A 57,671-nucleotide genomic window follows, 5' to 3' on the forward strand; every position below is an offset into this window, starting at 1 on the left:
AACTCAGCCACAGAATCGACTTCGAACTGCGGACGATACCGGACTCGAACCGGACCAGTAGCGTGCTCGAACGCGCGACGGCGGAACCACAGCACCGAGTCGCGTACAGGACGGGACGGAGAGCGTTCGACCGTTGCGGTGACTCGAATCGACTGCGTGTCGCCGCGACTGCTGCGACGGTGGCGGCGCCACACCACCCGCACCAGTTGATAATTACGGGCCATCTTCGACGCAGTCCGTTCGTTCGTTGCGAACGTGTTTCCGAGACTCCGTAGACCGATAGCCGTCGCGCTGCCAGTTCGGACGGTGACTCGGCGTAAAGAGACCATTCGTTCGGTGATTACGAACGGTGGTCGAACCCCATACCAACTGTACAACTGTTATTCCTCACCCAAAAGACGCTCCATCCCGCACCGGATCGTCTGCTTGAAACCGTCCCAAGCCCGGAGTGCGGCGAATCCCGGCGGTCAGGCCGAAACAAGGAGAGTTGAACGGCGGTTCGGACAGCGCGAACGATTTCGCTGCGTCACCGACAAGTTCGGGACCGGCTTTCGAAGGGCCGAGCTCGGAAAACGCCCCTCATCAACACTGGGACTCAGTAGAGTGAATGCATATTACAGTAATCAAGCATTATTATTTGGAGATGTAAATACACGTCTTCCATCCCATCCCAATATTCTTATCCAATATCCAAAATTTGAGATCTAATACCGATTTTTATATCTAAAATATCCGTATTAACGATTATTATACAGCTTTGATCCCTATAATCTCTATAGAAGTGCAGAAGTACAAATATAATATAGACATCAGCGTACATTCTGCATTTCTGCTACTAAATCGGCGTGTGTATTCGTTTCGTCGTCAGGCCCGTTGCGCCGTCTCCTCGTAGGGCTGGACGACGACGAAACCGCTCGACCCGTCGAAGGCCATCTGATAGGTCTCGCCGGAGGACTGTCCGATGGAGTCGCTCAGACTCCGGTCAGTGTCGATACTCGGCGAGAGGTCGCTCGACCACGCGACGGTGGCGTCGGGGTCCGTGCTGACCGGCGGTTCCAGGACGAGCGGATCGCCGTGGGTCGTGATGGCGACCATGCCCGGACCGGAGAGGAACACGTTGGTGAGGCCGGCCGCGGACGCGCCGCCGATACTTCCGATCGTACCGATTTCGTACTCGACGCTGTTCTCGAATGCGAGCACGTCGTTACCGTTGACCGAGATGGATTCGGCGTCGCCGAGTTCCAGGATCTGAATCTTCTTGCCCTGTTCGGCGACGTAGACGTGTCCCTGCCCCTCGACCTCCATGACGGGCGTCCCTTCGCTCGATACCTGGTTCTTGAGGAATCCCGTCAGTCCCCCCTCCGCGGAGGACTTGCCGGTGAACGAGAGATCGCCCTCGTAGGCGATCATCGACCCCGCTTTCGTCATGACCGTCCCGTCCACGTCGATATCGAGTAGCTTGCTGTTCTCCAGTTCGAATCGGTCCCGACTCTCGTCGGGCGCGTTCTCGGAGACGAAGTCGTCGAGTTGCATTAGCGTATCCGGGCCGTCGATGGGCCCGGATGACACGTCGCCCAGGAGTCAAATAAACTATCCGCACGTCGTCACCCGACAGAGACGGGATGCTCGATTTCGACTACGACGGTTCCCTGAGATGTAGCTGTTCCGTGCGAACGACGAACCGCCAGCCGCCGGCCGGCGAGGAGTCCAGCGAGATGTCCCAGCCGTGGAGGTGTGCGAGCGGTTTCGCCAGGGAGAGACCGAACGCGTACCGCCCGTCGTCGAGGACGGGACTCAGTTCGAAGACGTTCGACGTGTTCTCCGGAATGGAATCCGACCGGGCGTCGTCGACGTAGAACTCGCGGCGTCCCGCGCGAATCGTGACCCGACACCGGTCGGTGTCGCGGATCGGACTGTCGAACAGCACCTTCAGCAGCGCGCTGGCGAGGACGGACGAGCAGATCAGCGGGAAGTCGTCGGCGACGACGAGCGAGTCGGCGTCGCGACCGAGGGCGTCCCAGGCCGTCGTCGCCACGTCTTCGACGGACTGACGCTCGAAGGAGGGGCGGTGCTGTATCAGTTGAAACAGCCGTCGAGCGGCCTCGATACTCTGCTCAATTCGCTCGTGGGCACGGGTGAGGCGATGCATCGCCGATTCGTCGGCAGTCAGCCCGTCGAACTGGGCGAGGGCACCGTCGGCGCTGGTGAGCGCGTTTCCGACCTCGTGGAGGAGCATCTCGTTGAGTAAGTCCGCGAGTTCCCGTCGCCCCTCAGTGAGGAGCGCACCGATCTGTTCGGCCGTAACGTCCTCGTGAGCGACGAGACAGTACCGTTCGTCGGAGAAGGCCACGGTAAAGGTCCGCATCCTGAACCACCGGAGCGAGTCGGTCCCGTGGCAGGGATACACTTTGCAGACGGCGACTCGGTCGCCGGACAGCACCGCCGTTATCCCATCCAGAGCACGCTGGGCGTACGGGTCGTCGGTCGCCTCGATGGCGTCGAGATAGTTCTGTCCGATAGGCTCCGAACCCGGAGCGAAACCGTTGGATTCGCCGAACTCGCGCCAGGCCTCGTTGACCCAGACGATCCGTCCCCTGCCGTCGAGGACCGCAATCGTGTGCGGATAGCTGTCGAGGAGTGACGCACCCAGGCCGACGTCCATATACTATCAAATTCGATAGTAGTTCCCGTATATATACCGGTTGGTAATCAAACGGGCCCTTATTCACAACGTTGATACCTTCGTGGTCAACGGCAGACAGACTCGGCGATGGAGTCGCGACCGCCGGGACCGATATCTCGCGGCTGGGGGTGTCAGCGTGGTCGGACGTCGGAATGGTCCGGGAGACCATGTTCGGCGATCCCGTACCGGGCATCACGCGCCGTCGCGGTGGCCGACACTGCCTTTCTCGCCGCGAACTGGGCTACGACAAGGATACTCGGGGGGTGTTCGTGATCGGCTTCTACGACGCGAGACAAATCGAGGAGGCGGATAGAGACCGGGTCTGGGGACCGGGACGTACGGCGAGCCCTGACAGGACCGGGTACGGCCTCTACGTCGTCAAGACGATCGCCGACGCTCACGGCTGATCGATCCGAGTCGAGGAGAGCGAGACCGGCGGCGTTCGCTTGGAATACACCGGCGGTCAGCGAGCGCTACGGCCCGCTCGGTTCGGCCGTGTACAGGTAGACCGTGGCGAGTACCACGACCGCTTCGACGGCTTTCGAGGCGATTGCCATCGTGTTGAGCCGCCCGCCCATCGCGAAGAACGCGACGAGGGTGACGAGCGCGTAGCCCGCGGCGACGAGGTACAGTTCGCGCCGCCAGAACCGACTGAAGAACAGGAACAGCCCGCCGATCCAGCCGGCCCCGTTGAGGTAGAACAGGATACCCGTCGTCTGACTGAACTGCATCACTCGTGGCGCGAGCAACAGGTGAATCACGGCCGAGACGAGCGCGGCGATGACGGCGACGTACGCGATGCTGTTCGCCGGGAGCCGAAACAGCTGTGCGTCCTCCGTTGCTGTGGACTGCTTTGACATATTACGATCATCGTCCTATTCGGACATAAATATATCACCTGATTGTCGTATGGTCGGACCGACGGCTGGTCGTTCGCGTCGCGGAACACGTCGTCATCAGTCGCGGCAACGGTTGTTTCGTGTCTATGAATCATGTATATTCATGCCCACCAGTTATCATTGCAGCCAGCAACCGTTATATATGGGTTCCCAGATTGGGCTGGCGCGTGCTCACGACGCGGCCACGGAAAGCGACGGACAGATCAGGGTGCTCCACGTCGACGACGAGCCCAACTTCGCCGAGACCACCGCGATGTTCCTCCAGCAGGAGAGCGAACGAATCACAGTCGAAGCGGAGACAGCACCTCAGCGAGTGCGCTCGCGGCTCGACGAGGCAGATTTCGACTGTATCGTCAGCGACTATCAGATGCCGGGACTCGACGGACTGGAAGTCCTCGAAGAAGTCCGGGCCGAGTATCCGAACGTCCCGTTCATCCTCTTCACCGGGAAGGGGTCTGAGGAGGTCGCCAGCGAGTCGATATCGCTCGGCGTGACCGACTACCTCCAGAAGGAGGGTGGGACCGACCAGTTCGCGGTGCTGGCCAACCGCATCGAGAACGCCGTCGCCCGCGTCCGCGCCGAGGAGGCGGCGAGCGACTACAAGCGACAACTCGAACACCGCGACCGAGAGCTGGAACGAATACTGGCAGCGACGCCCGACGCCGTCGTCATCGTGGATGAGGACGGCGTGATTCGACAGCTGAACGAAAGCGCCGCCGACCTGTTCGAGTACGAGCAAGAAGCGCTTCGCGGCAAATCGGTCGAGGAGCTCATGCCGGAGCAGTACCGTAAAGAGCACGTGACGCTCCGAGAGGAGTACGTCGAAGACCCGACGCCCCGGCCGATGGGCGCCGGACTCGACCTCACGGCGGTGCGACGCGGCGGCGAGCGATTCCCCGTGGAGATCAGCCTCGGGCCGCTCCACATCGACGGCGAGACGCGGATCATGGCGACGATCACCGACATCACGGAGCGAAAGCGACGCGAGCAGGAACTGAAACGGCAGAACAAGCGCCTCGACGAGTTCGCCAGTATCGTCTCACACGACCTCCGCGCCCCGCTCGGCCTCGCGACGGCGAACCACGAACTCGTCAGCGACAACTGCGAGGGCGAAGCGGTCGAGCGACTCGGAGACGCGCTCGACCGCATGGACGCGCTCATCGACGACCTCCTCACGTTCGCCCGACAGGGGACGCAGGTCATCGACGCCTCACCCGTTCCCCTGACGCGAGCGGTCAACTCGGCGTGGACCGCGACCGGTGCGGACGAGGCGACGCTCGACGTGCCCGACGAGCTCGACACCATCGTCTGTGACGAGGCCCGACTCCTCCAGCTCCTCGAGAACCTTTTCAGGAACGCGAGGGCACACGGTGGCGACGAGGTCACGGTCCGGGTCGGGCCGCTCTCGGACGGCTTCTACGTCGCGGACGACGGTCCCGGGATACCCGCGAGCGAGCGCGAGAAGGTCTTCGAGACGGGATATTCGACGGCGGAGGACGGGACCGGCTTCGGACTGGCGATCGTCGAACAGATCGTCGACGCGCACGGGTGGTCGATCCGGGTCGCGGCGAGCGAAGAGAGCGGCGCGCGGTTCGAGGTCACCGGCGTGACGGTCAAGTGACGACCGGCGCGCCACGTGCAGGATCCGCGACGATTGTTTCCGACAGCCACTCGCGTGCAGGTTCGATTTCCGACTGTCTGCAGGGTACTCTCAGTTGGTGATAAGACGAGTGCAGTTTTATTTCTCTCTGGTCCCGAGATAGTATATGCCCAGTCTCTCGGCGGCCGACGAACTCTCGACGCTCTTGGCGCACTCTCACGACATCCTCACCGTCGTCGACGACGAGGGGACGATCGCGTACGTCAGCCCCGCCGTCGAGACGATTTTCGGATACGAACCGGAGAGCCGTATCGGAAGGAACGTCTTCGAGTCGATCCACCCGGACGACCGAGGCGCGGTCGTAGAGCGCTTCGAGAGCCTGCTCGAATCGCCCGAAGAGGTCACCCAGCCGGTCACGTACCGACAGCGTCACCACGACGGCCACTGGGTATGGCTCGAGTCGGTCGCCGGGAGTCACACGGAGACGGCCCCCTACGGATACGTCGTCAACTCCCGCGATATCACGGAGCGCAAGGAGCGCGAGCGGGAACTCGCCGAGGAGCGACAGAAGTACGAAGCCCTCGTCGAACAGGGCACCGAAGGGGTCGTCATCGTCCAGGACAGTGAACTCCAGTTCGTCAATCAGGCGATGAGCTCGCTGACGGGGCTGCCGGAATCCGAACTCCTCGGCCGGTCTTTCCGCGACGTTATCGCCCCGGAGTACCACGACCTCGTCACGCGGCGGTACGAGGAGCGGATCCACGGCGAGAGCCCCCCGTCGCGGTACGACATCGAGATCGTCACCGCCGACGGCGACCGGCGGGACATCGACCTCGAGGTGTCGTGTATCCAGTATCGCGGCGAACCGGCGACGATGGCCACGCTCCACGATATCACCGACCGGAAGGCCTACGAGCAACGGCTGGAGGAGCAACGCGACGATCTCGACCTCCTGAATCAGGTGCTTCGACACGACATCCGCAACGACCTCCAGTTGGTCACCGCCTACGCCGACCTGCTGACGGACCACGTAGACGACGAAGAGGGCGAAGCGTACCTCGAAACTCTCCGTGAGAGCTCCGAGCACGCGGTCGAGTTGACCCAGACGGCGCGGGACATGGCTGAGGTCATGCTCACGACGGCGGCGGACGACCAGCAGGTGTCCCTCCGGAAGGCGCTCGAACGAGAGTTCGAGAACGTCCGCGCGGACTATCCCCGGGCGGTGCTCTCCATCGACGATCCGATCCCGGCCGTCTCGGTTCACGCCGACGAGATGCTGAGTTCGGTGTTCCGGAACCTGCTGAAGAACGCGGTCCAGCACAACGACAAGTCGGTGGCCGAGGTCCACGTCTCGGTGGCGGACGGCGACGACCGCGTCGTCGTCCGGATCGCCGACAACGGCCCGGGCGTCCCCGACGACCGCAAGGAGCGGATCTTCGGAAAGTGCGAGAAGGGCCTCGAGAGCGGCGGCACCGGCATCGGACTGTACCTCGTCCAGACGCTGGTCGACAGCTACGGCGGTGAAGTCCGGGTCGAAGACAACGATCCGGCAGGCGCGGTGTTCGTCGTGACGCTGCAGAAGACGACGTGAACCGCCGAGCCGGGTGGACCACCGCTCGCGCGATCCGCCGCCGGCCCATTCGGTTCCGGCGCGTCTGGCCCGGAGGGGCCGCTGCCACAGCCGGTTTCACGGCGTACTGACACCGGACGTACTTTCCGGTCGCGGAGCGAAGCGGAACTATGACGCTGGTCGTCCCGTTCGACGGCTCGGAACTCGCAGAAGCCGCGCTCGTCCGAGCGACCGAGTTCGGAACCGTCTTCGAGGAAGGCGTCCTGGCCGTGACCGTGATCCCGCGGGGCAACGCCGAGTACGCCAGAGAGCGCGACTGGCTCGGATCGGACGAATCGTTCGACATGGAGGCCGTCGTCGGGACGGTCCACGAGCAGGTGACCGACCTGTGTCCGAGCGCGGACTTCCGGCACAAGGTCGTCGACCGCTACGCACCGGCGGGGACGATCGCCAAGCGCGTCCGAAACGTCGCCGAAACGGTCGACGCCTCGATGGTCTTCATCGGGAGCGACAACGCCGGCCACCTCGTCTCGACCGTCAGCAGCGTCGGCCGGTCGATCGCCATCGACGACCAATACGACGTCGTCATCGTGCGCGATCGGAGCCCGGCCAAGATCGCCAAGATCAGGGACGCCTCGCCGTACAAAACGGGGAAATCGGACTTCTACCTCCCCGAGTGACCGACGCCGGACTGGGCCGTGTCGCATCGCCAACGGGATTACCGACTACGGCGAATCCACGGCTATGACGCGAGTCACGGTCTGGAACGAGTTCGTCCACGAGCGCGAGAACGACGCCGTCGCGGAGATCTATCCCGACGGCATCCACGGGACCGTCGCAGCGGCACTCGACGACCGCGGGTTCGAGACCCGGACGGCGACGCTCGACGACCCCGAACACGGCCTGACCGAGGACGTGCTCGACGACACCGACGTGCTGACGTGGTGGGGCCACACGGCCCACGACGCGGTCGACGACGCCGTCGTCGCTCGCGTCAGAGAGCGCGTCCTCGACGGGATGGGGCTGCTCGTCCTCCACTCGGGGCACTACTCGAAGATTTTCAGGGAGCTGATGGGGACGACCTGCGACCTCAAGTGGCGGGAGGCCGGCGAGAAAGAGCGCCTCTGGGTCGTCGAACCCGGCCATCCCATCGCCGACGGCCTCGATGAATGCGTCGAACTGCCAGAAGCCGAGATGTACGGCGAACGCTTCGACGTGCCCGCACCAGACAGCCTCGTGTTCACGTCGTGGTTCGAGGGCGGCGAGGTGTTCCGCTCGGGGTGTTGCTACCGACGCGGCGCGGGCCGGATTTTCTACTTCCGCCCGGGCCACGAGACGTATCCGATCTACCACGACGAGACGATCCAGCGCGTCCTCGCGAACGCCTGCGAGTGGGCCGCGCCCGGCGACGACCCGCCGGAACCGACGTTCGGGAACGCCGCACCGCTCGAGTCAATCGACGGCGACGGGTCCGAACGCTGACGCGGCCGCCGCTCACCGGCCGAACCAAAGAGATATGACCCTCTCGCGGGACGTCTGGGCCATGCAGGACCTGCCAGAAATCGGGCTCGGCACGTGGGAGAACACGGACCCGGAGACCTGTGCGGAGAGCGTGCGCATCGCGCTCGAAGCGGGCTACCGGCACGTCGACACCGCACAGCACTACGAGAACGAGGACGCCGTCGGCGAGGGCATCGCGCGGGCCGACGTCCCTCGCGAGGAGCTATTCGTCGCGACGAAGGTCCACCCGGTGCGGTTCGGTCTGGCCCACAGCGAGGTCATCGAGGGCCTCGAAGCCTCGCTCGACCGCCTGGGGCTGGATCGACTCGACCTGCTGTACGTCCACTGGCCGGTCGGGAACTACGACGCCGCCGAGACGCTGCAGGCCTTCGACGAACTCGTCGACCGCGGCCTCGTCGACCACGTCGGGGTGTCGAACTTCAGCGAGGAACTGCTTGACGAGGCGATGGACCATCTCGATTCGCCGCTGTTCGCCCACCAGGCCGAGACCCACCCCCTGCTCCAGCAGGACGACCTCGTCGCCCACGCCCAGGAGCACGACTACCACCACGTCGCCTACTCGCCGCTGGCGCGCGGCCGGGTCTTCGAAATGCCCGAAATCAGCGAGATAGCCGAGAGACACGACGCCAGCGCGGCGCAGGTGAGCCTCGCGTGGCTCCTCTCACGCGAGAACGTCAGCGTCGTCCCGAAGGCCACAGGAGAAGCCCACATCCGCGACAATCTCGGGGCGCTCGACCTCGAACTCGACGAGGAGGACGTCGAACGGATCCGCGGTATCGAGCGCGAGGAGCGCTTCGTCGAACGCGACGGCGCGCCGTGGCAGGAGGGGTGACAGCACACACCGGCCGGCTACCGGGAATGGCCGTTTCGTCCCGCGCTTTTCACCGATGATATTTGCGGTCGCACGTTTAAGTACGCCGCCGGAATAGAGCTACCAGTATCTGATGCTACTCGTAGCTGATCGGCTGTTCCCGGTGACGTGCCCGGCGATGGGACAGTCGTCGGGTACTCGCCAAGCGCTGGCCCGCCCGCGATCCGCGCCAGTGGACAGGTGGTGTGGAACCGCGTGAAGCTCCGCGCGCAGTTCGGTCTGGTGCTGGTGGTCCTCGCGGTCGTCCTGTCCGGAATCGTGTTCACGGGCTTCCAGATGAACAAACAGTCCGTGGCGGACCAGCAGACAGCGTCGGTCTCCCACGCGAGCGAGGAGGTCGCAAACGATCTAAACACGAGGATCGCCGGGCTGAAGCGGACGGTGCGGCTCCGGTCGACGAATCCGGCCATCACGGCCCACGGCGAGCCGCGACAGCACCGCGCGCTACAGGCGACGGTCGACGAGAGCGCGTTCAGCGGCGTCTCTGTCATCCACCGGAACGGGACGATGACCGGAATCGCCGCCGGGCTCGACGCCGAAACGCGCGATCGACTGGTCGGAAGCGACTTCAGCAATCGACGGTACTTCCAGCGGGCCGTGCGCGGCGAGACGTACGTCAGCACGCCGGTGGTCGCCGAGTCGGGACACCACATCGTCACGTTCAGCACGCCGATATACCGGAACGGGACCGTCGTTGCCACGCTCAATGCGGCGCTGCATCTCGAGGACAGTTCGTTCCTCCGCAACGCGACGTACGCCGTAGACGGGTATCAGGGCGTCACCGTCCGGTCACGGTCCGAGGAGGCCATCTACGAGCGCCGTCCCGAGCCGACCACGAACCTCATCGTGGCGAGCGCGACCGTCGCGGAGACCGGCTGGACCGTGAGCGTGCAGGCGAGCCGAGACGTGCTCGCCGACGACCTCCGTCTCGTCACGCTCTATCAGTTCGGCGCGGTCGGGCTGGCACTCCTGCTGGTCGGCGGGCTCGGCGTCCTGCTGTACACGCGGACGCTCTCGTACCACGAGCGCCTGCTCGACGGCTTCGACAGGCTCTCGGGCGGGGACTACGGCTACGAGCTCGACACCGACGCGACGGAGGACTGGAAGCGAATCCTCTCCGGCTTCAACGACATGAGCCGGACGCTGGCGGCCTACGAGCGCGAGCAGACCGAGCAAAACGAGCAACTGCAACGCGAGCGAGACCGGTTTCGGGCGCTGTTCCAGGGAATCCCCGAGCCCGTCGTCATCGTCGAGTTCACCGGAGACGGGACGATCCTCAAGGACGCGAACGAGGCGTTCGAGACGACCTTCGGGTACGAGGTCGAGGAGACGAGCGGCGAGGACCTCAACGACCTCATCGTTCCCGAGAGTGAACTGGCCGAAGCGAGGGCCATCGACGAACTCGCGTCGGCGGGCGGGCAGGCGACCGAAGAGGTCCGACGCGAGACGGTCGACGGCGTGCGGGACTTCCTGTTTCGATCGACCCCGCTCGTCCACGAGGACGACACGGACCAGCAGTTCGGAGTGTACGTCGACATCACCGAGCGGAAGGCACAGGAGCGGGCGCTGAGAGCGCTCACCGAGCGGCTCGACATGGCGCTGGAAGGCGGGCGACTGGGCGTGTGGGACTGGAACGTGCAGACGGACGCGGTCACGTACGACGAGCGGTGGGCGGAGATGCTGGGGTACGACCTCGACGATATCGACAATCAGCTGAGCGCGTGGGAGAACCGGATCCACCCGGATGACCGAGCCGACGTGGACGCCGCGCTCGACGCGCACATGGACGGCGAGACCGAGTACTACGAGTGTGACCACCGGCTTCGGACGAAAGCCGGCGACTGGATCTGGATCCGCGACGTGGGCAGGGTCGTCGAGCGGAGCGACGACGGCGAGCCGCTCAGAGCGGTCGGAATCCACCAGGACATCACCAAGCAGAAGTCCCGCGAGCGCACGCTCCGGGAGACGCTCGAAGGGACGCGGACGCTCATTCAGGCCGAGACGGCGACGGAGGCCGCCGAGATCGCCGTCGACATCGCCGCGAACGTACTCTCGTTCCCCGTCAGCGGCGTCCATCTCGACGAGTCACGTCGCCGGCCCGATCCGACGGCGAGCGGCGACGGGGCGGGCGAGCGGATCGGGTTCGTCCCGTCGGGCGAGGCGGGCGGCGACCACGCCGTCCACGAGATCGTCCGCGACGCGTACGCGTCCGGCGAGACGCGCGTCGTGTGCGACGTGGGGGAGACTTACCCCGAAATCGCCGCCGAGGCGTCCGTCGAGAGCGTGCTCGTCCATCCGCTGTCGGCCCACGGCGTGTTCGTCACGGCCGCCCGCTCGGCGGCGGCGTTCGACGAGTTCGACCGAAACCTCGCCGAACTGCTGGCGGCGATCCTGACCGCGACGCTCGACCGCCTTCACCGCGAACAGCGGATCGAGGCCCAGCGGGACAATCTGGACCTCCTGAACCAGATCGTCCGTCACGACATCAGGAACGACCTGCAGATCCTCCTCGCGCGACTCGACATTCTCGCCGACCGCGTCGACGAGGGCGAACTGGAACACGTCGAGATAGCGCTGAAGAGCGCCGAGAGCGCGGTCGAACTCACCCGCACGGCCCGGGACATGTCGGACGTGATGCTCCAGTCGGAGACGGACAGTCACCCCGTGTCGCTGCGGGGCGTCATCGACCGACAGCTCGACGAGTTCCGCTCGACGGAACCGCAGGCACAGCTCTCGGTCGACGGGCCCCTCCCGCCGGTCACCGTCGCCGCCAACGAGATGATCGACTCGGTCGTCCGCAACCTGCTCAAGAACGCCGTCCAGCACACCGACAAGGAGACGCCCGAGGTCACCGTCTCGGCCGAGGAACGGGCCGACAGCGTCGTGCTTCGAGTCGCCGACAACGGCCCCGGCGTGCCGGAGGAGGTGCGGGACTCGATCTTCGGCAAGGGCCAGAAGGGGCTCGACAGCAAGGGGACCGGCATCGGGCTGTATCTCGTGTACGCGCTCGTCGACGGCTACGGCGGGGACGTGTGGGTCGAAGACAACGAGCCGGAGGGCGCGGTGTTCGCCGTGGAGCTTCCGAAGGCGTCGACGTGAGGGGGGTCCGGGACGGTCGCAGGTCGCTCACTCGATCCAGACGGTCTTTCGGTTGACGAACTCGTGGATGCCGGCCGCCGATAGCTCGCGCCCGTAGCCGGAGTCCTTGACGCCGCCGAAGGGGACGCGCGGGTCGGACTTCGTGAGCTGATTGACGTACGTACAGCCGGCGTCGATGCGCGAGGCGACGCGCTCGCCGCGGTCCCGGTCCTCGGTCCAGACCGACGCGCCCAGGCCGAAGCGCGTGTCGTTGGCCTTCTCGACGGCGGCGTCCTCGCTCTCGACGCGGAACACCGACGCGACGGGGCCGAACAGTTCCTCGGCGTCGGCCGGACAGCCCTCGGGCACGTCGGTCAGCACCGTCGGGGGGTAGAACGCCCCCTCGCCGTCGAGCGGTTCGCCGCCGGCCAGCACCGTCGCGCCCGCATCGACGCTGGCCTCGACCTGCTCGTGGAGGTCCTCGAGGAGCGACTGGCTGGCCTGCGGGCCGACCTCGGTGGTCTCGTCCATCGGGTCGCCGACGGCGAGCGACTCGACCTCCTCGAGGAACGCGTCGAGGAACTCGTCGTAGACGGCGTCGTGGACAATAAACCGCTTCGCGGCGATGCAGGACTGCCCGCCGTTCATGTTCCGGGCCCACGCGCCCGTCTCGGCAGCCGCGTCGATGTCGGCGTCGTCGAGGACGACGAACGGGTCGCTCCCGCCGAGTTCCAGCACCGTCTTCTTGAGGTTCTCGCCGGCCGTCGAAGCCACGGCCCGGCCCGCGGGACCGCTCCCAGTGAGCGTCGCGGCGCGGACCCGCTCGTCTTCCAGCACGTCGTCCACGAGGTCCGAGGGGATGAGCAGCGACTGGAACGCGCCCTCGGGATAGCCCGCTTCGCGGAACACGTCCTCGATGGCCTTCGCACAGCCCGGGACGTTCGAGGCGTGTTTCAGCAGGCCGACGTTGCCGGCGGTGAGCGACGGCGCGGCGAAGCGAAACACCTGCCAGAACGGGTAGTTCCACGGCATGACGGCCAGTACGGGTCCGAGCGGGTCGTAGCGGGTCTTGACCGTCGCTTCGGGAGGACTGGGGTGGTGGTCTGACGCGAGGTACGAGTCGGCGAACTCGGCGTAGTGGTCACACACCCAGGCGCACTTCTCGACCTCGCTCTCGGCCTGCGTTATCGGCTTGCCCATCTCCCGGGTCATCACCGTTGCCAGTTCGCGCGTGCGGTCGCGGAGCACCTCGCCGGCGCTGGCGAGCAGTTCCTGTCGCTCGCGCAGCGGCACCCCGCGCCACGACTCGAAGGCGTCGGCCGCGTCGGCGAGCGCCTGCTCCACGGCCGCAGGCGAGTCATCCTCGTACGTGTCGATTCGCTCGTTCGTCGCCGGATTGACCGCGTCCATGCGATAGCGTTGCAAGGGGGAGTGCATCAGGTTTTCTCCCACCGCGACGGGGACAACACGAGGGTCGGCCGAGCCGACCGGATTCGGCTGTCCGCTCGCGGACGCTCGTCCCGCAGTGCCCGAATAGAAGGTGATAATAGTTTTCGACTGTGAACCCCGACAATGACTTCCGCGAATCGGTGGTGGCTGTCCGATGAGTGACGCACAGACGGACGTTCGCGCGTACACGCTGCGGCTGGAACTGGTCGACGAGCCCGGGGAACTCCTGCGGTCGCTGCGACCGATCGCCGAGCACGGCGGCAATCTCCTCTCGATCTTCCACGAGCGCGGGAACGTGACCCCGCGCGGGCACATCCCCGTCGAGGTCGACATCGAGGCGACGCCGGACCGCTTCGAGACGATCGTCGATGGCCTCCGCGACGCGGGTATCAACGTCATCCAGGCCGGGACCGAGCGCTACAGCGAGGGGATGACCATCATCCTCTCGGGGCACCTCATCGACACCGACCTCTCCGACACGCTCTCGCAGATTCAGGAGACCAAGAGCGCGACGGTCACGGACATCTCGCTGTCCGCGCCGGCGGGGGCGTCCGACATCTCGAGCGCCCGGATGAAACTGGCGACCGAGTCGGGATCGACCGAGGAAGTCCTCTCGGTCATCCGCGACATCGCCGAGGAGAAGGACCTGCGGCTGGTCGAACCCCTCACGACCGGAGGCGCGGAATGAGGCTCGCGGTCCTCGGTGCCGGGGCCGTCGGCGCGTCGGTCGTCGAACTGGCCGCCGACTACGGCCACTCGGTCACCGCCTTCGCCGACTCCAGCAGCGCCGTCGTCGACTCGGACGGCATCGACGCGGCCGACGCGCTGGCCGCGAAGCGAACGGACGGCGTCGTCGGGTCCGACGACCCGAGCGACGCGCTGTCGGCCGACTACGACGTGCTCGTCGAGGCCACGCCGACGACGCTCGGTGACGCCGAACCGGGATTCGGCCACGTCCGAACCGCGCTCGAACGCGACCGGCACGTCGTGCTGGCGAACAAGGGACCCATCGCCGAGCGCTTCCCCGAGATCAGGTCCCTCGAAGCGGAGAGCGCCGGCGAGGTCCGGTTCGGAGCGACGGTCGGCGGTGCGATGCCCGTCGTCACGACCATCGAGGACGTCGGCCCGTCGCGGATCTCGGCGATGCGCGGGGTCCTGAACGGGACGGCGAACTTCGTCCTCTCGCGGATGGCGGCCGAAGGGCTGGACTACGAGCACGTGCTGGCGGAGGCGCAAGACCTCGGCGTCGCCGAGGCCGACCCCAGTTTCGACGTGGACGGGACGGACGCCGCGCTGAAGGGCGTCATCGTCGCCAACGTCCTCGACCCGGACGGCGGGTACACGCTCGCCGACGCCGACGTGGACGGGATCGAGGACCTCCCGGGCAGTATGCTCGAACTGGCCAAAGAGGACGGCCGGACGATCCGACTCATCGTCGAGTTCGCCGACGGGCAGGTGCGCGTCGGTCCGCGCCTCGTCCCCGAGAACGCGGCGCTCGCGCCGGCGGGGACGCGCAACGCCGTCCAGTTGGAGACGGAACACGCCGGCCAGCTCGATATCTCCGGTCGCGGAGCCGGCGGAGCGGAGACGGCGAGCGCGGTGCTGTCGGACGTCGAGCGGCTAGAATCCTGAGAACCGGTCAGTCAGAAAGCGTCAGTTCCTGCGGGACGGCGACCTCTTCGGCTTCGAGCATGTCGATGAGGTGCTCGCCCGCGCTCGCGTTCTTCGTCATGTCGATCAGCGTGCGGAGCTTCTCGAGGGGAATCTGGCCGGGCGCGTAGTCGTTGTCGTCGCCCTCCAGCGGCGCGTAGCCGAGTTTCGACCCGTAGAGGTGAGCGATGACGCGGGTGTGGCTTCCGATCTCGCCCATCGAGATACCGGCGACGTCGATACCGCGCTGGGTCGCGGTGTTGACGGCGTCGAGGAGCGTGAGGGCGTCCGCGTTGCTCCGGGGAAACGTGGCAACCTTCGCGATGTCGCCGTACTCCGCGCACTGCGCGATGATGGCGTCGAGGACGTCCTGGTCGGGGGTCCCTTCGAAGTCGTGGTGCGAGATGATCAACTGGACGTCGTTCTCGCGGAACTCGTGGACGATCCACTCTTTGGCGCGAGCGATTTCGAGTTCGATGTCGACGAACTCGACCGCGTCGAAGCGGGAGGCGGCGAAGAGGTCGTCGAGTCGGCCGGAGTCGGTCGCTTTGCCGCCGAACCACCGTGTCCGGTTCGTCGCGATAAGAGGGAGTTCGCCGTCGTACGAAGCGATCTGTTCTACGGGGTCGGTCGCTTTGTCCATCCGAAATTCGATGAGGTCTGCCACTCCTCGGGCGTCAGGTTCCCGTGTGAGATCGTTTGTTGTGGCCGCGAGAGCGAAATCGTCTATTTTCATGGTATCCTTTACCATTCCAGCGCATATAAAATTTGGTTCTGGATCCTACATAGTTATTAATCCATGTAGCGCGAAGGGGCACCGTTCGGCCTCGATGGGGGTTCGAGTTCGATTTTGGACGCGAAAATATAGAGTGTATCCCCATATGAGTGTGGGGTATTGAAATACTGGGAATTCTAATCACAGATTTCTGTTCGAGAAGGTGAATAGACCGTTATAAACACGTAATTCGGATGATCGTCCGAATCCGCGGACGTATTCGGCCCGGGCAGCAGCGTTCACGCATCCCCTCGAACCATATGAGCGTTCCACCGCCGTCGGTAGCCAGACCGTTCCGGCCGACCTGACCCAGATCGAAAAGAGCCCTCGCAAGGATCAGCTCGGTGTCGTTCTCGGACGGACGGTCGTCTCGAAGAGTTCCGAGAGCGCGCCCAGTTCGATGTCGCCGGCGTCCGTTTCAGTCCCGGGAAGCGGCGCGTAACACAGTCGGGCACCGTAGAACACGCCGACGACGCGGGTGTGCTGGCCGATCGTCCCCCGGGCGTGACCGGTGACGGCCAGCCCGCGATTGGCGGCGTCGTTGAGCGACTGGAGCAATACCAGCGCGTCGTTTCGGGACTCCGCCCGGACGACGACCTTGCCCAGGTGACCGTACCGAGCGGTCTCCTCGAACCACCGGTCGAGGGTCGCCTTCGAGGGCGTCCGGTCGGTGTCGTACGCCGAGACGATCAGTTCGACGCCCCGGTCGCGGAGCTCGTCGAGCACCCACCGCTCCTCGGTGAGCGTCTCCAGCTCCAGGTCGACCAGTCCGACGGCGTCGTCCGCGGCGGCCGCCACCAGCCGTTCCAGTCGCTCGGCTTCCCCAGCGGTTCCGCCCGCCCACGCCGGCCGGTTCGCGACGATCAGCGGCGCCGACCCGTCGTAGGCGGCCAACTGGTCGAGCGGGTCGTCCGCCCGGTCGAGTCGGAACTCGACGTAATCGGCGGCCGACGGCGCACCCGACACCGCGCGCAGGTCGTCCGTCACGCCCACGAGGGCGTAGTCGCTCTCCGTCATGAATAGCCGTACCGAGCGAATCGACAAAAAGCTTCCAGGTGTGAACGGGTGTCGAGTCATCCGGTCGCGAACCGACCAGGCCCTTCCCGACGGCCGGTGTTCAGTAAAAGAGTCCCGAAAATGTGCGGGGAAAGGCCGGTAGGGCTGACCTGCGTATGAAACGCCATGAGCGCCAAGCGAGCCTGCGATAACTGGGACAACGCCGAGTGCGAGGGGGCCGTGGGCTGCCCCCCACGATGTCCGCGGTTCTTCGACGACCGCGGTGCGCCGCTGTTGATCCGTGAGTTCTGTGACGACGACGGCGACGACCTCGTCGAGATGTACGCATCGCTCGGAGTCGAGTCGCGTACGATGGGTATTCCGCCGGCAGACGGGGACGCGCTCAGACGGTGGCTGACCGGGATCGTGTCGGACGGATGGAGCCTGCTCGCGACCCGCGACGGGCGCGTCGTCGGCCACGCGGCCGTGACGCCCGAGGGGGACAGCGAACCGGATTTCGTGGTCTTCGTGCGCCGCGGGTTCCAGGGCCGAGGCATCGGGACGGAACTGGTCAAACAGGTGCTGGCGTACGCCGAGGACCGGGACCACGAGCGGTTGCTGCTCGACGTCTCGCCGGAGAACGAGCGAGCGATCACCGTCTATCAGAACGTCGGCTTCGAAACGGTGGAGCGGACCGGGATGAGCCGAACGATGGAACTCCCGTTAGCCGCGCCGGTCGTCGAGGAATGCCAGCGACCGCCGGCGGACCGCTATAGTAGCCATTGAAAGTCAATGCACACCCGATCGTACGACAGCAGTGCGATCGGTGTGTAAATCGTTTCAATTGTTACTATAGGCTCGACTGCGGCGCTCGCGTCTCAGTACTCTGCCGATCGATGCGGCGCCGGCGCATCCGCGGTTCCGGTCCAGAGCCACAGCCCCGCAATGGTGACGAGAAACAGAAGCGCGACGGCCGCCGTCGACACGAGGACCCGGCCGATGCCGTACGTCGCCGCGAACACGCCCACGACGGCGGGCGCGGTCGCGAGCCCCACGTACGTCGCTCCGTTCGTGACCGCGTTGACGGGACCGCTGTAGGCAGGCGCCGCCTCGACCGCGTAGCCCGAGAGGACCGGGAAGCCGCTGGAAATCGCGAGCCCGGCCACGAACACGGCGGCGAAGAGGACCGGGCCCGTGATCCCGGAGAAGGCGACAGCGAGCGCGGGGACCGCGGGAACGAACACGACGAGGAGCAGGGAGAGCGAGGGAACGCGGTCGACGGCGACGGTACAGCCGAGCCGACCGGGGATGTACGCGAGCAGGTACGTGGACAGGAGCGAGTTCGCCAGCGCAGTGGGATAGAACGCGCGGGCGTAGTAGGCGAGCCAGGTGAACAGCGTCCCTTCGAGCGCGCCGACGAGGACCATGCCGAGACAGGTCCCGACGACCGCCGGGCGGCGACAGAGCGTCCGCAACGCCGCTGGCGAGACGGACCGCTCGGCCGCCATGGACGGCAGTTCGTATCGGCCGGCGAGCGCGAGCGCGGGGAGGAAGCAGCCCGCGAGGACGAGGAAGATCACGCGCCAGTCCGCAACGGAGAACACGACGCTGACCAACTGTGGGCTGAGGACCGCGCCGAACGCCCAGACGAGGGTGTACGCGGCGAACATCCGCCCGCGGGCGTCGGGGTAGACGTGGCTCAGGACGACGCGGTCGAGTCCGCGGAAGGCCCCCGCGGCGGTCCCCTGCACGGCGAGCGCGAGCAGGAAGACGGGGTAGCTCGGGGCGAACGCGGCCAGGACGAGCGCGAGCGGCGTGACGAGCGTCCCCACCGCCAGCAGTCGCCGCATCGGCAGTCGGCCGGCGAACAGGCCGCTCACCACGACTGCCCCGAGGAAGCCAACGGTTCCGGCGGGGGCGACGAGGCCCAACGCCGCCTCGGTCACGTCGAACACCTCGCCGATGCGTGAGAGAATCGGCCCCCGTGCCTGCATCGCCGCCGCGTCACCGAAGATGAACACGAAGACGGCGAGCGTCCACGCTCGAGAGCGGTCCATACCGACGCTTCGTGCGATGATGGGCAAAAGGGTACCGATGGCTCCTGTGCGAACCTACATCACACCGAGAGCATTTCAACGTCATCGAAACAATCGGCAGTCGGCCGAGCGGCCGAGAGTGTGAAACGGCACGCATCGACCCGATAGCCGCTGGATGCGGCCGGATCGTTTCAACGATATCGAATCCCGTTCCGTGACCGCCTCAGCCCGGAATATCAGGAATAATCCCCTCAGACACAAGTGTACGGCTGTTATTTTACATCGAAATCGCCTCGTCAGTACTTCAATATCGTTGAAACAGTCACTGGAGGGTGCCGAAAGCAGGAGATCCGTCCCACAGGAGTGACCGTTCTGGTAATGATTCCAAGGATAATCCGATTTCTGGGCAGATGTTGTCGATTCTATTGTGTTTCCTTCCATAGCGTCAGTAGATACCCGGATGGGCAAGGTTTAAATATTATAGTTCCAAACCTACCCTCACCGATGGCTAAGCAACAGGTCCTCGTTACGGGCCCGTTCGGCGAGGCTGGGGAAGCGATTCTCAACTACCTGGCCGAGAAGGACGCGTACGAGTTCACGTACCTCAACCGGAGCGAGCATCCCGACTACGAGACGTTCGTGGCGGACGTCGCGGACTACGAGGCGATCCGACCGGCGTTCGACGGGCAGGACGCCGTGATTCACCTCGCCGCGCAGTCCGACGCGGGCGCGGAGTTCGAGGACATCATCGAGCCCAACATCGTGGGCACGTACAACGTCCTCAAGGCCATGGAGGACGCGGGCGTCGAGAAGCTCATCTACGCCTCCTCCCAGCGCGTCATGGGACTCTACGAGGAAGACCACGCGCCGGAGCTCTACGAGGAGGACTACCCGAGCGAGTTCGACCCGTTCCGTCTCACCCACGAGACGCTCCCCAAGCCGGACGGCTACTACGGAGCTTCCAAGATGTTCGGCGAGCACATCTGTCGGTCGCACGCGCGACGCGACGGCGCGCCGAGCCAGGTGTACTCGCTTCGCATCTCCAGCGTCCGGACCGCGGAGTACGACCACCCCTACGGCGACGCCGAACGCGGCGTCGACCGCGGCGACGAGCACGTCGTCGACGACGACGAGGTGTGGGACCAGTCCCAGACCGGGTCGTGGGAGCGCGGCAGCGAGGAGTACGAAGAGATGGTCAAGCGGCTCAAGGCGTCCTGGACCTCCCAGCGCGACTTCGCGCACCTGCTCGAATGCTGTCTTGAAGACGAAGACGTGACCTACGACGCTTTCTACGCCGTCAGCGGCAACGCGGCGCGGTGGTTCGACATCGAGCACGCGCAGGCCGTCCTCGGTTACGAGCCACAGGACGACGGCTCGGAGTGGGACAGCCCGCCGAACTGAGCGGCGACCACACACGGCCCCGGAGCGACGGCGACTCGCCTCACTCGGCGCGTTTCAGCTTCAGTTCGATGATGTTCTTCTTGTTCATCAGCGCCGGCGCGAGGTCGTCCTCGACCCGATCGGGCCCCATCCGGCTGAGCGGACCGCTGATGCTGATCGCGCCGACGGCGTCGTCCGGTTCGGAGACGATGGCCGTGCCGATGGCCGCCACGCCGGGGAAGTGCTCGCCGCGGTTGATCGAGTAGTCCCGCTCTCGAATCGTCTCCAGTTCCTCGAAGAGCGTGTCCCAGTCGGTGATCGTGTCGTCAGTGCGTGCCGGCAGCCCCCGCTCGTCGAGAATCTCCTCGACCGTCTCGGCCGAGAGCTCCGAGAGGATGGCCTTCCCCGTCGCGGTCGTGTGCAGGTACAGGTGGTCGCCCAGCGGCGCGTCGTCGTCGATCGACTGCTGACTGTGTGACTTGTACAACTGGACCGCGTAACCGTCCTCCTCGACGGTGATGTTCGTGTGTTCGCCGGTCTGCTCCTGCAAGTCGTCGATCTCCGACTTGGCCGCCCGGAACAGTGCCATCTCGTCGCGCATCCGGCCGCCCCGTTCGAGGAACCGGAAACTGCAGTGATAGTCGTTGCCTTTGCGCACGACGTAGCCCGTCTCGACGAGGGTCCCCAGGTGGATGTGCGCCGTACTGGGCGGCATATCGAGGGCCTCAGCCGTCTCGGAGAGCGTCGCCCCGTCTGCCTCGTCGAGGAACGCCATGACGGCGAACGCCCGTTCGACGCTCTGCAACCGCCGCGACCCGGATTCGGACTGGTCTGCCATACCGAGTGTCTATCGTCCGCAGGCTTAACGACTGCGAATTTTTCAACGATGTCGTAACGGACGGATCAAAGTGCGGACGACGGACGCCGGCGGGCGCGTCCTCGGACGGACAGAGCGGAGCGGCCGCGACGTTACTGGATCGAGTCTTCCGGGCCGACGACGTTCAGGTCCTCGAACAGTTCGTCGTAACCGTTGAGTTCGAAGAGGTACTCACCCTGGACGAGTTCGTCGCGCACGGTGTCTTCTGCGTCGAGTTTCTCGCGGGACCGTTCGAGGACTTCCGCCGCTCCCGACCCCGGGATGACGGCGAGGCCGTCGTCATCGCCGACGACGATGTCGCCGGGATCGACGCTGACGCCGCCGACGGAGATCGTGACGTTGACCGACCCCGGATCCTGCTTGAGCGGTCCCTGGGGATTCGTCCCGCGCCCGTAGACGGGGAACTCCATCTCGGCTATCTCGCGGCTGTCCCGGTACGCGCCGTCGATGACGACGCCGGCGAGGTCGTTCACCTGACAGGACTTGCACATCAGTTCGCCCAGGTGGCCGGTGTCGGTGTAGCCGTCGCAGTCGATGACGAGGACGTCGCCGGGCTCGGCCATCGTGATCGCCTTGTGGATGATGAGGTTGTCACCGGGGGAAGCGTTGACTGTGATCGCCGTTCCGGCCAGCTCGACGCCGTCGTACGCGGGTTCGATGCCCGCGTCCATCGTCAGTCCGATGTTCCCCGTCACGTCGGAGACGATAGTGCTGGGCACGTCCTCGAAAGCCTCGACGATTTCGCGGTCCGGTCGCTGCACCTCGTGCTCGATCGTGTGCATGCTGGGAAACAAGAGTATCGGTATTGATTAATCTATTGGTCCGGGCACTTCGCGGCTGCGCGAAGGGACGAGGGAGGCGGGGCGCTCACCGAGACAGCTCTCGGAAAACGAGTCGCGGAAGTGGGGGGAAAGAAAGACCGCTCGGAGACGGCGTTACTGCTCTTCGATGCCCAGTTCGTCCACGAGGTTCCCGTAGTACTCGTACTGCTGCTCGAGGAACGAATTGAACTCCTCGGGGCCGCGCTGCACCCGGATGAAGTCGTTGTTGTTCATGAACTCGACGAAGCCCTCGTCCTCGTAGATGGAGTTGTAGACCTCGGTGATCTGCTGCTTGCGCTCGTCGGAGATGTCGGACTGGACGAAGTGACCGAGCCAGGAGCCGATGCGGACTTCGAGCCCCTCGGCGGTCAGCGTCGGCGTGTCCGGGAGGGCCTCGACCTGCTTGTCGAAGGCGACGCCGAGCGCCTGGAGCGGGCCGTCGCGGACCTGCGCCGCGGCTTCGGCCGCGCCGACAGCGGTACAGTCGGCTTCCTGGTTCACGACGGCCTGCATCGCGGGCGCCGCGCCGTCGTAGGAGACGTGCTCGACCTGGACGCCGGCCTCGCTGGCGATCGCCGCGGCGGCCATGTGCCACGAGGAACCGAACCCGGAGTTTGCCATCTGGTAGGTGTTGCTCTGGCCGTACTCGCGCCACTCCTGGACCGTGCTGAACTCGGCGTCCTCGTGGACGAGAAGCGCCGCCGGGAACTCGGTGTACTGCATGATCGGCGTGATGTCGTCCGGGCTCAGGTCGGCGATCCCGAGGTGCTCGAACAGCGCGATCTCGGGGGCCGCGACGCCGATCGTGTGCCCGTCGGGGTCGGCGTTAGCGGCGGCGTTCATCCCGACTGACCCGGAGCCGCCGGTCTGGTTGCTCACGTTCCAGGCGACGTCTGTGTAGTTCTCGCCGGCCGAGGCCACGGCCCGACTCGTTCGGTCGGCCCCGCCGCCGGCGGCCCACGGCGAGACGATTTCGATCGGTCGCGCCGGCCACTCCTGCTGGCCCGAGAGGCTGCTCATGCAGCCCGCGGTCATCGCGATCCCACCGGCGCCCAGGCTCCGGAGGAGGTTACGACGGTTCACAACGGTACGGTCGCTCGTGCCGCTACTGGTGTTGTCCACCATTGTACCTGATAGTTCGTCGTATGTCCCTTAAAAGTTGGGTTTTTACTGAGGGAGATACCGTCCTGGGAACCGAACGCAAAGGGATTGTCTCTCGTGTGCGTGCTACGGGACGATTAGTGTCTTCACCGCGAACGTCTACAGACCGTATACCGTAGATTTATAATAGGTCAACGGACTACACCAACCATGCGCGGGTTAGCCAAGACTGCTCCCGAAGCCGGCAGTATGGAACTCATCGACGTCGACAGACCGACACCGGCGGCCGACGAAGTCCTCATCGAAGTGGACTACGCGGGGCTCTGTGGCAGCGACGCCGGAATCTATCAGTTCAAGTCGGCGTTCGAACGAATGAACTTCCCGACGATCATCGGCCACGAATACACCGGAAGCGTCGTCGAGCTCGGCGCTGACGTCACGCGGTTCGACGTGGGCGATCAGGTCATCGAGCGGCCGATTCGCGGCTGTGGCGAGTGCTATCAGTGCGAAATCGGGATGGAGAACATCTGTCAGGACACCGAGCTCACCGGAATTGACCACGACGGCGCGTACGCCCAGTACGTCGTCGCCCCCGAGACGTCGTTGCAGGCGGTTCCGAGTCACGTCTCGCCGCGCCACGCCGCACTGGTCGAACCCACGGCCATCTGCACCCGAGCGGTCATCGAGAACTCGCGGGTGAGTCCCGGGGACCGCGTGCTCGTCGCCGGCCCCGGTCCGATGGGACTGCTGTCGGCTCAGATCGCCGACGCCCAGGGCGGCGAAGTCGTCGTCGCCGGGGTCGGCCAGGACACGAATTACCGGCTCCCGCTCGCGGGAGACCTCGGATTCCCGACCATCAACATCGAGGAAGAGGACCTCGCGGCGTACCGCGAGGACCGCACCGACGGCGTCGGCTACGACGTGGTGTTCGATACGACGGGGCATCCGTCCGGGCTGCCGATGGCCGCCCGGGAAGTCCGCAAAGGCGGACAGATCGTTCTCGTCGGACAGACGGGTGAGACATCGATGGAGTACACGCCGCTGGTCCGCGCCGAGGTCGAACTCCAGTGTACTTACGGTGCGATGTACCGAGACTTCGATCGAGCGCTCCGGCTGATCGGGTCGGGCGACGTTGACCACGAGACCTTCCTCGACGACCGTTTCAGCCTGCTTGACGCCGACGAAGCGTTCGAGGCGTTCCTCGCGGGCGAGACGTGCAAGCCGGTGTTCGACGTGTCCGTACTCCGATAACACCGATCCGCCCTGATCGCACGGTACCGACCGACGAGGACGACTGTTTCTAGGTGGTTCGACTGACCGGGCAGTTGCGCGGTCGGGAACGAATTGAGCGAAGGAAACCGCAGGAAATGCCAGCGGACCGACCGGGACCGAGTTACTCCGTCCGGGGGTCCCACTCGTTCCACTCGCGCTCGACCAGGAAGTCGTCGAGTTTCTGCTTGGGGTTCTCGAAGACGTGCGAGCCGTGGAAGACGAGCAGGGTGTCGAAGTCGTACTCCAGCAGATTGTAGAGATTGAGTTCGGCTGCGCGGTGGTCGTCGTTGAACAGCGCGGGCGGTGGCAGGAGGTAGCCGGCCGGGAGACCGCCACGGTCGGAGCCGTCGAGCGTGTCGCCTGAGATCAGGATGTTGCGGTCCTCGAGTAGGAGCGCCGACGTGGCCTCGGTGTGCCCGGGGACCTGAATCACGCGGATATTGCCGTCGAGCACGTCGCCGTCCTCGTATGCCACGTCGGGCTCGAAGTCGAGGTCCTCCTCTTCGAGGTGCTCGTAGAGCTTCGACTCGTCGGCCGGCATGGCGAGTTCGGGGTCGAAGGCGTCCATGACGTGCGAGAGGCCGCCGTGGTGGCCGTGGTCGCCGTGGGTGATGACGACCCGGTCGACGCCCCCGTACTCCTCCTCCAGCGTCTCGACGAGTTCCGGGCCGTTCTCGTCGAAGGCCGTGTCCACGAGCGTGACCTCGCCCTCGGGAACGTCGGTGAGGACGAGGACACGGACGTGTTCGAACTGGATCTGGTCGATACCGTCGACTACGTTGCTGACACTCATGTTCGTCTCGGAAGTGCCCGTCAGACGTATGTAAATCCACCGGTTCGACCGAAACGCGGCCGTGTGAACTGTTCGACCCGCTGCCGACACAGGCGGTCACTCACGGTCGCGGTGTCGGCGCCGACACGGGGCCGATCAGGTCCGGCACCGAGTTCCCGATAGTCCCCGAAACGGGCGGAACGGGGGCTGTCGTGGGCGTTTTCCAGACCAGTACATTTATACAGCGCTACGCCATTTCCACACGCAGAAGAGGATACCCATGATTAAACAGAAAGTAGCGGACTCTATTGACCAACTCGGACCGAGCAGTATCCGCTCGAACCCGCTCGCCGTGGTTTTCATCCTTCTCGCCGTCGTGGTCATCTTCAGCGCGAGCCAGTTCCCCGACGATGGACAGGTCGGGCCCGGATTCTTCCCGATTCTGGTCGCTGTCGGCATCGTCGTCTTCTCGTTTGCCGACATCCTGACGAGTACAGAGACGGACCTCGAAATCAGTGAGTTCAGCTTTCGACCGCCGGCAATCGTCCTCGGACTCCTGGTCGCGTACCTGCTGGTGATGCCGTTCACTGGTTTCCTCGTCGGAACGATGCTGTACATGCCGGCGATCCTCTACTACTCGGGTATCAAGTCTAAGCCGCTCATGGCGGGGCTCTCGGTCGGGCTCCCGATCTTGCTGTTCTACATCTTCGCCCGGGTGTTCCTGATCCGACTCCCCGAAGGGATCGTCCCGATCTCGCGCCTGCTCCCGCGGCTCCCGCTGGTGGTGATCCCCGGATGGTTGTAGAGAACATCGGACCAGCGCTGGCGAACCTCGCGGACCCGTTCGTCATCTTTCTGATGACGGCCGGGGTCCTCCTGGGGATCATCATGGGATCGATCCCGGGGATGACGGCGACTATGACCATCGCCGTGCTCCTGTCGTTCACCTTCACGATGGATCCGGCCCACGGGATGATGCTCCTGCTGGGTATCTACGGCGGCGCGGTCTACTCCGGGTCGATCCCGGCGATACTGATTCGAACACCCGGGACGCCGTCGGCGGCCGCGACGCTGTTCGACGGCCATCCGCTCTCGAAGAAGGGCGAGGCCGGGCGGGCGATCAAGGCGAGCACGGTCGCCTCGTTCATCGGCGGCGTCATCAGCGTGCTCGCGCTGATGTTCTTCTCGCCGGTCATCGCCGGTGCGGCGCTGGAGTTCCGGTCGCCCGAGTTCTTCGCGCTCGCGGTCTTCGGGCTGACGATCATCGCCAGCGTGAGCGGTGACTCGATCACCAAGGGGATGGTGTCCGGCCTGCTCGGCATGCTGGTCGCGACGGTCGGCATCGACCCGATCACGGGCTTTCACCGGTACACGTTCGACATGGCGAAGCTCCTGACGGGCGTCGAGTTCATCGCGGTGATGATCGGCCTGTTCGGCATCGCCGAGGGCCTGCGGAAGTACTCGCAGGGCATCGACGACGATACCGACGAGGCCGCCCAGGAGATGACCGGCGTGTTCCCGTCGCGCGCCGACCTCAAGTCGATCATGCCGGTGAGCGTCGGCTCGGGGGTTCTCGGCGCGTTCATCGGCTCGATTCCGGGTGCGGGTGGTGACATCGCGGCGTTCATCACGTACAACGAAGCGACGCGGTGGCTCAAGGACAGCGTCCCCGCGTTCGGCGACGGGAACATCCGGGGCGTCGCCGCCGCGGAGTCGGGGAACAACGCCAGCACCGGCGGGGCGCTGATCCCGACACTGACGCTCGGTATCCCCGGCGACTCGGTCTCCGCGATACTCATCGGCGCGCTGATGGTCCACGACATCAACCCCGGCCCCGGCCTCTACCAAGACGAACCGGAGCTCCTCTATACGATCTTCGTGGGTTTCCTCGTCATCTACATCCTCATCCTGATATTCGGTCTGCTGGGCGCGAACTATTGGGCCCGCCTCATCAACATCCCGTCGTCCCACATCTGGCCGGTGATCCTCGTCCTCTGTGTCATCGGCTCCATCGCGCTCCGCGGGAACGTCTTCGACGCGTGGGTGATGCTCGGCGCGGGCGTGCTCGGCTACGCCATGCGACTGCGGGGCTACCCCCTGGCACCGATGGTGCTCGGACTGATTCTGGCCCCGATCGCCGAGGTGAACCTGCGGCGCTCGCTCGTGCTCTCGGGCGGGTCGCTCGACATCTTCTATACGAGCCCCATCGCCCTGCTCGTTCTCCTCCTCAGTGCCGCGGCGATCACCGTCCCGGCAGTGCGGTCTGTCCGCGGGTGACGTTCTGCGCCGGGAATCGAGACCGTCGGATCGATTCTAACGCCTACACCGAACAGGTGTCGAAACCGTCGTGTACGGGCGTCAACGGGGACCGAACAGCACGTGTCGAGACCCGCATCAGTTCTCGGTCGACTACGTACTGACCACCTCTCACGTCGAACAGTTGTCACCCACCCGGTAGACGGGTAGCGGCCCCTTCACTACGAGCCGTTGCAGTCCGCCAGCCAGCTCTTTTCGACATTAGTGAAACGTCCGAAACGGGTGATATCGGCAGTTGAAGGCGTTCCTAACAGGCGTACATTCGTTATGTAGATGCACATAATCAGCAACACAGATTTCAATACTATCGAAATATTTCCGTGCGTCACGCCACGCCCGCTGGCTGGGTATCGCGTCATCAAAAGAATAATGGTAGATAATGCAGTGTCATCACGTATGGTCATCGTCGCGGCAGTCGACCGATCGGACAGAGCGTCCGTAGCTATCGAGGAAGCGGAAGCGCTCGCAGAGGCGTTCGACGACACGGTTCACGTCGTCCACGCACTCACGCGTTCGGAGTTTCTCGATCTCGGAATCACCAGCGCGCAAGCCGAAGAGCCACTCGACATGGGACAAGTCCGCAGCGCCGCGGCGGAGATGGCTGAGGACGCTGTCTCGGATCTGTCGGTCCCGTACGAGACGGTCGGGCTGGTCGGGAAGCCGTCGGACGAAGTCGTGAAGTACGCCGAGGAGCAGGACGCCAGCTACGTCACAGTCAGTCCGCGAAAGCGGTCGCGAACCGGGAAAGTGCTGTTCGGGAGCGTAGCGCAGTCGATTCTTCTGAACGCGTCCTGCCCCGTCGTCACGAGCACGGTGCAGGAAGAGTAAGATCACGGAGCACTGGCGGTCGCCCGACCGGCAGGTAGTCGGACTGTGAGTTCGATCCGCTCAGTACCCCGTATCTCGCCAGACTAGGGCGGTTAGGCGGCATTATATGATTCTGGGAATCGGGACAGTTCTTTATGAGAACTCGGCGGCAGGTTGTAGTTGGAATGTCTGTAGCAAACGTAGCTGACGGTATCCACACCGTACAGTTCGACCACGTCCGCGTGTTCGTGCTCGAAGACCGACCCCAGGGACAGACGACCCTCGTCGACGCGGCCTTCCCGGAAGACGGGGCGGAACTGGTCGACGTACTGGACGAGGAGTTCGGCGGCGTCGACCGCGTCGTCATCACCCACGGCGACGAAGGCCACTTCGGCGGTACGCCCGACGTCGTCGACGCGTTCGATCCCGAACTGCTCGTTCCCGGCGGGGCCAGAGGATTCCACGACGCGCTCGATTTGCGCGTCGATGCGCACATCTCCGACGGCGACCTGCTCGACGGGGACCTTCGCGTCGTACAGGTGCCGGGCCATACGATCGCGACGACCGGACTCCTCCTCGAAGCCGACGGCCTCTTCATCGCTGGTGACATCCTCGAAGGATCCGATCGGCGGGGACTTCCAGCGGGCTATCTGGTCCCGCCTGCTGAACAGTTCAACGACCACTCACACGCTGCAGCCGAACGGAACCTCGTGAAACTGTTCGAGCACGAGATCGAGACCGTTCTCGTCAGTCACGGCTCACACGTGTACGAAGCGCCCCTGGAGAAGCTCAATGATTGGCTCATCGACCGCGAATGGGACCTCCAATACTGACGACGAGCCGTTTGGACGCTCCCATCGACGGCCAGTAGCGTCTTCGGTGGGATCGAAGATCACCATAGAGAATAGCTATACCACATAACTATATTTTATTTCAGAAGGCGAGAGAGGGTTACTTCGGCGACGACGAACACCGGGAAGCGACGAAACACCGTCGTTCAGGTCACTGATACACCTCGAGAGTCCCATCGCCGAAGACCGATATGTCGTAGGTCGCGTATTCGAACGTGAAACAGAGACGGCGTCCGGTTCGTTCGAGGGTATCAGCCGAAAAGAGTGCGTTCAGTGCGTCTACGTCGACGGCACCCTGAAACGGTGGCAACTCTACCGGTTCACAGTCCGCCGCGTCCGAGACAGCCTCGACGATCTCCCTGCTGACGGCGGTATCGCTATCCAGGGAGAGTTCAGTCCGGTACACGAGCTGCCGATCGCCTGGGTTGGGAGGTTTTTTCATTCGAGTCGGGTGAGAGCGAGTAAGCGTACCCGCGAGGGGTGATCACCGAAATCGTTCGTCGGCTCGAGACCGTTTGAAACGACCTGCTCGAAGTGGCGCATCGAGATCCAACTTGATCGCGAACCCGGAGACGCTTCAATTAGGTCGACCATCGTATGTTAACGCTTGACACTAGTGGATAATAAAATACTCGGTCCGGTATCGTCAAGTTCGAACATCGTATATCCAAGGAACGGAGATATAGACGACGTATCCGATAGTATACTCTGATTCTGCGCAGATATAGCTGTCAAATGCCAAAAGTAAGTCCATACCAGGACTAAGAGCCTAATGTGCTCACAATACACTATCTAATACGGAAGTATTCGATTTTTCACCGCTCGAATCGTTTCTTTAGCTCTGGTCGCCGAGATATCAAGATCGAATCTGGCTCGACAGGAGAACACGGGCATGCTCCCTCCGTAGAGAAACAAAGCCGGGGTCAAGCAGTCCGACGACCCGATATTCGCCCCGTTGAGTCTTTCGGAATAACATCTGTACGTACGTTATTATAGTAGGACTGATCCTGGAATGGTCCCCATATATACATAGTGGATCCGTTCGGTACCGCGACAGCGAAGGCCTGGTACCTCATCGTCAATACGTGAACGAGTACCCCGGCCCGAAGTGTCGACTCCCAGATTGTCGAACGGAAGCAGCGGCCAACGCTGCCGCCACGATGATACGATATCCACTGACGCACACGACGGACCCAAATCACGCACCTTTGATTTCGTACGGTGGAGTCTGTGGGCATCGATTACCTAGAGTATGCCCAGTGGCCGGACTCGATCGGGGAGTGGGGCACTGCTGACGATTCCGAAAGTCACACCAGAACGTCGTTCACCGATTCCGAACGGAGAAGACGACAGTCAGTTGCTCCGTGACGCTACAGTTCGACGACGTCGCCACTCTCTGCGGCCTCGTGGATTGCCCGAATAATACGCATGTCCTGCAGTCCGTGTCGTCCGTCCGGTGAAATATCGGCGTCTGTGAGAATCCGATCCGCGAAGTAATCGAACTCCTCACGCATCTCTCGTTGCGCGTCGAAGGCATCGTGTTCGATGGTCGCCGAGAGATCACCCCGTGAAAGATGGAGCGTGGCCTTCCCGTGGAACGCCGGTCGCAACTCGATCTGGCCCTCGGTTCCTGTGAGTTTGAGTTGCGTGTCTTCGTGTGCGTTCTGGCTGTCGGTGGTGACCATCTTGACACCGTCCTCTAACGCGAGGAGTGCGCCGGAACGCTCGTCGGGGACGTCACCGAAGCCGTCGGCGTGCGAGCTCATCTGCGACTGGACGGCCGTCGGTTCTCGGTCCAGCAGGAACCGGGTCGTGTTGATAGAGTAGATTCCGAGGTCCATCACCGACGTACCGTACCCGGAGAGGTCCGGATCGAGCCGCCACTGTTCCTTGTTGGGGTTCATCTCCAGGAGAGGCTGACTGTTGTTTCCGTAGACGGATACCGGGTCGCCGAGGAAGCCGTCTTGGATGAGTTCCCGTGCGCGCCGGACGGCAGGATCCGTCTGCATCCGGTAGGCGATCATCAGTGGAGCGTCCGCGTCTTCACAGATTTCGACCATCTCGCGTGCGCGCTCGACCGTCGACTCCATCGGTTTCTCACAGAGGATCGCCTTGTCGAGTTCGGCGGCCGTCTCTGCATACTCGAGGTGATAGGCGTTCGGTGTCCCGATGTAGATCGCATCGTAGGCATCAGCTGCTTCACCGTCGTGGAATTCATCGTAGCTGATACCATGGTCGACGCCGTTCTCTGCAGCCAGCCGCTCGGCTTTCTCCGTCGAACTGCTCACGAAGGTCGTCACTTCGCCGAGATCCGACTCCTCGATCGCTGGTAGCGCGAGGTCGATTGTCCACCAGCCGAGTCCGAGGAGTGCGTATCGAACCGTTCCCTCGGTCGCCGATTGCCAATCGCGATCGTCGTAGGCGTCAAGCCATTCCTTCATGTCGAGAGGGTTTCAACGCCGTTGCTAATAACTTTCTGGTCAGCGACGGTGGCGTGAGAGATTGCTTCGGGTACCCGTTCGACCCGTTTTCCGTTCCACCCAAGAGACGAGTGGGAGGGATGTGGAACTGCCCATATCACAGCGGACGCCCTCGGTCCAGCACCGCTGTCGTCGTCCTAATGCGCGATTACGCGGCCCAACAGTGACCATGGAAACACAGGCTCCCGGCCGGCGCACTACATATTAAATACCAAATACAATCCAACTTTTATAAATATACATATGAATTATAAATTTCTATTTTCAAATTTGATTTCGTTTTGTACAATAGTATTTCAGAAGTTTACGATCGAGTAGTAGACTTTTAGATATACTCAGCGGAGGAACTTTTCTGTTCTCTCACATACTAGCTATCGGAGGGAAATGGATGTTCGGCCGCTGTGGTTGCGATTAGTTTGGCGAGTACTACCAGCGTCCCGAAACCAGTCACTTCCGTTCGCCTCCGGGTGACTTCCGACACGAACCGATTCGACGAACGGGAGGCGTCAATGAACGAAGCCCCGATAGTGAGATGCGACTCAAAAGCTGTCGTGAAAGGCGGGACCTACGGAGGGATGAGGCGGTTCGAACGACGTGACTGCGTTAATAGGGTCCTAAACTCACCGTAGAGAGTTTAGTGATTGTCTGCTCATCCAGAGAATAATAGCTGATTACTAAAGTATGATATCCTTACCCCAGCATGAGCGCGTCGTTACCACTCGCTGCAGTAGCGAGCGTTGCGAGACGACACGGTGGTCGGCACATTCCTCGCAAATTCGGTCGGTGAGAAGCAACCCGAATCGACGGCAGTGGTAGAAGGCTAGCTCGAGGTCGTCCTCAGTCGTCCGCTTCCTGCTCGCGTTCGGTCGACCAGTGGTAGACAGAACAGGCTCCGCCCACGCCGATGACACCCGCGAACAAACCCAAGACGATACTGCCTGGGAGAGAGAGTGCGACTGCTGCGGCGAGAACGGCGACGCCGAGCAGTGAGACTCCAGCGTAGTACCGATACCACTGGCGGTCCGGCTCCGCTTCGGGACGGTCGAGATACTCCTCGAAGGCGTCAGCCTTGTCGGTAAGCGTGATGTGACCGCGGTCCTGGTTAAATTCGACGACACCGATGTCGTCCATCTTCGGGAGGTGGCACTGGTACAGCCCTACGTACACGCGCTTGCGTTGGCTGGAGGTCAGCGCGTCAGTCGTGGTGTCGTTTTCGATCGCGGCGACGTGCTCCGCGAGCTCTCCCAGTGAGACGCGTTCGTCACGTTCACGGAGAAAGTGAAGAACCTCGCGGCGGCGGCTGTTCTTGAGCGTCTCGAAGATGACGTCCAGTGACGGCTCTGTTTCCGTCTGTTGCTGCGTCGCGTCGTCACTGGTACTGTCGTTCTGGCTGTCCGGTGTCGCTGCCGACTGTTCGGACATGTCTTCGTGCGGTTCAGCCTGCGTTCGTGCGGTGTCTTTGACTCCCATATTTGACCCACTTCCTGTGTGCTGCGACATCGTTTACCCGTCTGGACGCATCCACACAGCCCCCCGGCTGTATCGACGGAACGTTACGCTGTCAGCAAGCATTTCAACTAAATGGCACCTTAGCACTTAATACTTTGTTATGTAACAAATTATACAATATCTCCGAGATTACCGAGGAGAGTAGTCACCCGTTGCTTCGGTATTTTTGGAGTACTGCCAGTCTACGGCGGATTCCATCGTCCGCTCTGGTCGGTGAATCGGTAGTTGTGAACTGGTCCCGAAACATAGGGGATTAATTGGGATATTTTTCGCACAGGTTCCGAAACGAATGATTTCGATGCCCCCGAAAGAGTCTCGAGAGAATCCCTGACGATTATATCAGAAGTAACTAATCCTTACGGCCGTAAGAAGGCGACAACTTCGGGAACTAGTGGTCCAGAGAGACCAATGGGGCTGTAGATCGCGCGCCCTATCGGACGCACTCAACGCTGTCCGAACGATTCCAGCAACGGCTGAACAAGCTGACCAAATTCGGCACCCTCAGCGTGAGATAGCGATTCTCGCACGTATCAGAAGGCACGATACGCCACATGATGTGGGTGGCTACCGGCTGTCGCACATGCAGAACAAAATAACACTAGCGAAACAATTAACCGAAGGCACATGGAATAACCATGCACACGAGTTCGTATCCAGAGTGCGTAGTTGGTACACTCGTGAATACGAATAGATACGATGGCAGACTTTGACCAGTGGGACGAAGTGAGTTACGTGATCAGTTCACGGTATCGGGTCGAAACACTCCGGCGACTTTCAGAGGGGCCTGCGACACCGTCGCTCATCGCAGACGACCGAGAGATGAGCATCGCACACGTCTCTCGCGCGCTGCAGGAGCTGCGAGAATCAGATCTCGTTGATCTACTCGTTTCGGAAGATCGGAAAAAAGGGCGCGTGTACGACATAACGGAGAAGGGACTCGACATCTGGGAAACGATCGAACAGAAGAACATGGCTTGACCGAGTCGGTTAGCGGTGAGAGCGCATCCCCGTGACACCGGTACCGTCGGGCTAGAGACATCTTTCTCACCGGTTCGCAAACATCAGGACCGTCGCGGAACGGCCACACCGTCAGCCAGTTCTGGCTTGGAATGTCAACTACATAGCGGCTGACGATACCTCACCTATCGAAGTGTTTTACACCAATAACAGCCAGTGAGTGTATAACACGCGGTAAATTGTACGTAACAATAGTATTGAATATCCAAAAATAACGCCATGTCCACTTCAGGATACGGACTAGTACTGGTCGGTGGGGTTCTCGTGCTCCTCGTCGTCGGTGGCGTAACGACGGGGCTGGTCGGGAGTACGGGAGAAACGGGGCCAACACTCGCAAGCGAGAGTCCCGGCAGTGGGGACGCGCTGACTGTCACCGGGGTCGAGAGTCCCAGTGAGATCAGGCCCGGAGATTCCCTGCGCGTGCGAGTCCGTCTCGAAAATTCGGGAGATCGGGGAATAACCGAACCACTCACAGTGCGCGTGCGTGATGAAGATGGAATGGTGTCTGAGACGAGCACCACCGTCAAACTCGGCCCGGATGAATCGACGGCCACGACACTCGTCGTCGATACCGAGACGCTCAAACCGGGGCAGTACACGTACGAAGTCGATTCAGGCGCGAACTCGGCGGCGACCGGTGCCGTCGCTGTACTGCACCCGCCAGCGTTTTCGTTGTCTGACGAATCCAGCGGACTGGTCGTCGTCAAAGGGGCCTCGGCAACACTGACCGCCAACGTGACGAACACCGGTGACTACCGCGGACTCCAGCGAGTCCACTTCGCGATCGACCGAGATCGGAACGGTAGCGTCTCAGCAGCGGAAACCACCGACGAACGCGTCCTCTCGATAGCAGGCGGTCAACAGCAGACCGTTGAAGAACGTGTCGAAACGACCGAGCTGGAACCGGGTCAGTACGAATACCGGATCGCATCCGAGAACGAATCGGTCAGTGGAACGCTGATCGTCCAGCGACCGGCGACGTTCAACGTTCTGAACGCCAGCGCACCCACCAGAGTCACACGCGGGGATCCGGTCACCGCGTCAGCGACGATCGAAAACGTCGGTGACGTCGACGGGACCACGACGGTCGAGTTCAGCGGACCGAACGGGACCGAACCCATGACTCGCACCGTGACGCTCGACGGGGGCGAGTCGACGAACGTGTCGTTCACCGCGAGCACGGCGAACGTGAGCCGCGATACGCACAACTACACCACATCCACGGAGACCGACACCGCGACGGACGCGGTGAGGGTAGAGAGCAGTTACTTCGAGGTCAGCCGTCTAGAAGGACCGAGCGTCCTCTACGTCGGTGAGACCGCAGTGTTCTCCGCGAGAGTGACGAACGTCGGGAACGTAACCGGAACACAGAGCGTCGAGCACCGGATCGACAGCGACGGTGACGACCGTCCGGAAGCTTACGGCGTCGAAGAGTCCGTGACGCTGAAGCCGGGCGAGCAGACCCGCGTACGCTTCGAACTAGAATACACGCTGATCGACGACACCGACTACCCGGTCGAGCCACTGAAGCTCGAGACCTACGTGTACGGGATCTACAGCGCGGACACGCGCGCCTCGTCCGCGCTGTCGGTCAAGCCGGCGTGGGCTTCCGGCAGCGGTGGGTCGAACGGAGGGGGCGACGGGAGCAGCGTTTCGAACGGTGAGAAGGCGTCGCTCGACGAGATTACGCAGGACAAGTACGGATACTACTACCACGAGGTGAGCGGAGAGACCCAACGGCAGGTCCGCGAGATCTACGACAGACAGCCGTTCGCAGACGGACTCGTCGCGGTGGAGGTCAGGACCCGCGAACAGATCGCCCGCCAGGACTACGGCGCGGACATCGAACCGGGCGATGAGTTCGACTTCACCGCGCTCGACATCGAGACCCAACAGCGCGTCGAAGCGGACTTCGACGCACAGTTCGAGAGCGAGAGCGGAGACAGAATCGAATCCTGGGATGAACTCGCGCAGGCAGAATACGGCACCTCGTACGAGAACCTGAGCGACACCCGACAGTCGTCGGTGAGGGCGGCGTATCAGGAACAGTTCGACTGACTGACTCGACACGTACCCAGGGCACGACCTTTTCGAACCAAAAACGAGATTCAGCAGTTTCCTCGGTACCTGTATACTCCCGCTAATTCTGGAAAGTGAGGAATAACAATAGAATGACTTGTCCAAGGTGATAGCAAGGGGGCCGTGTGTTGTGACTCGGCAAGCGGCTCCACGAGCTACCATGATCATCACTGCAATCGACGCTGATACAGACGCATGGGTTCGGCACCACTGCCGACCCGAGACGACGGACGGCCGGTTTGGGTATTCACCTGAGGCTTCCGGCGGAGTTCGCCGCTGTACCGGAAGTGACGGAACGAGCCCGGCGAGACGACTGACACGCCACGCTACGACGCTAGCTTCGGGGGGGGCGTAACGTGGCTTATAAGGGGTCTGAGGTCGGCGTCGTAATCCCAGCGTATAACGAGGAGGGGTTCATCGGGGAGGTTATCGACTCGTTGCCGCAGTTCGTCGATAAAGTGTTCGTTATCGACGACTGTTCGACTGACGACACCTGGACGGAGATCAAAGAGTACGTCGACGCTGCGGTCCCGCAAGCCGCCGTCACCGACGACTCGGCCGAACAAGTCTTAGTCGCAGACGGTGCCGGAACGTCAGTCGGCTCGAACCAGTCGTTCCTCGACAGACGGATCGTCCCCGTCAGACATCAGACGAACGGCGGGCGTGGGGCCGCGGTGAAGACTGGCTACGACCTCGCCCTGATGAGCGACATGGACGTCGTCGCCGTCCTCGACGGTGACGGACAGATGGACCCGGACATCCTCGATCGGATCATCGACCCCGTCGTCACGGGGGAAGCGGACTACGCGAAGGGGAACCGCCTCATCTCGCGGCAACACTGCGCGCAGATGTCCAGATGGCGACTGTTCGGGAACGTTGTCCTGACGCTCTTGACCAAGTTCGCGAGCGGCCAGTGGAACATGCGCGATCCCCAGAACGGGTACACGGCGATCTCCGCGGAGGCGCTGGACGAGCTCGACGTCGACGAACTCTTCGACGACTACGGGTTCCTGAACGACGTGTTGATCCACCTCGATAGCCACGGACTGACTGTCCAGGACGTGCCGATGGACGCGATCTACGGCGACGAGTCGAGCGGAATCAGATACGGGTCGTTCGTTCCGAAGCTGTCGCTCCTGTTACTGCAGGGCTACCTCTGGCGGGTACAGCAGAAGTATCTCTCCCGGACGGAGTCAGAGTAGCCGCACATCGTGTGTTCGTGAGTGACATCGCCACCTCTCCCGGAGATCAATCGGTTCCAGCGATCGAGATCGGGATTGTCTGTCCCCCGTTATGCGGTTGTTACTTATGATGACGGGGGCGTGAGCGGAACGTATGGGTAGGTGGTCGGATACGTCGCCAGCGACCGTCGATTTGCTTGCTGTCGTGGGATACACAGCGATTACGCTCCTCGCAACGCTGTCGCCACTCGAAGGAATCCCCCTCGCAGCCATCGCAATACCGTTCTTGCTGTTCGTTCCGGGCTATGCCGTGGTCGCGTCCCTCTTTCCGACTCGGAATCCAAGATACGAACAGCATCGGCTAATCGCCACCGAGCGAATACTGTATTCGGTCGCGGCGAGCATCTGTCTGGCGATCATCGTTGGAGTCAACCTCGAATTCACGCCGTGGCCGATCCGCCCGACACCGGTCGTCACCGCCCTCGCTATCGTGACGGTTGTGGCGAGCGCAATCGCTCTGTTCCGTCGCTACAGCAGGGCGCCGGCGGGATCGAGCCAGACCACGACGCCATACGGGAACGCAGGTGACACCAGCGGGGGTTCTGAAGGCGACGGGATTCAGCTCGGGACGATCGTCGTCGGCCTGGCGATTCTCGTCACGTTTTCGTGCGTGACACTGGTCGCGGCCCAGCCACAGCGGGGCGAAGCGTACACCGAGTTCGGACTGCTGACCGAGAACGAGACCGGAGTGCTGGAGGCGAGCGGCTACCCCGAGCAGATCACGCTGGGTGAGTCCGAACAGCTGTACTTCTCAGTCACGAACCGCGAGATGGAGACGACAGAGTACGTCGTCGTCGTACAGTTGACCAGAACCGCACCGACGGGCGAAGTCATCGAGCGGGCGCGTCTCGATACCTACGACAACCGAACAGCAGCCGGAGATCGCTGGCTGCAGCGCCACACCGTCACGCCCGTACTCGAAGGCGAACGGCTCCGGCTGACGTATCTGTTGTACAAGGACGGGATTCCAGAACAACCCACGGCGGAGAACGCGTACCGTGAGGCCCACATCTGGGTCGACGTCACCGTGAGCTAGAACGACGTAGCAGTCACGGGCCGTCGAAGTCAGGTTTTTGATATTTCGTCGGTGACGCGGCCTGTCGGTGAGAACGGCGATTTTACCACTATGCGAAACGTGACAGCTAGATAAGAGTATAATAACAATACCGGCATCGGCCGAGAGGGCAGTATGCAGTTCTCCCACGAGCGTATCGACGATCACCCACCCTGTAGCAAGCTCAGTAGCTTGCAGACGGGTGATTTTACCGGTAGCGGGCGTCCAGATGTCATCGTCGTGGGCATGGGCGGAAACCCGGCTGTCACGGTCGCGGGAGCAGACGTACAGCTACCGACGGTCGGTCCGCTCAGTCGGGTGACACCGCGATTTGAGACGAACATCTTCTGGTACGAGAACCCCGGATGGGAGCGACACGTGCTGGCACCCGAGACCGATCTCCATCCGGGCGTCGGCAGCGATCTCGCCGATATCGACGGCGACGGTCTCCTGGACCTCGTCGTGGGGCAGGGGTTCGGTCGCTCCGACGTCTACTGGTATGCCCAGCCCGAGAACCCGAGAGAGCCATGGGGGCAGTACCACATCTCCAGTCGGTTCGAGAAGTACCACGACCTGCTCGTCGCTGACGTCGACGGCGACGGGAACGACGAACTCGTGGGCCTCTCGCAGGACAGCGAAACCGTGTTTTACTACGATGTCCCGGCCGATCCGTATCAAGAACCGTGGCCGGACGCGAACCTCCACGTGATCGACAGCGGTACCAGAGTCGAGGGGGTCGCCGTGGCTGACGTGGACGGCGACGGAGCGCGAGAGGTGATCGCCGGGACGAACGCGTATCATCGAGAGGATGAGGACTGGCGACGCGCAGACATCTGTACGGACTGGGACGATACACGGGTCGCCGTGGCCGATCTCGACCGAGACGGAACGCCCGAGATAGTCCTCTCCGAGGGCGATTCACCCACCTTCGGCACGCATCCGGGACGCGTCGCGTGGGTCGAGTACCCTGACGGGGAGCCGACAATCCTCCGGGACGACATGTTCTGCCCCCACAGCCTCCAGACGGCTGACCTGACCGGCAACGGATACCCCGACATCTACGTCGGGGAGATGTCCCTCGGGGAGAACGACCGACCCGTCCAGCTCGTCTTCGAGAACCTCGGCGAGTTCGAGTTTCGCGAGCACGTCGTCGAGCGGAACATCGCCACTCACGAGGCGAAGCTCGTCGACATGACCGGCGACGGCCGGCTCGACATCGTCGGTAAGTCCTACGGTCCGGACCACCACGTCGACGTCTGGTACCGACAGTAAGGTCGAACTCTGCGAGCGAGGATACCGGGTTAAATCTGTGATGGACAGCCCGTACCGTTCGCCGCCTCCTCAGATGCCGACGAGTTCGAAGCCGTGTTGCTCCCACGAATCGGCATCCATGAGAGCGAGGGGGTCGACCATCACGCGCTCACCGAGAAGCGATCCCACCCGACGGGGATCGAGGTCGGCAAATTCGTCGTGGGCGCTGGTCAGGACCGCCGCATCGGCACCGTCCAACGCGTCGGCGAGCGATTCTAGCTCGAGGGTGGGACTGGTGACGTGCGGATCGCACAGCCTGATTTCAGTCGCTCCCATGCCCCCGTCCGCGACTCGGAGCTCAGCTGTTTCGGGGTCGGACAGAATCCGCGCGATCTCCAATCCCGGACTATTCCGCGTGTCGTCGACGTTGCCCTTGTACGCGACCCCGAGGATGGCGACCGTCTTGTCCTCCAGCGTGCCGAGCGCCTCTGCCACCAGGTCCGCGACGTAGCCGGGCATGCGATCGTTTACCCTGCGGGCTGCGTCCACGAGCTGTGTCTCGTCGGATCGCTCGGCGAAGAACAGGGGGTCGACCGGGAGGCAGTGACCGCCGACGCCCGGTCCGGGACGAAGGATGTCTACGCGCGGGTGATTGTTCGCCAGCCGGATCGCCTCGCGAACGTCGACGCCGTAGTCTCTGGCGGTGAGCGCAAGCGTGTTGGCGTAGGCGATGTTGACGTCACGGAACGCGTTCTGGACGAGCTTGACGAACTCTGCGGTGGTGGCGTCGGGAGCGACCCTGAGATCACCGGTCGGAACCGTCCCGTACAGTTCCTCGATCGCCGCGGTCGAATCGGCGTCGATCCCGCCGAGGATACGGTCGTTCGACTGGAGTTCCGTCACGGCATTGCCGGGAAGCATCGTCTCCGGCACGTAGCCAAGTCCGATATCAGTACCGGGCTCCAACCCCGACTCGGCGAGAATCGGAGAGAGGACTGTCGCGGTTGTTCCGGGGGGGACAGTCGATTCGAGTACGACCACGTCGTCCGCTCGGAGGAGCGGGCGGACATTCCGGGCGGCGGCCTCGACGTACTGCAGATCAGCCCGACCTGCGTCTCTATCGTACGGTGTCGGGACGCAGATGAGCTGGTAGTCGGCCGCTTCGGGGTGGGAACTGATTGTGAGTTCGCCGTCCAGTGCGTCACGAACGTACGTCTCGAGTTCCTCCTCCGTGACCTCGGGCTCACCGCGCTCCAGTCGGCGACGCACACGGTCGTCGGTATCGTAGCCGATTACTTTGTGACCGTTATGGACGAACAACGACGCTGTCGCCAGCCCGATGTATCCGAGCCCGTGGACACAGATTTCCATCGTCTCCTACTTGTCGGTTAGTCACTCTGTTATGTGTCAGATACCGAGAGTCAAAGCAACTGAGCGGATGTGAAACCGCTAGCAGCTAGACCTTACCACCACGTGGTGTGCCGGCGTGTCGCGTTTAGTAATGCGTGTCCGACTATGGAACCCAGGGGCGAGGGGGAGTTCGCAGGAGAACGTGTGGACTCCACGGCGAACAACGGCGCGCTGTGCGGCCCAGATCCACCGTATCGGACCGAAAAGTGTAGCAAGAAGGACCATTATTACTATCTAGGACCATTAACTAACGAACGACGAGCGCATCGGCTCACAGACTGCATCGGGACTGGAAAGGTCGCCCGGAGACAACAGATGGACACGATTCCGTACGAGATCGAACCAGTCAAAGACGGGTGGCAATACCGCCGGCGCTGGCTCCCTGGCGTGCGTTCACAAGTGGAGCGGTGGCTGCCGTGAGAGATCGACTGAAAGCGATTTTCGGACGAATACGGGCGATACTCACACCAGGAGAGAGCCTGATCGAACAGTCGGTGACGGGAGGAATATGGCTGACGCTGCTGAATATCACCGGTCGCGCATTTCAAATTTTAACGGTCGTCTTTCTCGCACGCCTCCTGGACCCACGCGCGTTCGGAATCGTGGGATCGGCGATGCTCGTCATCACCGGCCTCAGGCGAGTCTCGAAACTCGGGCTCAACGATGCCCTCATTTACAACGAAAGCGAGAACGTCGACCCCTACCTGAACACGGTGTGGATCCTGAACGGGGGAAGAGGGATCGTACTCGGGGTCCTGCTCTTCGCGGCGGCACCGGGAATCGCCTGGTTCTTTTCGGAACCGAACATCGAGCCGATCCTCCGTGCGATGGCTATCGGTCCAGTCATACTCGGGCTGAGAAACCCGTCCATCGTGTATTTCAAGAAAGACCTGAACTTCCACAAGCAGTTCGTGTACGACGTCAGCGGTGACGCCGCCTACTTTTTCACCGCGCTCGCGTACGCGGTGTTCGACCCAACCGTCTGGGCACTCGCGTTCGGATACGTCGCTCGCAACGTCGTCCGCAGCGGCTTTTCGTTTGTACTCAGCGGATACAGGCCCTGGCCGTCTATCGACGTCGCGCGAGCCGCGGAAATGATCGATTACGGCAAGTGGATCACCGCGTCGAACGTGTTGAACTACGTTAGTAACCAAGGAGACGACATCTTCGTCTCGTGGTTGCTCGGCTCCTCGGCGCTTGGCTTCTATCAGCTCGCCTACCGGCTATCGAACGCACCGGCGACCGAGTTAGCCCACGTCGTCTCACAGGTGAGCTTTCCGGCGTATTCGAAAGTCCAAGACGATCCCGAGACGGTCCGGTCAGCCTTCTATCGGACGATCCGTCTCTCGATGTTCCTGGTCGCACCGATGGCTATCGGAATCGCGCTCGTGACCGAACCGTTCGTCACCGGCGTTCTCGGGGAGCAGTGGGTACCGATGATCGTCCCTATGCAGTTGCTAGCGATCTACGGGTTGCTTCGCGGCTATCTCGCCTCGTTCGGATCGGTGTGGCGTGCGACCGGGAACCAGGATTATCTCGTTAAAGTTCAGCTACTCACCATCGTCCTCATCGCGATCCCGATCTATCCGGCCGCGAGCAGATACGGTATCTCGGGGGTCGCGATGGTGATCGTCGCCGTCTACGCGTTCGTGATGACGCCGGTGGATATGTACTTCGCCGTAGAGGCGGTCGACGGCAGTTTCCGTCGGCTGGCGAAGGAGTTCGCCTATCCGCTTCCCGCGGCCGGGATCATGGGACTAGTGGGCCTGTGGATCCAACGTGTCGTCACGATAGCGCCGCTGGTCGAATTCGTGCTACTCGTGGTCGTCGGTATCGTCACGTACGCCGCTGCAGTCCTCGCGATCGAATCGCGGATCGAGTGGGGGATTGTCGACGAAATTCGAGATCTCGCATCGTTCATCTGATAGGCGGAGTCGAGAAGAGACGCTGGACGTGGAGAAACGTCACGCTACACTCAGTTCCGCCGATGAAACGAGATTGACCGAGGAACGGCTATCGGAGAGACGTCTGAATGAACCGTTCGTAATCGTCGAGGACTTCCGCTGGTGAGAAGTCGTTTGCTCGTCGCTTTAGGGCCGACGTATCCGTTTCATCGTCGAGTGTTTTCTCGACGGCCGTCGCGATCTCCGAGACGTCACCGACGGGTGTGAGACGACCGTACTGGCCGTCGGCGAGGATTTCACGCGGCCCGCTGGGGCAGTCGGTCGAGACGACCGGACAGCCACAGGCCATCGCCTCGATGAGTACCGTCGGGAGCCCCTCGAAGCGAGACGTGAGCAGGAAGACGCTCGCCCGGTGCATGTACCGATACGGATTGTCGACATACCCGGGAACGGAGACGGCGTCGCTGATCCCCATCTGTTCCGCGCTGTCGTGGAGTTCTTCGCGAAGCGGGCCCTGACCGGCGACGACCGCTCTGGTGTCGGGCCTCGATTCGTGCACCCGGTCGAACGCCCGAAGCCACGTCTGGAGGTCCTTTTGCGAGTCGAGTCTGCCGACGAAGAGCACCACGTCGAGGTCGTCGTCTTCGATCCACTCGTGATCGACCGACTGGTGTGCGCGCTCCCGGACCCGCTCGATTTCGATCGGGTTGTGCAGAACTGTCACGTCGTCCTCTCGGAGCGACATCTGCTCAACGAGACTGTCTGAGACCCCTTGCGAAACGGCGATCACTCGGTCGGCCGACGGGAGCAACCGAACGGCCAATTTCCGGAGCAGTTTCGACTTCAGAGTGGTGGCCGGTTCGACGTCGAACGCGTTGTGCTCCGTCGGGATGAGTTTCGTCCGAGTGTCTGCGACGAGCGACGCCGCGAGACAGACCGTATTCGCGTGAGTTACCTGGGAGAGCAGCGCGTCCGGCTCGCTTTCTTCGAGATAGGACACGAGCTTCGGGACGTGTGCCGTAATGCCCGCCACCGGAACACGTGAGTCCCCGAGCGCGACGACGGGGACGTCCTCGTCGATCTCCGAGTGGAGTTTGCCGTACGGGTGAGAAAGCACCAGTTCGACGTCGTATCCTCGGCGGGACAGTCCGTTGACGATGTTCACCGTCACCTGCTCCGCACCGCCGACCGTGAGGTTCGGAATGTAGAACCCGAGCGACGGACGCTCCCCGTCCTCATCGACGGCACGCGAGCTATCGGTCGCAGAATCGGGACGGGTCATCTGGTTCGACTGTTTCCGTTCGCCTTCTTTGTTAGAAGCTCGCTACGGGGCGAAGCAGACACCGACGGAGTCAGACCGTATACTGCACGAACCGTTGGACGATGAGATACACCAGAACACCGAACCCGAGGTAGACGAACCAGTTCAGACGACGCCACCAGTCCGGATTGCCACGTGCCGGTGCAAGCAACACTCTGGCGAGCAGTAATCCGTTGAACGAGAGGATGAAATACAGATCAAGCGCCCACATATCGAAGAGGAACAGGAGTGCGAGTGCGACCACCATCCATCCCGTTTGAATTGCGACGAGTCTCCAGAAGCGACTGGACTGGTCGATATCCGACCCGCGGTGGCTATAGTTCCGGTCCAGGGTCGAATCAGCCCCGTCCGAACTGTCGAAACGGGCAGTGGTGATTCGATCCCAGAACGACGGTTCGACGTACTCGTCAGTGTCTTCGCTCACGGTCCAGTCACCCACCGAATCCCACGCGTCGAAGCCATAATAAAGGTGTGAGAAACTCAGGCATAGAGGTATATGGCGTTTACTCTGGTCCGAGAGCAACTCGGGAGAAGAAACCGCACAAAAACCGCATCAGACGGTTGGTAGACTCAAACTAACAATGCGGGTCTGCATTCCAAGGGGGAACGCAATGAGTTCATGGCGAGGGACGGTAATCGTCAGCGAAATCTGCCACACGTCTTACTCGTAACGATGGGGCGCCAAGAGCAGTGGGAGCGGTCGCGGTGAGTCGCCCCGAGGATCGAGGGGGCCGGGCCCTCACCAATCTGGATCTCCTCGTGGTCGCTGTGTTAGCGGTCAGTACCTCGGTCGTCGGTCTCTGGCTGCCCGACGTGTTACCCACGCCCTTTCGCGTCGTGCTCGGGTTTCTCTTCATCTTCGTGCTCCCCGGCTATGCCGCCACTGCGGCGCTCTACCCGACGATGTATCGACAGGTCGTCCCGGCAACCGGGATCTCAACCACCGCAGCCGATTCTCAGCTGTTCGGAACCGAAATCGCAGTGTTAACAGTCGGTCTCAGTCTCTTTTCGGTCCCACTCCCGCTGTTGTCCGTGACGCTCCTCGGCTTTGACATCGGTCCAGGGACGACTTTCGTGCTCGTTACGGCGGTCACAGTGGTGTGTTCCATCGCCGCCGTACTGCGGCGAGCGCGAGCTCCCTCAGAGGGTGCCGGCGTACCAGTCGCTCACCTCAGTCAGCAGGTGACGAGCGACTTTCGTGCCCAGTTTTCCAGCGGGCCGACCATCGGAGCGGTCACCATCGTACTCCTGTTGGCCGCGGCAGGCGTCGCGAGCGCGACGCTGATCAGTCAGCCACAGGGGGAGACCTACACCGAGTTCTCGCTCCTCACAATCGACGACGAGACGGGGAACCTGACGGCGGACGGGTATCCCACGTCGGTTACGGTGGGAGACCCCCAGTCAGTAGTGGTGTCGGTTACCAACCGTGAAGGGGCCGAGACGAACTACACCGTGGTCGTGGAACAACAACGGCTCGGCCGAGAAGGCGACATTCGACAGGTCCAGCAGTCGACTACCGTCGACCGGTTCTCGTTAACGCTGGCAAATCGAGAAACTGAACGACGCAACCGATCCATCGAAGTCTCCCGGATCCCCGGACCAGAAGAGTCCCGTCTGGCGTTTCTCCTCTACAGAGGCGACCCGCCAGAACGACCGAGCATCGACAGTTCCTACCGCCATACCTACTTCTGGGTGAACGTCACGGGGTAACTATGCTCGGGACAGATCCGCCGGCCGAAACGGCACTATCGAACGCTCGGTCAGAGCGGGAGCGGCGCTTATGAACGAACGACTGCGGAATCGCGTCACACGAGCGGCGGTCCTGAGCGGCGGCGGCATCGTCTTCCTCCTGGCAGTCATCCTCTCCCTGACGCCGCCGGCGACCGGATACGAATTCTCCGTCTACCGGGCACTGCCGGTCGAGTTCTGGATACTGGCGATATCGGGACTGGTGCTGTGTCAGTTGCTGATCGTGCGCTACGCGCTCTGGGACGACGACGCGCCGGTATCGTGGCGGTACGGAGTGGTCATCGCACTCTCGATCGAGACGCTGATTCTGTCGCTCCCGTACTTTCGCGGCTATCAGGCCTACGACCGCGCGGACGTCCTGACGCACATCGGCTACATCCGGAGCATCCACCAGTACGGAACGCCGCCCGCGAAGGACATCTATCCGAATATCCACATCGTTACGCTCTCGCTCTCGTACGCGACCGGGATCGAACCGCTACAGATCATCAACACGATCTCGGTCGTCGTTCCGGTGTTTTCGGTGCTGGCGTGGTACGCGTTCGTCGTCCGACTGTACGACCGGCGACGCGCGCTGTTGACGCTCCCCTTCGCGATACTCTTCGTCGCCGGGAGCGCGTACACAAATCCCTCGCCCTACACGCAGATCTCACTGGTAGTGCCGTTCGTCCTCTATCTGTTCGTTCGAGAGCGCCAGACTCGGTCCATTCCGGCTCGAGTCGCGCTCGCGGTCACCGCGGTATCGCTCGTCATCTACCACCCGATAATAACGCTGTTCGTCAGCGGCATACTGCTCGTGTACATCCTCGTCGAACTGGTGGTGAGCGCTCGTTCTGGCGTCGACAGGCCGCGGGCATCTGTCGGCAAAGCGGTAACGTTCCAGTTGCTGGTCGGCCTGTTCCTCTCCTGGTATCACGGCTTCGGTCCCGTCATCAGACGGAGCCGAGAAGCGATTCGCGGGCTGTTGGGAACGTCCGGTGGCCAGTCGCCGCTGGGGCAGTACAGCTCGGCCGTCAGTTCGACCTCACCGAAGCTCTCGGACATCCTGGTCATCGGCTTCATCGAGTACGGCGTCTCTGCGGTATTCCTGGGTATCGGTGGCCTGTACATACTCACGAAGGCGTACGACGGGCTCACGGGTCGGTTCGACATCGACGTCTACGAGGGGACGTTCGTCGTGTCGTTCGTCGCGTTCGCCGGCGCGTCGGTCTGCTTTCTCGTCTTCGACCTCATCGTCGGGTTCGGCCGCCCGCTACTGTACGTCAACATCTTCGGCGCGCTGCTCGCCGGGCCACTGTTTTACTGGGGGTACCGACGACTGGACTTCCGGCGAGGCGTCACGCTGTTCCTCTGTGTCACCCTCGTCGCGTACAGCACGTTCGGCGTGCTGAGTCTCTATCACTCGCCGCTGAAAGCCGAACCCGGACGCCACGTGACCGACGCCGAACTGGAGGGGTCACAGTGGTTGCTCGATCACCGGAACCGGTTCTTCGGGACCGTCGAGTACGGAATCACGCTGTGGCGGTTCGGTGACACGTATTTCGGGGTGAACAAGAGCTCGCGACGCGAGATGGTCGATCCCGAGAGCCCGTTACCGCCACCGAGCTTCGGCTATCGGACCAACGACACGCTCGGCTCGTCGTACGAGACGAACCAGTACATGGTGATCACGACCAAAGGGCGCGAGTTCTACCCGTCGATGTACCCGGACTACCGGGATCAGTGGCGGTTCCACGACCGGGACTTCGAGCAGTTGCAGCGCGACCCGACGACATCGCAAGTGTATCACAACGGAAACGTGAACGTGTACCGCATCAACGGGACCGGGTAGCCGCCAGAAGGGAATGGATTACAGGGGCGAGAGACAGGGCTGATTTCTCACGATGCGAGCCGAATCAGTCGAGGTGCTCCCGAATCCAGTACTCGAGCGTCGTGATCTGCGCGAGGAGGGTGGCGTTGTTCGCTCCGTCCATATGGGCGGCGTAGACCGCTTCGACGGCGTCAGCGTCGAACAGATTGCGATCCATCGCGGCGTCGACCAGTTCCGTCACTCGCCGGTGCACGTACGTATCCGTGTCCCTGATCCAGAAGTCCTGTAGCTGTCCATTGGCGTACGTCGGCTTCGATCGGAGCCGATTCACGACGACGTTTCCGACGAACCCGCCGACGTGGAGGTGATAGGGCCTGGACGGTTTGGTCTTCGTTCGCTCGTACGTGATCTCCGATAGCTCGGGCGAGATCCGACGGCACAGTTCGAGCTTTGCGATCGACGTGCCGTACGGAATCCCGCCGGCGTCGGACTGGAAGAACAGATGTGAGAGGGGAAACGTCCCCTTCCGGTAGTACTGCGGAATCCTGGCGCACCACTCGAGATAGTCACCGTCCACCTGTAGCACTCTGTTGCCGGTCCAGTCACGCATCACCCTGTTGCTCGCCAGCCCCAGTCGCGCGTAGTAGTTCTGGAAGTGGATGTCGAGCACCTTGCCGCGGTGTGTCCGTTCGGACGTTCGATCGGCTTCTGCCTTGAACGTGGCAAGCGGATCGACGTCGACGGTCAGGAGGTTCTGGACGGTCTCGACGGCAGTCGAGGCCTCGCTGTTCTGCTGGGCTTCGACGATGGACTGCGAGTCGTCGAGGTGATAGCGAAGCAGGTGATCGCCGATGAGTTCACCCTGCATTCCCTCCATGAGCACCGGCACGTCGTCCCGGATGTGGTAGGTCGGCGAGAGGTTCGCCGTGGTGTTCCAACGGAGCATTCCATCGGTCGCTTCGATGACGCGCTCGAAGTCCTCGCCGAACGTTTCTGCCGAGAGCGGGATCTGATTGTACTCGATCTCGAGCGTCTCAGCGATATCGCGGGCGATGCGCGGGTTGTCGTTCGTGGGCGGGTTCGCGTCGTATCCGTATGCGACGAGCGACTCCAGCGACCCCTCGGGAGATTCCGCGAGCAGTGCCGCAGCGGTGGTTCGACTGTCGAGGCCGCCGGACAGCCAGATACCCGCGCTCTCGGGGAGCGTCCCGCCGAACCGGTTTGCGGCCTGTCGGTACCGATCCGCCAGTTCGTCGAAATAGCCCGCTCCGGGGTCGGCCGGCTCGTAATCGGGCTTCCAGTACCGCCTCGTCGAGACGCTTCCACCCGTGACCTCCATGACGGTTGCCGGACGCATCGCCCGAACCCCCTCGACGAGCGTCCGTTCTCCCCACATGTGTCCCATGAGCAGCATGTCGCTTGCGCCCTGGAAATCCAGCTCCGGGTCGTCGAGAAACGCCAACAGGACGTCGACATCCGTCGCGTAGTACACCCCGTCGGCCCTCGTGTAGTAGCACGAGCGAGCGCCGAGTTTGTCGGTTACGACGACGTGGTAGTCACGATCGCTGTCGTAACACGCGATCAGGAATTCGCCTTCGAGCGTGCGAGCGGTCTCTGCGGGTCGATCCAGTAATCTGTCGAACACCTCGCTCTCCGTGAGGCCGAGTTCGTTTCGGTTCGTGACGACGCCGTAAATGACACCAGCACGAGACCCGTCATCCCAGACAGTCACCCCCTGTGGGTCCGCCGTCGTGTACGACAGCCCGAGTCCCGACCCACCGTGTTCGTACAGCCACGATTTCTCTCGCGTCCGACCGCCGAGTTCGGACACCGCCTTCTGGAGTCGGGACCCGTTGACAGCCCCACCGATCATCCCGCTCATATTTTGGCGCTAATTTGTCATCATTCGTGATAAGAAAAAGGACCATACTGTCGTGGTTCGGCGTGTGGCGGCCGATACACCTGTCGTCACGAACGGCGTTTCCACGAGAACTCACGCCGAGGGCAGTGGCATTCGAGAAAGCGCAGTCCGAACGGTTTGTGCCGTCCTGTGAGTGAGACGACCGCCCGATGCGGCGAACGCGTAGACGTAGAACGAGGGCTCGAACGGGTAAGTCGCAATCGCACGCCGCGAGTAGTGGCGTGCGCCGGCGTAGTTACCGGCGTACACGCACGACTGGGCGACCCGGTGGTAGGCCCAGCCTCGCATCTTGCGCTCGAACAGAATTCCGTACTCCCGCGCGAGGCCGCTGTACTTCTCGATGAACTGGTTGACAGTCGTCTGTAGTCGGTCGAAGTCGTCGGATATTCGATTTCCTGCGTCGAACGTGTAGATGACGAGCGGCTCCGATACCGCGTGGAAGTCACAGACCTGCGAAACTCGAATGTACCACTCCAGATCGGCCCAGCGCTTGATCTCCTCGTCGAACCGAACCTCCCGAGCGATCTCCGTCCGGACCATGATGCTGGACTGGGTCCCCACGACGTTCCGACAGAGGAGTTGCTTCGTAACGTCTCCCTCGATTGAATCAGGCATCTTGCGTTCGGTGACGTCGCCGTCACCCACGTGCTTTCGCCCCGTGAACACGAGACCGACATCGCCGTCTGTACGCTCGAACGCCGCAACCTGTCGCTGCAGTTTGTCCGGAGCCCAGCGGTCGTCGTCATCGAGGAAGGCCACGTACGACCCGTTCGCCTCTGCCACACCGGTGTTCCGTGCGGCGTTCGCGCCCCGATTCTCGTCGTGGCGGATACAGCGGAGACCCGCCACGTCGGGCGACAGCTTCCGCACGGTATCTGATGCCGGGACCCGCGAGCGGTCGTCGACCACGAGGACCTCTACCGGCGAATACGTCTGGGCTGAGACGGTCTGGATAGCTCGCTCGAGGCACTCCGGTCTGTTGTACGTGGTGATGACGACCGAAACGAGAGGGGGGTCCGAGACAGTGTCACTCATCGGCCCGTTGCCGTGGCTCGGGGGTATCTCTCGTATGCCGGTGTTGCCGACGGGACGCCGGGTTCGTGAGGTGGTATCTTCTCATGACCAGACGGTGAATATCCGAACGATTGCTGCGAAAGTCGCATAGTTACACGCAGATTATACCGTGAGAGAGACGATATCCGTGGAAGCCGGTTCCGGGTCACGTCGGCGCCCGATCGACGTCCTCGAGAACCGACGCAAAACGAGAGTTCGGACCGAAAGCGGCGCAGTCAGTGGTTCTGTTCGAGTTCTGCGATTCGCTGGGCGAGGTCGCGGACATCCTGTTCGATGCTCTCGAAGTTCTCGTTGAGCGGGACGTGCCACTCCAGGCTACCGGCCGCCGGCGTCGAATACCCGCCGTAGTCGACCGTCTCGGTCGAGTCGCTAGTGTCGGTCGACCCGTCGGAGTCGCTGGAGTCGTCACTCGAAGTAGAGCTAGAGACCGGACCGATTTCGGAGAGAGACGGCACGTCTGGAGAGATCGGGTCGCCACGCGTGGCGCCCTCGAGAGTCGTCCCGTCCGCCGAACCGACGCCTGAGACGCCGTCGTACACGAGTCCGGAGATCGTCCCACCGCCGTTCTGAATGGAGACCGCGTCACCGTCGCTGTTCGAACCCACGTCGTGGACGGAGAACGGACCGGAGGAACTCCAGTCGATTCCGTCGGTGTAGATACCGTACCCGCGCATGTCGCTTCTGTCGACGTTCTTGAAGGCGCAGTCGACGACCGTGATTGAGCCCGGTGCGGGGAAATCGAGCGCCGGTCGGTCGCTTCCGTCGACGAGGACGTTATCGAGGAGGATCGAACCGATATCCTCCGTCTGCGGATTGCTCTTGACGGCCATCGTCCCGCGATTCTGCGAGATACACCGACGGATCGTGACGTCGCTGGGTCCGGGGTTGATTTTGAGAAGCGCCGAATACTCGGTCCGACCCATCCCGATGCAGCGGTCCATCGTCAGCGTCGCACCGGAACCAGTCATCACGTCACCGTCGGTACCGATCATGTTCTTGAAGACCGAGTCCTCAACGCGTACCGTTCCGTCGGTGTTCAGGGAGAACGCGTGGCCGGCCAGGCCAGAGATCCGGTGGGCCGCGTGACCACACCGTTCGAACTCACAGCGCTTGATGACTAGGTCGCCACTGTCGCAGGTGATGCCTGTGTTAGCCCAGTCTTCGAATCGGCAATCGATCAGGCTGGTCGTTCCCCGGATGTCGTCAGCGTGAACGCCGACGCCGATGCCGTAGTCCTGATTGCGACCGTTACCGTTGATCGTCAGCTGCTCGATCGTGACGTTCGAAATCGGTGTCGAGGGAGTGACGTTCCAGAGACTGTGGAATTTGGTATTGCCTCCAGCGAGCCTGATAGTGGTATCGGCGTGGTCTTCGCCCTTCCATGTCAAGTCATCCCACCGGCCGTCTTCCGGAAAGTCGAGCGGTAAGCGAGAGTTCGCACCGACGTCGTACGTACCGGACGGGAAGAAGACCGTGCCGGCGGGTGCGGCCTCGTCCGCGGCCGACCGAATCGCTGCCGTATCGTCCGTACCGTCGTCGGGCGTCGCGCCGTGGTCAGTGACGTAGACAGTCATCGATGCTGGACCTCGTCTCGACGAGTGAAACCGGTGGACCATGGAAGAGACGACCCATGAGATCGCACTGAACGGGGTCGGCCGTGTGGCCGTGTTTCGATATGAACAGATGGTTGCTGGGACATCATACAGCCAGAGGATTCGGAGGTGGTCTAATAAACGAACTAACCGAATATCAGTGTTCAACCCCACAGCTACGCGCGGAGGAGTCATACGTATGCACTTTTTTGTTACCAAATTGTTCCCACAGTAAGTGTTTACTACCAATTCCCGCTCCATAGTAAGACTCTATTACTGCTTGTCGAATCGATTAAATGGTCAGAACACAGTTCCAGATCGAACGGGAGGGCGGCTCACTCCGAGCTCGAAATGGGTCGGTTATAGGGCGACGACGTGCCCGAGGCGCTCTACGGAGATACCTGGTTACGTCCGATCAGAATCGGCGTTTTTCCGAATATAACTATATTCGATTCGTCCGAGTACGGCACCATGCAAACCGATGCTCGCAGCTGGGCTAGCGAGCTCTCCCGGGGACTCAAGGAGCGGGATTTGCAAGGAGTCGCTCGGGCACTTCGGGGTGCGTTTAACGGACCGTACTACACGCTGACGACGCGCTATCCGATCGGAACGAACATCTACGATCGAGACTGGGATCTGCTGCTCGTTCTCGACGCCTGTCGGGTCGACGCCCTCCGGAGCGTCGCGCCCGAGTACGACTTCCTCGAGGATATCGAGTCGATCTGGTCGGTCGGTAGTGCGTCCCACGAGTGGATTTCCAAGACCTTCACGAACGAGCACCGCGACGCCATCTCGAAGACGGCGCTGATCACGTCCAACCCGTTTTTCCCACAGACCTTCAACGACAGGACGCTCCCGCCGAAGGCGTATTCCATTCCGGTGATGTGGCCGGACTGGGACGTCGTCGAGAAGTCGACGTTCGCGAAATTCCTCCACGTCCACAGACACGACTACGACGAGCACTTCCCCGAAGCACCACCGGATATCATGACGGACTACGCGATCAATGCGGCCCGAAACGGGACGTTCGATAGGATGGTCGTCCACTACCTCCAGCCCCATACACCGTACATCGCGGACGCGTACGCGGAGAACAGATCGCCGACTGCCGTCGAGTCAGATCCGTGGACGGCACTGGACCAGGGTGTAGCCACGGTCAAAGAAGTCAAGCAACGCTACCTCGAAAATCTCCGATTCGTACTGGACTCGATCGAGACGCTCCTGCGTAACGTCGACGCACCCGATGTCGTCATCACTGCCGACCACGGGGAACTGTTCGGTGAGATGGGTCTGTACGGTCATCCGGAGGGGTTCCTCCACCCGTCGTTGAAGAAGGTCCCGTGGGCGACGGCGACGGCGACGGATCACGGCGAACGGATGCCCGAGGTCGAGGAGTCCAGACAGGACAGCGCGGCTGCAGAGACGGAGCAGCGACTTGCGGACCTCGGTTACCTCTGAACCGCTCGTCGGTGGCCGTTACGTTCTCGATTGCAGATCCGATCATTGGACAGGGTACGCGGTCATCGGCACGCTCTGCGCGGGCAGCCGTCACGCCTACATCGAGTGATCGACCAGACCAACCTCGGACTCGGTCGGGACGTCGGGTTCGATCGGTGGACCGCCGCGTCTATCGGCATGCACCGTCACGCCCTCGGTCCGCCCGAGTCCGCCCGTTCCGTCGTGTCTGACTTCGTCGATCGATCCGCTCCCCTCGAAAATCTTGAGCGCGGGGCCCTCGTTGTTCACGCCGACGTTGTGTATCGAGATTCGTCCGGAGGAGCCGAAGTCGAGTTCGTCTGTGCGGATACCGCCTCTGTCCCGACCTCTGCTCTCGTTGTTCTTGTCGACGTTTTTGATAGCGACGTCGTGGAGTTCGAGCGCGGTCGCGTTCGGGAAGTCGATTCCCGGCCACCCACCTCCGTCGATGAGGACGTTGTCCAGTTCGACGCTGCCCATGTAGAAGTCGTACGGATTCATCTTGACCGGAATCGTCGTCGACTCACCGCCGAGTATCTGGGTGTTCCTGATCGTCACGGCGGCGGCTGTCGGGTTGATCTTGATGCCGCCGATGCTGTCTTTCAGGACGCACCGCTCGATATGGACGGTCTGTCTGTCACCGCTGCGGCCCTCTCCGACGTCGATAGAGACACCCCGCTGATTCGTACAGAACACGTTCTTGATCGTGGTCGTGGTCTTTCGGCGAGACTGTTTTGGCGAAATCGCGTGACCGTACGCAACTACGCCGTTTTCTTCGAACCGGCAGTTTCGGATGTCACCGTTCATTCCGCCCACCATCTTGACCCCCGAGTTGCGCGTCCGCACAATCCGGCAGTTGCGAAGCGTGAACGTTCCGTTCGCGCCGTTCGTCCTGATGGCCGTTCCGACCGTGTCCTGTCGGGGGGAGTGAAGATCGATCGTGAGGTTGCGAATCGCGATCTCGTCGTTTGCTTCCAGGGAATCCCCAGTGATGCGAAACGCGTAGTGGACGTGGTCCTGGTTCGGAGCCATGTGGAGCGTACTCCTCGTCTCACCGTCGACGCTCCCGCGAATCGTCACGTTTCGGTGGTCGTCGGTGAGTGAGATTGCAGCTCGCACGTCCTCGGGCGTGTCGATCAGGATGTCACCCGGTGGTAACTGGAGAACGCCGCCCGGGTGAACGGCATCGAGCGCGCGGCGTATCGCTGGTGTATCGTCCGTCTGTCCGTCGACGCGAGCACCGTACCGCCGGATATCGACGACGGACGGCTCCTCCGTCTGGGCCTGTGGACCGTCGGGTGTTCGGCTCCGCTCTCCGGCGGGACGAGGCGTCGGAGTTTCCGACGCCGGGACCGGTTCACCGGTCGGGTCGCCGTCCGAATACGCCCGGAGCGCCACCGTTCCCACACCCGTGGCACCGAGCAGAGCGAGCAGTTTCCGGCGGTCCAATCTTCCATCCGACATCAGTAGGGACTCCAGCAGGGTACACAGCGGCGAGTGATGCCACCGTCGGAAGAGACCCCGTCCCTCCTCGTAGCGAAAGACGGCGTCCGGAGGCCGACGCCACGAAGCGGTGATGGCTGCGTCACTACCACTGTCTCGCCCCGAGAGTAGGAATCGGTGACTAATAAATAGTAAGTAGTTACCTGCGGAATTAACGGGCCACCAGGTCCGAGAACGCCCTGTAGAGATGGGATCCGGTTCGATACTGTCGTCCAGCGCCACGGCGCAGGGACGCGACCACTCCTGACGCCCTCCTCAACGCAGTCACGTAGCGGACAGAAACCCGATAAAACAGACGAGCCGTGTCCCCTACAGCTCTCGGGGCGCCTCTTTCGTCGCAGTCTCAGCCCTCCGTTCCGCGTGCTGATCCTCAAGTCCGACATCGTCGAGAATGTGTTCCGCGGCGTGCCCGTCGCCGAACGGTGGCTCCCACTCACCCGATTTCGACTCCATCCGACGAGCACCCGCAACGATGTCGTCCGGTCGATGCCCGACGATACAGTTCGCACCCACGAATGCAGTTTCGGGTCTCTCGGTTCCGTTTCTGAGCGTGACACAGGGTGTCCCGAGAATACACGTCTCCTCCTGAACACCGCCCGAGTCGGTGAACACGAGCGACGCCGTACTCTCGAGACGCAAGAAGTCGAAGAAATCGAGAGGGTCGATCGTCCGAATGCAGTCCGGAACCGCGAGGTCAAACGATTCGAGTCGGTCCGCCGCACGCGGGTGGACTGGATAGATCACTTCGTTATTGCGGTGTCGTGCGGCCGCCGCGACACCGAAGAGGATGTTCGCAAATCGGTCACGGTCGTCGACGTTCTCGGCCCGGTGCGCCGTCAGCAGGTCGAACTCCCCTTTGTCGACGCTGAGTCTCGTGAGAGTCGAACTCGTCGACGCGGCCGTCTCGTCGTACATCTCGACCGCGTCGACGATCGTGTTTCCGGTCACCGTGATTCTGTCGCCGGGAATTCCCTCGTCTCTGAGCAGCGCCGCCGTTTCTTCGGTCGGTGGGTACAGTCGGTCGACGGCGTGGTCGACGATGATCCTGTTTCGCTCCTCGGGCATGTTGCGGTCGTAACTCCGGAGTCCGGCCTCAATGTGTGCCACGTCGATGTTATCGAGTTTACAGGCGGCCAGGGCCCCGGCAAGCGTCGAATTCGTGTCCCCCTGGACGAACAGCACGTCGGGCGTGGCGTCCATGAGTTGCTCTTCGATCCCGAGTACCATCTCGCTCGTCTGTTGCCCGTGGCTTCCCGACCCGACACCGAGGTTAACGTCGGGTGGGTCGAGTTCGAGTTGACTGAAAAAGATCTCGTCGAGCGACTCGGAGTAGTGCTGTCCCGTATGTATTACGAGCGTCGAGACATTCCTGCGCTGACATGCTTTGATGACCGGTGCGAGTTTGATGATCTCCGGACGGGTTCCGAGAACGAAGGCCGCTTTCGAGTCAGTCACCACGTCTCACCCCCCGATTCAGCTGGCCTCGAGGGATGTCAGGGCATACCATGACACTGGTTCGTAGACGAGAATGTTTTGTTATAGACAACTTGTTACTCGGTAACATCTCTGTTCGATTAGGTCCTCCCTGACAGTCACGAGAGAGGCGAGCGTCCGTCGAAGATACCCCAAACGATACGACAGTGACAATGTTACAGATCCGCCACAGACGGTGGAAATAGTAACAGGCGGAATAAAACGGACCGTCAAATAAAAGACCGGCGTCACGGACATAGTTGAGGCAGAATGTACCCCCACAGTCCGGTCCGCATGGTAAGAATTACCTACTGCAGAGAGCGATCCCGAACGTTTTGTCACTCGCCAGATTGGCGGCACACTTTGTCGCCGAGGAACGGTTTCAGACCGTCAGAACCTCTGACCGCGGCGATACGCCCGCTGTTGAACCCACCAACTGCGAAACCCGTCCGTCTTGACACGGTGCCAGAGAGGGAGAGTCA

Annotated in this window: 47 protein-coding genes; 25 read left to right on the top strand and 22 right to left on the bottom strand. The window is 62.5% G+C overall.

Annotated features, from left to right (window positions below; translation table 11 throughout):
• Nucleotides 1-864: 864 nt before the first annotated feature.
• Together GM656_RS13795 and GM656_RS13800 are read right to left on the bottom strand one after the other, a co-directional pair.
• A complete protein-coding gene (locus GM656_RS13795) occupies nt 865-1,533 on the bottom strand; it encodes an AIM24 family protein (RefSeq protein ID WP_162414261.1) in 669 nt (222 codons plus the stop codon).
• A gap of 103 nt (nt 1,534-1,636) precedes the next feature.
• Nucleotides 1,637-2,662: a PAS domain-containing protein gene (locus GM656_RS13800; protein WP_162414262.1), complete on the bottom strand. Its 1,026-nt coding sequence runs from the start codon at nt 2,660-2,662 to the stop codon at nt 1,637-1,639.
• 173 nt (nt 2,663-2,835) lie between these two features.
• On the opposite strand from GM656_RS13800, the gene GM656_RS13805 reads away from it, so the two are divergent.
• The gene (locus GM656_RS13805) at nt 2,836-3,090 is read left to right on the top strand and encodes a HAMP domain-containing histidine kinase (protein WP_162414263.1); all 255 of its coding nucleotides are present in this window, start codon (nt 2,836-2,838) and stop codon (nt 3,088-3,090) included.
• A gap of 66 nt (nt 3,091-3,156) precedes the next feature.
• Here GM656_RS13805 and GM656_RS13810 read toward each other — a convergent pair whose 3' ends face one another.
• Nucleotides 3,157-3,543: a DUF7475 family protein gene (locus GM656_RS13810; protein ID WP_162414264.1), complete on the bottom strand. Its 387-nt coding sequence runs from the start codon at nt 3,541-3,543 to the stop codon at nt 3,157-3,159.
• 181 nt (nt 3,544-3,724) lie between these two features.
• Here GM656_RS13810 and GM656_RS13815 point away from each other — a divergent pair, with 181 nt between their 5' ends.
• From GM656_RS13815 to GM656_RS13840, 6 genes are all read left to right on the top strand, one after another.
• Nucleotides 3,725-5,203: a hybrid sensor histidine kinase/response regulator gene (locus GM656_RS13815; protein ID WP_162414265.1), complete on the top strand. Its 1,479-nt coding sequence runs from the start codon at nt 3,725-3,727 to the stop codon at nt 5,201-5,203.
• Between the two features lie 145 nt (nt 5,204-5,348).
• On the top strand, nt 5,349-6,773 hold the full coding sequence (locus GM656_RS13820) for a PAS domain-containing sensor histidine kinase (protein ID WP_162414266.1): 1,425 nt from the start codon (nt 5,349-5,351) through the stop codon (nt 6,771-6,773).
• Nucleotides 6,774-6,922: 149 nt separating this feature from the next.
• Nucleotides 6,923-7,432 (top strand): universal stress protein, encoded by a 510-nt coding sequence (locus GM656_RS13825; RefSeq protein WP_162414267.1) that lies wholly within the window; start codon nt 6,923-6,925, stop codon nt 7,430-7,432.
• Nucleotides 7,433-7,496: 64 nt separating this feature from the next.
• The gene (locus GM656_RS13830; protein WP_162414268.1) at nt 7,497-8,234 is read left to right on the top strand and encodes a ThuA domain-containing protein; all 738 of its coding nucleotides are present in this window, start codon (nt 7,497-7,499) and stop codon (nt 8,232-8,234) included.
• A gap of 61 nt (nt 8,235-8,295) precedes the next feature.
• Complete coding sequence (locus tag GM656_RS13835; RefSeq protein ID WP_162414269.1) at nt 8,296-9,105, top strand: aldo/keto reductase; 810 nt, start codon at nt 8,296-8,298, stop codon at nt 9,103-9,105.
• Nucleotides 9,106-9,339: 234 nt separating this feature from the next.
• Nucleotides 9,340-12,243, top strand: coding sequence for a PAS domain-containing protein (locus GM656_RS13840; protein ID WP_162414270.1), 2,904 nt, complete (start codon nt 9,340-9,342; stop codon nt 12,241-12,243).
• A gap of 27 nt (nt 12,244-12,270) precedes the next feature.
• On the opposite strand, the gene GM656_RS13845 is transcribed toward GM656_RS13840, so the two are convergent.
• Nucleotides 12,271-13,632, bottom strand: coding sequence for an NAD-dependent succinate-semialdehyde dehydrogenase (locus GM656_RS13845; RefSeq protein ID WP_162414517.1), 1,362 nt, complete (start codon nt 13,630-13,632; stop codon nt 12,271-12,273).
• 193 nt (nt 13,633-13,825) lie between these two features.
• Here GM656_RS13845 and GM656_RS13850 point away from each other — a divergent pair, with 193 nt between their 5' ends.
• Both GM656_RS13850 and GM656_RS13855 read left to right on the top strand, forming a co-directional pair.
• Complete coding sequence (locus GM656_RS13850; protein ID WP_162414271.1) at nt 13,826-14,359, top strand: amino acid-binding protein; 534 nt, start codon at nt 13,826-13,828, stop codon at nt 14,357-14,359.
• A complete protein-coding gene (locus GM656_RS13855) occupies nt 14,356-15,303 on the top strand; it encodes a homoserine dehydrogenase (RefSeq protein WP_162414272.1) in 948 nt (315 codons plus the stop codon). The genes GM656_RS13850 and GM656_RS13855 overlap by 4 nt, the downstream gene beginning before the upstream one ends.
• Before the next feature lie 7 nt (nt 15,304-15,310).
• Here GM656_RS13855 and GM656_RS13860 read toward each other — a convergent pair whose 3' ends face one another.
• On the bottom strand, nt 15,311-15,988 hold the full coding sequence (locus GM656_RS13860) for a type I 3-dehydroquinate dehydratase (protein WP_241692776.1): 678 nt from the start codon (nt 15,986-15,988) through the stop codon (nt 15,311-15,313).
• A 444-nt stretch (nt 15,989-16,432) separates the two neighbouring features.
• The gene (locus GM656_RS13865) at nt 16,433-17,113 is read right to left on the bottom strand and encodes a type I 3-dehydroquinate dehydratase (RefSeq protein ID WP_162414274.1); all 681 of its coding nucleotides are present in this window, start codon (nt 17,111-17,113) and stop codon (nt 16,433-16,435) included.
• A 165-nt stretch (nt 17,114-17,278) separates the two neighbouring features.
• Here GM656_RS13865 and GM656_RS13870 point away from each other — a divergent pair, with 165 nt between their 5' ends.
• Nucleotides 17,279-17,878, top strand: coding sequence for a GNAT family N-acetyltransferase (locus GM656_RS13870; protein ID WP_162414275.1), 600 nt, complete (start codon nt 17,279-17,281; stop codon nt 17,876-17,878).
• A 92-nt stretch (nt 17,879-17,970) separates the two neighbouring features.
• Here the strand turns inward: GM656_RS13870 and GM656_RS13875 are convergent, their stop codons facing one another.
• A complete protein-coding gene (locus GM656_RS13875) occupies nt 17,971-19,149 on the bottom strand; it encodes an MFS transporter (RefSeq protein ID WP_162414276.1) in 1,179 nt (392 codons plus the stop codon).
• A gap of 483 nt (nt 19,150-19,632) precedes the next feature.
• Between GM656_RS13875 and GM656_RS13880 the strand changes: the two genes are divergently transcribed.
• A complete protein-coding gene (locus tag GM656_RS13880; protein ID WP_162414277.1) occupies nt 19,633-20,529 on the top strand; it encodes an NAD-dependent epimerase/dehydratase family protein in 897 nt (298 codons plus the stop codon).
• 40 nt (nt 20,530-20,569) lie between these two features.
• On the opposite strand, the gene GM656_RS13885 is transcribed toward GM656_RS13880, so the two are convergent.
• The 3 genes from GM656_RS13885 to GM656_RS13895 form a co-directional block, all read right to left on the bottom strand.
• On the bottom strand, nt 20,570-21,346 hold the full coding sequence (locus tag GM656_RS13885) for an IclR family transcriptional regulator (RefSeq protein WP_162414278.1): 777 nt from the start codon (nt 21,344-21,346) through the stop codon (nt 20,570-20,572).
• Nucleotides 21,347-21,477: 131 nt separating this feature from the next.
• Nucleotides 21,478-22,167 carry an RraA family protein gene (locus GM656_RS13890; RefSeq protein ID WP_162414279.1) on the bottom strand — a complete coding sequence of 230 codons (690 nt, stop codon included), beginning with the start codon at nt 22,165-22,167 and terminating at the stop codon, nt 21,478-21,480.
• 153 nt (nt 22,168-22,320) lie between these two features.
• On the bottom strand, nt 22,321-23,331 hold the full coding sequence (locus GM656_RS13895; protein WP_162414280.1) for a Bug family tripartite tricarboxylate transporter substrate binding protein: 1,011 nt from the start codon (nt 23,329-23,331) through the stop codon (nt 22,321-22,323).
• 186 nt (nt 23,332-23,517) lie between these two features.
• Here GM656_RS13895 and GM656_RS13900 point away from each other — a divergent pair, with 186 nt between their 5' ends.
• A complete protein-coding gene (locus GM656_RS13900; RefSeq protein WP_162414281.1) occupies nt 23,518-24,558 on the top strand; it encodes a zinc-dependent alcohol dehydrogenase in 1,041 nt (346 codons plus the stop codon).
• A 142-nt stretch (nt 24,559-24,700) separates the two neighbouring features.
• Here GM656_RS13900 and GM656_RS13905 read toward each other — a convergent pair whose 3' ends face one another.
• Complete coding sequence (locus GM656_RS13905) at nt 24,701-25,372, bottom strand: MBL fold metallo-hydrolase (protein WP_162414282.1); 672 nt, start codon at nt 25,370-25,372, stop codon at nt 24,701-24,703.
• 259 nt (nt 25,373-25,631) lie between these two features.
• On the opposite strand from GM656_RS13905, the gene GM656_RS13910 reads away from it, so the two are divergent.
• From GM656_RS13910 to GM656_RS13925, 4 genes are all read left to right on the top strand, one after another.
• Entirely contained in the window at nt 25,632-26,156 is a 525-nt protein-coding gene (locus tag GM656_RS13910) for a tripartite tricarboxylate transporter TctB family protein (RefSeq protein ID WP_162414283.1), read from the top strand.
• Nucleotides 26,147-27,628: a tripartite tricarboxylate transporter permease gene (locus tag GM656_RS13915; protein ID WP_162414284.1), complete on the top strand. Its 1,482-nt coding sequence runs from the start codon at nt 26,147-26,149 to the stop codon at nt 27,626-27,628. The genes GM656_RS13910 and GM656_RS13915 overlap by 10 nt, the downstream gene beginning before the upstream one ends.
• A 435-nt stretch (nt 27,629-28,063) precedes the next feature.
• Complete coding sequence (locus tag GM656_RS13920) at nt 28,064-28,495, top strand: universal stress protein (RefSeq protein ID WP_162414285.1); 432 nt, start codon at nt 28,064-28,066, stop codon at nt 28,493-28,495.
• Nucleotides 28,496-28,659: 164 nt separating this feature from the next.
• Nucleotides 28,660-29,307, top strand: coding sequence for an MBL fold metallo-hydrolase (locus GM656_RS13925; protein ID WP_162414286.1), 648 nt, complete (start codon nt 28,660-28,662; stop codon nt 29,305-29,307).
• 169 nt (nt 29,308-29,476) lie between these two features.
• Here GM656_RS13925 and GM656_RS13930 read toward each other — a convergent pair whose 3' ends face one another.
• The 3 genes from GM656_RS13930 to GM656_RS13940 all read right to left on the bottom strand — a co-directional run bounded on the left by GM656_RS13930 (nt 29,477) and on the right by GM656_RS13940 (nt 33,227).
• Nucleotides 29,477-29,731, bottom strand: coding sequence for a HalOD1 output domain-containing protein (locus tag GM656_RS13930; RefSeq protein WP_206673715.1), 255 nt, complete (start codon nt 29,729-29,731; stop codon nt 29,477-29,479).
• Between the two features lie 964 nt (nt 29,732-30,695).
• On the bottom strand, nt 30,696-31,766 hold the full coding sequence (gfo6, locus tag GM656_RS13935; protein ID WP_162414288.1) for a D-xylose 1-dehydrogenase Gfo6: 1,071 nt from the start codon (nt 31,764-31,766) through the stop codon (nt 30,696-30,698).
• Nucleotides 31,767-32,642: 876 nt separating this feature from the next.
• Nucleotides 32,643-33,227: a DUF7344 domain-containing protein gene (locus tag GM656_RS13940; protein WP_394352101.1), complete on the bottom strand. Its 585-nt coding sequence runs from the start codon at nt 33,225-33,227 to the stop codon at nt 32,643-32,645.
• Nucleotides 33,228-34,010: 783 nt separating this feature from the next.
• On the opposite strand from GM656_RS13940, the gene GM656_RS13945 reads away from it, so the two are divergent.
• From GM656_RS13945 to GM656_RS13965, 5 genes are all read left to right on the top strand, one after another.
• A complete protein-coding gene (locus GM656_RS13945; protein WP_162414290.1) occupies nt 34,011-34,292 on the top strand; it encodes a winged helix-turn-helix domain-containing protein in 282 nt (93 codons plus the stop codon).
• 537 nt (nt 34,293-34,829) lie between these two features.
• On the top strand, nt 34,830-36,389 hold the full coding sequence (locus GM656_RS13950; RefSeq protein WP_241692777.1) for a COG1361 family protein: 1,560 nt from the start codon (nt 34,830-34,832) through the stop codon (nt 36,387-36,389).
• Between the two features lie 377 nt (nt 36,390-36,766).
• Nucleotides 36,767-37,612 carry a glycosyltransferase family 2 protein gene (locus GM656_RS13955; protein ID WP_162414292.1) on the top strand — a complete coding sequence of 282 codons (846 nt, stop codon included), beginning with the start codon at nt 36,767-36,769 and terminating at the stop codon, nt 37,610-37,612.
• A gap of 133 nt (nt 37,613-37,745) precedes the next feature.
• Complete coding sequence (locus tag GM656_RS13960; RefSeq protein ID WP_162414293.1) at nt 37,746-38,687, top strand: DUF1616 domain-containing protein; 942 nt, start codon at nt 37,746-37,748, stop codon at nt 38,685-38,687.
• 153 nt (nt 38,688-38,840) lie between these two features.
• On the top strand, nt 38,841-39,977 hold the full coding sequence (locus tag GM656_RS13965) for an FG-GAP repeat domain-containing protein (protein ID WP_162414294.1): 1,137 nt from the start codon (nt 38,841-38,843) through the stop codon (nt 39,975-39,977).
• A gap of 69 nt (nt 39,978-40,046) precedes the next feature.
• Here the strand turns inward: GM656_RS13965 and GM656_RS13970 are convergent, their stop codons facing one another.
• Nucleotides 40,047-41,327 (bottom strand): nucleotide sugar dehydrogenase, encoded by a 1,281-nt coding sequence (locus GM656_RS13970; RefSeq protein ID WP_162414295.1) that lies wholly within the window; start codon nt 41,325-41,327, stop codon nt 40,047-40,049.
• 455 nt (nt 41,328-41,782) lie between these two features.
• On the opposite strand from GM656_RS13970, the gene GM656_RS13975 reads away from it, so the two are divergent.
• Entirely contained in the window at nt 41,783-43,291 is a 1,509-nt protein-coding gene (locus GM656_RS13975; RefSeq protein ID WP_241692778.1) for a lipopolysaccharide biosynthesis protein, read from the top strand.
• Nucleotides 43,292-43,379: 88 nt separating this feature from the next.
• On the opposite strand, the gene GM656_RS13980 is transcribed toward GM656_RS13975, so the two are convergent.
• Both GM656_RS13980 and GM656_RS19365 read right to left on the bottom strand, forming a co-directional pair.
• Entirely contained in the window at nt 43,380-44,552 is a 1,173-nt protein-coding gene (locus tag GM656_RS13980) for a glycosyltransferase (RefSeq protein ID WP_162414297.1), read from the bottom strand.
• Between the two features lie 70 nt (nt 44,553-44,622).
• Nucleotides 44,623-45,030, bottom strand: a complete 408-nt coding sequence (locus tag GM656_RS19365; RefSeq protein ID WP_241692779.1) for a hypothetical protein — start codon at nt 45,028-45,030, stop codon at nt 44,623-44,625.
• Between the two features lie 251 nt (nt 45,031-45,281).
• Between GM656_RS19365 and GM656_RS13990 the strand changes: the two genes are divergently transcribed.
• Entirely contained in the window at nt 45,282-46,301 is a 1,020-nt protein-coding gene (locus GM656_RS13990; RefSeq protein ID WP_162414298.1) for a DUF1616 domain-containing protein, read from the top strand.
• Between the two features lie 70 nt (nt 46,302-46,371).
• Nucleotides 46,372-48,171 (top strand): hypothetical protein, encoded by a 1,800-nt coding sequence (locus GM656_RS13995; protein WP_162414299.1) that lies wholly within the window; start codon nt 46,372-46,374, stop codon nt 48,169-48,171.
• A 64-nt stretch (nt 48,172-48,235) separates the two neighbouring features.
• Here GM656_RS13995 and GM656_RS14000 read toward each other — a convergent pair whose 3' ends face one another.
• The 3 genes from GM656_RS14000 to GM656_RS14010 form a co-directional block, all read right to left on the bottom strand.
• Nucleotides 48,236-50,032 carry an asparagine synthase-related protein gene (locus GM656_RS14000; protein ID WP_162414300.1) on the bottom strand — a complete coding sequence of 599 codons (1,797 nt, stop codon included), beginning with the start codon at nt 50,030-50,032 and terminating at the stop codon, nt 48,236-48,238.
• 111 nt (nt 50,033-50,143) lie between these two features.
• Entirely contained in the window at nt 50,144-51,106 is a 963-nt protein-coding gene (locus GM656_RS14005) for a glycosyltransferase family 2 protein (protein WP_162414301.1), read from the bottom strand.
• A 254-nt stretch (nt 51,107-51,360) separates the two neighbouring features.
• Nucleotides 51,361-52,998 carry a glycosyl hydrolase family 28-related protein gene (locus tag GM656_RS14010; protein ID WP_162414302.1) on the bottom strand — a complete coding sequence of 546 codons (1,638 nt, stop codon included), beginning with the start codon at nt 52,996-52,998 and terminating at the stop codon, nt 51,361-51,363.
• 210 nt (nt 52,999-53,208) lie between these two features.
• Here GM656_RS14010 and GM656_RS14015 point away from each other — a divergent pair, with 210 nt between their 5' ends.
• Complete coding sequence (locus tag GM656_RS14015; RefSeq protein WP_162414303.1) at nt 53,209-54,195, top strand: alkaline phosphatase family protein; 987 nt, start codon at nt 53,209-53,211, stop codon at nt 54,193-54,195.
• Nucleotides 54,196-54,291: 96 nt separating this feature from the next.
• Here GM656_RS14015 and GM656_RS14020 read toward each other — a convergent pair whose 3' ends face one another.
• On the bottom strand, nt 54,292-55,677 hold the full coding sequence (locus GM656_RS14020) for a glycosyl hydrolase family 28-related protein (RefSeq protein WP_162414304.1): 1,386 nt from the start codon (nt 55,675-55,677) through the stop codon (nt 54,292-54,294).
• Nucleotides 55,678-56,025: 348 nt separating this feature from the next.
• A complete protein-coding gene (gene wecB, locus GM656_RS14025; protein WP_162414305.1) occupies nt 56,026-57,171 on the bottom strand; it encodes a non-hydrolyzing UDP-N-acetylglucosamine 2-epimerase in 1,146 nt (381 codons plus the stop codon).
• Nucleotides 57,172-57,671 lie beyond the last annotated feature (500 nt).

Origin of the sequence: Haloarcula salina, assembly GCF_010119195.1 — an archaeon.
GTDB classification, from domain to species: domain Archaea; phylum Halobacteriota; class Halobacteria; order Halobacteriales; family Haloarculaceae; genus Haloarcula; species Haloarcula salina.

Excerpts from the sequence above, each read along its gene's own strand:
- GM656_RS13820 (WP_162414266.1), top strand. The coding sequence starts at position 5,349 with ATGCCCAGTCTCTCGGCGGCCGACGAACTCTCGACGCTCTTGGCGCAC.
- GM656_RS13815 (WP_162414265.1), top strand. The coding sequence starts at position 3,725 with ATGGGTTCCCAGATTGGGCTGGCGCGTGCTCACGACGCGGCCACGGAA.
- GM656_RS13950 (WP_241692777.1), top strand. The coding sequence starts at position 34,830 with ATGGTGTCTGAGACGAGCACCACCGTCAAACTCGGCCCGGATGAATCG.
- GM656_RS13970 (WP_162414295.1), bottom strand. The coding sequence starts at position 41,327 with ATGGAAATCTGTGTCCACGGGCTCGGATACATCGGGCTGGCGACAGCG.
- GM656_RS13920 (WP_162414285.1), top strand. The coding sequence starts at position 28,064 with ATGGTCATCGTCGCGGCAGTCGACCGATCGGACAGAGCGTCCGTAGCT.
- GM656_RS13805 (WP_162414263.1), top strand. The coding sequence starts at position 2,836 with ATGGTCCGGGAGACCATGTTCGGCGATCCCGTACCGGGCATCACGCGC.
- GM656_RS13980 (WP_162414297.1), bottom strand. The coding sequence starts at position 44,552 with ATGACCCGTCCCGATTCTGCGACCGATAGCTCGCGTGCCGTCGATGAG.
- GM656_RS13835 (WP_162414269.1), top strand. The coding sequence starts at position 8,296 with ATGCAGGACCTGCCAGAAATCGGGCTCGGCACGTGGGAGAACACGGAC.
- GM656_RS13925 (WP_162414286.1), top strand. The coding sequence starts at position 28,660 with ATGTCTGTAGCAAACGTAGCTGACGGTATCCACACCGTACAGTTCGAC.
- GM656_RS13915 (WP_162414284.1), top strand. The coding sequence starts at position 26,147 with ATGGTTGTAGAGAACATCGGACCAGCGCTGGCGAACCTCGCGGACCCG.
- GM656_RS13995 (WP_162414299.1), top strand. The coding sequence starts at position 46,372 with ATGAACGAACGACTGCGGAATCGCGTCACACGAGCGGCGGTCCTGAGC.
- GM656_RS13875 (WP_162414276.1), bottom strand. The coding sequence starts at position 19,149 with ATGGACCGCTCTCGAGCGTGGACGCTCGCCGTCTTCGTGTTCATCTTC.
- GM656_RS13900 (WP_162414281.1), top strand. The coding sequence starts at position 23,518 with ATGCGCGGGTTAGCCAAGACTGCTCCCGAAGCCGGCAGTATGGAACTC.
- GM656_RS13810 (WP_162414264.1), bottom strand. The coding sequence starts at position 3,543 with ATGTCAAAGCAGTCCACAGCAACGGAGGACGCACAGCTGTTTCGGCTC.
- GM656_RS13880 (WP_162414277.1), top strand. The coding sequence starts at position 19,633 with ATGGCTAAGCAACAGGTCCTCGTTACGGGCCCGTTCGGCGAGGCTGGG.
- GM656_RS13865 (WP_162414274.1), bottom strand. The coding sequence starts at position 17,113 with ATGACGGAGAGCGACTACGCCCTCGTGGGCGTGACGGACGACCTGCGC.
- GM656_RS13940 (WP_394352101.1), bottom strand. The coding sequence starts at position 33,227 with ATGTCCGAACAGTCGGCAGCGACACCGGACAGCCAGAACGACAGTACC.
- GM656_RS13960 (WP_162414293.1), top strand. The coding sequence starts at position 37,746 with ATGGGTAGGTGGTCGGATACGTCGCCAGCGACCGTCGATTTGCTTGCT.
- GM656_RS14005 (WP_162414301.1), bottom strand. The coding sequence starts at position 51,106 with ATGAGTGACACTGTCTCGGACCCCCCTCTCGTTTCGGTCGTCATCACC.
- GM656_RS13845 (WP_162414517.1), bottom strand. The coding sequence starts at position 13,632 with ATGGACGCGGTCAATCCGGCGACGAACGAGCGAATCGACACGTACGAG.
- GM656_RS13855 (WP_162414272.1), top strand. The coding sequence starts at position 14,356 with ATGAGGCTCGCGGTCCTCGGTGCCGGGGCCGTCGGCGCGTCGGTCGTC.
- GM656_RS13895 (WP_162414280.1), bottom strand. The coding sequence starts at position 23,331 with ATGGTGGACAACACCAGTAGCGGCACGAGCGACCGTACCGTTGTGAAC.
- GM656_RS14015 (WP_162414303.1), top strand. The coding sequence starts at position 53,209 with ATGCAAACCGATGCTCGCAGCTGGGCTAGCGAGCTCTCCCGGGGACTC.
- GM656_RS13965 (WP_162414294.1), top strand. The coding sequence starts at position 38,841 with ATGCAGTTCTCCCACGAGCGTATCGACGATCACCCACCCTGTAGCAAG.
- GM656_RS13830 (WP_162414268.1), top strand. The coding sequence starts at position 7,497 with ATGACGCGAGTCACGGTCTGGAACGAGTTCGTCCACGAGCGCGAGAAC.
- gfo6 (WP_162414288.1), bottom strand. The coding sequence starts at position 31,766 with ATGAAGGAATGGCTTGACGCCTACGACGATCGCGATTGGCAATCGGCG.
- GM656_RS13945 (WP_162414290.1), top strand. The coding sequence starts at position 34,011 with ATGGCAGACTTTGACCAGTGGGACGAAGTGAGTTACGTGATCAGTTCA.
- GM656_RS13870 (WP_162414275.1), top strand. The coding sequence starts at position 17,279 with ATGAGCGCCAAGCGAGCCTGCGATAACTGGGACAACGCCGAGTGCGAG.
- GM656_RS13885 (WP_162414278.1), bottom strand. The coding sequence starts at position 21,346 with ATGGCAGACCAGTCCGAATCCGGGTCGCGGCGGTTGCAGAGCGTCGAA.
- GM656_RS14000 (WP_162414300.1), bottom strand. The coding sequence starts at position 50,032 with ATGAGCGGGATGATCGGTGGGGCTGTCAACGGGTCCCGACTCCAGAAG.
- GM656_RS14010 (WP_162414302.1), bottom strand. The coding sequence starts at position 52,998 with ATGGAGCGGGAATTGGTAGTAAACACTTACTGTGGGAACAATTTGGTA.
- GM656_RS13910 (WP_162414283.1), top strand. The coding sequence starts at position 25,632 with ATGATTAAACAGAAAGTAGCGGACTCTATTGACCAACTCGGACCGAGC.
- GM656_RS14020 (WP_162414304.1), bottom strand. The coding sequence starts at position 55,677 with ATGTCGGATGGAAGATTGGACCGCCGGAAACTGCTCGCTCTGCTCGGT.
- GM656_RS13905 (WP_162414282.1), bottom strand. The coding sequence starts at position 25,372 with ATGAGTGTCAGCAACGTAGTCGACGGTATCGACCAGATCCAGTTCGAA.
- GM656_RS13890 (WP_162414279.1), bottom strand. The coding sequence starts at position 22,167 with ATGCACACGATCGAGCACGAGGTGCAGCGACCGGACCGCGAAATCGTC.
- GM656_RS13850 (WP_162414271.1), top strand. The coding sequence starts at position 13,826 with ATGAGTGACGCACAGACGGACGTTCGCGCGTACACGCTGCGGCTGGAA.
- GM656_RS13795 (WP_162414261.1), bottom strand. The coding sequence starts at position 1,533 with ATGCAACTCGACGACTTCGTCTCCGAGAACGCGCCCGACGAGAGTCGG.
- GM656_RS13800 (WP_162414262.1), bottom strand. The coding sequence starts at position 2,662 with ATGGACGTCGGCCTGGGTGCGTCACTCCTCGACAGCTATCCGCACACG.
- GM656_RS13825 (WP_162414267.1), top strand. The coding sequence starts at position 6,923 with ATGACGCTGGTCGTCCCGTTCGACGGCTCGGAACTCGCAGAAGCCGCG.